Source organism: Methylobacterium sp. WL64 (genome assembly GCF_008039945.1).
In the GTDB taxonomy this organism is placed as follows: Bacteria; Pseudomonadota; Alphaproteobacteria; order Rhizobiales; family Beijerinckiaceae; genus Methylobacterium.
In genome coordinates this window covers 1-41058 of record NZ_VRVA01000043.1, presented here as the reverse complement: position 1 = coordinate 41058, position 41058 = coordinate 1, and the positions used below count along the sequence as shown (strand labels likewise).

The following is a 41058-nucleotide window of genomic DNA, read 5'->3' as shown; positions in this document are numbered from 1 at the left end:
GGCGGTCCTTGCGGAAGGCGCTCTTGCGGGCGATCAGCCTTCCCTCGAACACGAACAGGTCGACCCCCTCCACGGCGACCCGGCCGCCATCGGCCCGGGTGCCGGTGAACAGCCATTCCGACGTGGCGCGCTCCCCCGCCAGGGTGTGGCGGGTGACCGTCCAGGCCACGTCCGGCATGTCGGTCCAGACGGCCACGAAGGCCGCCCGCACCGCGTCCTGGCTGGTCAGCCGGCGCCCGTGCGCCTCCGGGCCGGCGGCGGTGTCGAACACCACGTCCGGCGTGAAGCAGGCCATCACCCCGTCCGCATCGTGGCGGTTGAAGGCTTCGAACAGGCTGTCGAGCACCGCGTGGCGCTCCGCTTCGGTCGTCGTTTCATTCATGGAACCGCACTCCCCTGGCTCGCCCGCGGGCGGCTGTCGTCGCCACGACCTAGCGCCGGCGCCGTCAGCCTCGCGAGGTCCAGAGCGGTGTCAACGACGCATCCAGTTGGCCGGCCCTGGGGAGCGACTGGCGCGGGGGAGCCATGCGGGGGGAGATTTAGGCATCGTCTGGCCCCTTGTGCACGGAGCTTGCCTTGTCGGACCCTCCGGTCGGACCGCTCATCGGGAGCGGTTCGGGGTCCCGGAGGGGATGAATGCTCATGGACAGCGTACGATCGCGACCAAAAGCCCGCCCCGCCGCGCGAGCAATCTTAGCCGCTCTGGCGGCCCTGGCACCGCTGTTCCTCGGCATCCTCTCGCCTGACCCCGCCCTGGCCGCCGAGAAATCGGTCACCTTCGCGCACCAGGACATGGTGGTCCCGTTCCGGGCCCTGATGGCCTCGGGCGCCATCGAGAAGGTCACCGGCTACACCGTGACGTGGCGTAAGTTCGGCGGCGGCGGCGACGTGATTCGCGCCATGGCGTCGGGCAACGTCCAGATCGGAGAGGCGGGGTCGAGCCCGATCGCTGCGGCGGCCTCGCAGGGACTCGACATCCAGCTCTTCTGGATTCTCGACGAGATCGCCGACGCCGAGCAGCTTGTCGCGCGTAACGGCAGCAGCGTCAAAACCGTGGCCGACCTGCGTGGCAAGACCGTCGCGGTGCCGTTCGTCTCGACATCCCACTATCAGCTGATCGCCGCGCTGGCGGAGGCCGGGTTGAGCCAGAAGGACGTGACGATCCTCAACATGCGGCCGCCCGAGATCGCCGCCGCCTGGGAGCGCGGCGACATCGATGCGACCTTCATCTGGGACCCTGTGCTGGCCCGCGTGAAGAAGTCCGGCACGGTGCTGATTTCGGCGGGCGACATCGCCCGCAAGGGCAAGGCGACCTTCGACGGCCTCGTGGTCGACCGGGCCTGGGCGGCACAGAACCGGGACTTCCTCGTCACGCTGGTGAAGCTGATCGCGGCCGAGGACGCGGCCTACAGGGCTCGGCCGTGGGCTGCCGATTCAAGCGAGGTGAAGGCGGTGGCCAAGATCACCGGTGCGACCCCCGCAGAGGTGCCGGCGAGCCTCGCGAGCTACCGCTTCCCGGCCCTCGACGCGCAGGCCTCCCCGGCCTGGCTTGGCGGCGGGGCCGCCAGGGCCCTGACGGAGACCGCGGAGTTCCTGAAGGCGCAGGGGCGCGTGCAGGCGCTGGCACCCGATTACGGCCGGTTCGTCACCGGCGATTACGTGGCGGCGGCCGAACAATAGCCCGCGGCGAAGCCGGAGAGATCCATGATCGAGATCCGCAACCTCAGCGTCCATTACGGGGAGGGCGAGACCGGCATCGTCGCCCTCTCGCAGGTGAACCTCACGATCCGGCCGGGGGAATTCGTGGTGGCGCTCGGCGCCTCAGGCTGCGGCAAGACAACCCTGCTCTCGGCGATGGCCGGCTTCCTTGAACCGACCGAGGGTAGCATCCTGCTGGACGGGGTGCCGGTCCGGGGCCCGGGGGCCGACCGGGGGGTGGTGTTCCAGCGCCACGCGCTGATGCCCTGGCTGAGCGTGGCCGAGAACGTGGCCTTCGGTCCCAAGATGCGCGGCGTTGCGCGCCCGGAGCGGCACCGGATCGCCCTCGCCATGCTTGAGCTGGTCGGTCTCGCCGAGTTCGCGGACCGGAAGACCTACGAGCTCTCCGGCGGCATGCAGCAGCGGGTCGGCATCGCCCGGGCGCTGGCCAGTGACCCGCGCGCCCTGCTGATGGACGAGCCGCTGGGCGCCCTGGATGCATTCACGCGCGAGCAGGTCCAGGAGCTGATCCTCCAAGTCTGGCACCGGACCGGCAAGATGGCCTTCTTCATCACGCACGACGTCGAGGAGGCGGTGTTCCTGGCTACCAAGCTCCTGATCATGAGCCCGCGGCCGGGCCGCATCGTCGAGACGATCGACCTGCCCTTTTCGCGCGCGGTCGTGGCCGGGCGGGCGGCGCGGGCGGTCAAGTCGGATCCCGACTTCATCGCCGTGCGCGAGCGCGTGCTCGGGCGCATCCATCACCGGATCGAACCGGCGTTCGGAGGCTCCCGATGAGCGGCCTTCCCCTCGACGCGGCGGTTCCCGAGGCGTCGCGCTCTCGCCCCGGGCGCCGTGGCCGCCGCGACGAGTCGCTGGTGCCGATCATCAGTCTGGCCACCGTGCTGGCCTGCCTCGGTCTCTGGGCGGTCGCGACCCATGTCGGCTGGATCAAACCGCTGTTCCTGCCGCCGCCGGAGGCGGTCCTGACGGCCCTCGGGCAGGCCTGGAACGGCGAACTCGACGGCGCCCCCCTCGGCCTTCACGTGCGCGACAGCCTCTTGCGCGTCCTCGGCGCCTTCGGGCTCGCAACGCTGCTGGGTGTCCCGGCCGGTTTGGCCATGGGCATGAGCCGGATCGCCCGCGGCATCCTCGACCCGCTGATCGAGTTCTACCGGCCGCTGCCGCCATTGGCCTACCTGCCGCTGATGATCATCTGGTTGGGGATCGGCGAGTTGTCGAAGGTGCTGCTGATCGTCCTGGCCTGCTTCGCCCCGGTGGCCCTGGCGACCCGATCGGGCGTGCTCTCGGCCTCTGTCGACCAGATCAACGCGGCGCGCGCACTCGGCGCGAGCCGCTGGCAAGTGCTCTGCTACGTGGTGTTCCCGGCCGCGATGCCGGAGATCCTGATCGGCCTGCGGATCGGCATGGGCGTCGGCTGGACCACCCTGGTCGCCGCCGAGATGGTGGCGGCCCAGGCCGGGCTCGGCCAGCTCGTCCTCAACGCCTCGAACTTCCTGCGCACCGACGTGGTGGTGATGGGGATCCTGCTGATCGGCCTGTTCGCAGCCCTTTTCGAATTCGGCCTGCGGCGGCTCGAACGCGCGCTGGTGCCCTGGAAGGGCAAGGCCTGACGGCGCCCGGACGGCGCCCTGGTCCGCTCACTCGCCGCCGCCTGGACCTGTCGCGGCGCCCGCACCAGTTTTATCGACGGCGGGACGCCCGAGTCCGATCGCGAGTGACCCGCCCATGTCGAACGAACCCGAGAGCCTGACGCGCGGCCCGGCGCGCCTTCCTGGGAACGCGCGCGACCTCCTGGCCTCGCTTGCGGGACGCCACCTGATCGGGAACGCGCTGGTGGGCCCGGTGGACGGCACATGCCTGACTGTTCTCGATCCGGCGACCGGCGACGCACTGGGGCAGGCGCCGGCGGCCGGCCCGGCGGATGTCCAGGCGGCGGTCGCGGCCGCCCGCGCCGCCGGAAAGGCCTGGGCGCGGGTGCCGGCGCGCGAGCGCGGTCGGCTGGTCGCCGAGGGCGGGCGCCGGATCGCGGCGGCGTCCCCGGACCTCGCCCCGCTCCTCGCCGCCGAGACCGGCAAGGCGATCCGCACCGAATGCCGACCCGAGATCGCCACCGCCGCCGACATCCTCGCGATGTTCGGCGGCCTCGCCACGGAACTCAAAGGCGAGACGCTGCCGTTCAGCCCGGACATGCTGGCGCTGACCACCCGGGAGCCCCTGGGCGTGGTGGCGGCGATCCTGCCCTGGAATGTGCCTCTCGTGCTGATGGCGCTCAAGATCGGCCCGGCCCTGGTGGCGGGCAACACCGTGGTGGTGAAGGCCTCCGAGGAGGCCCCCTTCGCGACGATCGAGGCCGCGCGCCTGCTGGCGGAGCTCCTGCCGCCCGGCGTCCTCAACGTGATCTGTGGCACCGGAGCCGGATGCGGGGCGCCGCTGGTCCGCCACCCCGACGTCGCCAAGGTCACCTTTACGGGCTCGCAGGCGGTGGGTGAGGCGATCTACCGGGAGGCCGCCGACAAGCTGATCCCGGTGAGCTTGGAGCTCGGCGGCAAGAGCCCGATGCTGGTCTTCGCCGACGCCGATCTCGACCGGGCCGTCGCGGGCGCAGTGGCCGGCATGCGCTTTACCCGCCAGGGTCAGAGCTGCACCGCGTCGAGCCGGATCTACGTCGATGCGGACCTGCACGACCCGTTCGTGGAGCGGCTGGCCGCTGCCGTCTCGAACCTCCGGATGGGCGACCCGCTCGACGAGGCGACCGATATCGGCACCGTCATCAACGCCCGGCAGCGTGCCAAGATCATGGACTACATCGCGCAGGGCGAGGCGACCCCGGGCGCGCAGGCCGTGCGTTGCGGAACCCTCCCCGAAGCGGCGGAGCTCGCCGGAGGCCTCTTCGTCGAGCCGGTCCTGTTCACCGGTCTTACCGAGGACAGCCCGCTCATGCGCGACGAGATCTTCGGGCCGGTCGCCTGCATCGTGCCGTTCTCCGACGAGGAGGCCGTTCTGGAGGCGGCGAATGCCGGGGATTTCGGCCTCGCCGCGACAGTGTGGACCACCGAACTGCGTCGTGCGCTGCGGGTGTCGCACGCGCTCGATGCCGGCTATGTCCAGGTCAATCAGAACCTGACGATCCAGCCGAACCTGAGTTACGGCGGGTTCAAGAAGTCCGGCCTCGGCAAGGAAGCCTCCCTCGAGTCGATGCTGGAGCATTTCACCCGCAAGAAGACAATCGTGGTCGACATGCGCTGAGGCGATGGAAGCCGTTCCCGCCCTGCTGGCGGCCGCGCCCCAGCCGGGGACCCTGGTCGCCATCGCGGCGGCGGTCTTCGCGGCGGCGTTGATCCGCGGCTTCACGGGCTTCGGATTCGCCCTGGCGGCCGTGCCGCTGCTGGGCTTCTCGCTGCCGCCGAGCCAATGCGTCCCGCTCGCCGTCGCCCTTCAGTTCTGCGCAAGCCTGTCCGACCTGCCGCGGGCGCGCCGGACCTGCCACTGGCCCTCGCTCGGCTGGCTCGTCGCCGGTGCGGTGGTCGGATCGCCGCTGGGCGTGGCCGCGCTCGCAGCGGCGAGCCCCGACGTCGCGCGGCTCGGCATCGCGCTGATCTGCGGTGGGGGAACCATCGCGCTGGTGCGGGGCTTCCGTTTCGTGGTGCTGCCCCGCGGCGGCGCGACGCTGGTGGTCGGGCTGGCGGCCGGCCTGTGCAACGGGCTCGCGGCGATGCCCGGCCCGCCCGTGGTCGCCTATTATCTCGCGACGCCGCTCTCGCCTCAGCAGGGGCGCGCCTCGTTGCTGGTGTTCTTCCTCGCCACGTCGATCGCCAGCGCCGTCAGCCTCGCGACCGCGGGCCTCCTCGGGGTATCCCTGGCAATCCCGGTGGCGATCGGCATCCCGCTCATCGTCGCCGGAAGCCGCGTCGGCGAGGCGCTCCTCCAGCGCGGCGCCGGCCGCGGCCATCGGGCGTTGTCGATCCTGCTCCTCTGTACCGTGGCGATCACGAGCGTGGTGCAGGCGGTCTCAGACCTGCTCGGCCATCCTCTGTGACAGCGGAGCGCCCGCCGGGCCGATCAGCTCCGACAGGTGGGTGAGCCCCGCCTCGATCCGATCGGTGCGGATCGAGGCGAAACCCAGCCGGAAACAAGCCCGGCCGGCATCCGGATCGGCGAAGAAGATGTCGCCCGGCTCGATCAGGACGCCGCGGGCGCGGGCGCGCAGACTGAGATCCCGGGCATCGAGGCCTGCCGGTCCCTTCATCCAGAAGCTTGTGGCTCCCGGATCGCGCCGCCAGCTGAACCGGGGCATGAGGCGGGGCAGCAAACCGGCAATGCGCGACGCGCGCTCCTCCAGCACGCTGGCTGTCCGGCGGAGGTGCGTGCGGTAATGCCCGAGCGCCACGAACATCGCGGTGGCGCGCTGATTGTTCGACGGCGGGTGGCGCAGCATCAGCCGCCGCAGCACGCGCAACTCGGCGATCACGGCCCGGGGTGCCACCACGTAGCCAACGCGCAGGCCCGGGGCCAACACCTTCGAGAAGCTGCCGACATAGACAACGCGCCCGTCTGCATCGAGGCTCTTGAGCGCGGGGATCTCGTCCGACAGCGCGAGGTCGGCCTCGTAATCGTCCTCCACCAGGACGACGTCGTGGCGCCGCGCGGCCTCCAGGAGGGCGCGGCGTCGCTCCAGCGGCATGACCGCCGTCGTCGGGCACTGATGGCCCACGGTGACGAAGGCGACGCGCCGGCTGGCGAAGGTCGCATCCGGCATGACCCCCTGCCGGTCGATGGCGAGTGTCGCCAGGTCGTCGGTGGCCAGCGTCAGCATGTTGCGGGTATCGGGATAACAGGGGTCCTCGACGCCCGCCGGGGTGTTGCGGCCGACCAGCAGCTGGATCAGCAGCGAAAGCGCCTGTTGCGAGCCGATCGTGACCATCACCTCGTCCGCGCTCGCGAAGATGCCCCGCCGGGGCAGTACCTGCAGGCGCAGCTGATCGACCAGGTCGGGGTCGTCCTCGTCGATCAAGTCGCCCGCCCAGGCGTTGATCTCGGACACGCCGGAGGCGGCCCGCACGCTCTCGCGCCAATCATTGGCCGGGAACAGGGACGGATCGAACTGGCCGAACAGGAAGGGATAGGGGTAGTCGAGCCAGTCCCGGGGCTTGGTGATCTGTCGTAGCCGCGCAGGCCGAAGCGCGAGGCGCTCCGACCAATCGATGGTCCGGCCGCCGGGGGCCGTGGGCGCCTGGGAGACGGCCAGGTCCGGTGCCAGGAAGATGCCGCTGCGTTCGTGGGCGACCAGAAATCCCTCGTCGATCAATTGCTGGTAGGCGTTCACCACCGTGTTCCGGGCAACCCCGAGCAGCGTCGCCAACTGGCGTGTCGACGGTAGTCGGGCCTGCGCGGTGAACAGGCCCCGTTCGATGGCGGTGACGATTGCCCGGCGGATCTGAAAGTGCAGCGCCAAGCCGCTGCGGTCGAGGTCTCCGAACAGCTGCGTCCAGGCGAGCGCTTGGTCTGTGACAGCCATGATTGGTCAGCTCTCGCGTCTGGGGGCAAGCTGGCCCGACGCAAGGATAGCGCCAGCGTGCTGAGACTGACCATCCTGCCCGCGAGCGTCTGCTTCCAACCGAGCGCTCTGGCTCGTTCGGCGTCCGACAAGGGCGCAAAGCCGAATGACCGGCGACGATAACAGCCTTGATCGCGTGCGCCGTGTCCTCGGCGAGCGTGTCCTCGGCGCGCGTGGCCTCGACGTTGGCCGGGTCCGCACCGTGGCGCCAGTCGCCCGGTACCAACTCAACTGCGATCCCTCATTGGGCGGCCATTTTGCTCCACAGCGTGGCGAGATGCCCGATCTCGGACATCAACACTCGGGCGCCCGGCGAGAGCGTGTTGACGATCGTCGCGTCCCACGCCCCCGTGTCGGAGCCAAAAACGGAACGACCGGTCCATCGGTCCGGAAGACCGCCCTGCAACCTTCGCGCATCTCCCGATCCAGCCGGCCGAATTCCGGCCCCGGTGATCGATCGCCTGTCGGTCCATCGCCTGGAGAACACGCTCGGGCACCGGTTTGGGCCGGGGATGTTGAGAAAATGCCGTCCCTGCCGAAGGGGCATGTCGTGTCCTCTTCCAGTGCCGTCGCGGACGAGCCGTGCTGACTGTTGGATGAGAGACCCGACGTCAGGCGTCCGACCAAACCGCTGGCTTCTTGTCGAGGAAGGCTCGAACGCCCTCGGCGAAATCCCGGCTGCCGTAGCAGGTTCGGATACCGGCGCTGCCGTCGGCATCGGGATCGAGGGCGAGCGCAGTCAGCATCTCCCGGGTGACGCGCATGGTCACCGGGGCATGACCGAGCAGGCGCTGGCAGAGCTCCACCACACGAGCGTCGAGGGTCTCGGGACTCTCGATCGCGGCGAGGTAGCCGAGCGGCTCCAGGCTCTCGGCCGTCGGCATGTCGGCGAGCAGAAGCATGCGCTTGACGGTGCTCAGACCCAGCGTCGCCGTCAGGCGACGCAAGTTCGCGGGCGACAGACAATTGCCGAGGGTGCGGGCGATCGGAACGCCGAACCGCGCACCCGGTGTGGCCACGCGCAGGTCGCACGCATTGGCGATCGCGAGGCCACCGCCGACTGCCAGACCCTCAATGACGGCGATTGTCGGGACGCGCACGCGTTCCAGTCCAGTGACATACGCGTCGATCCGCGCCTCGTAGGCCACCCCGTCCTCCCCGGTGAACCCCACGAACTGTTCGATGTCCGTGCCGGCAACAAAAGCTTTGCCGCCAGTCCCGCGCAGGACCGCAATGCGGATCGCCGGGTCAGCCTCGATCCGGGCGAGGCCGTCGGCCAGGTCTTCGTACATCCGCCACGTCATCGCGTTGCGCGCGGCGGGCCGGTCGAAGGTCAGGTGGGCGATGCCGTCCTCGGCGCGATAGCGGACTGCGCCCTCCCGCTCGCACGCGCTCACGGTGCGAACGCGCCTCCCGCGCGCAGCGCCTCGGTTTCGTCTTCGCCGAGACCGAGTTCCCGGAGCAGGCTCTCCGTATGCTCGCCCAGAAGCGGTGCATGCATCCGGGTGCGCGGCGGTGTGCCCGAGAACTTCACAGGGAAACCGATGTTGGGGACGCTACCCTCATTGGGATGCGGGACCTCGATCCGCATCTCACGATGGCGGCCGTGCTCGCTTTCGAACGCTTCCGGATAGGTGTTCATCCGGCCGGCCGGAATGCCGACCGCGAGCAGGTGGGTCACCCATTCCTCGGCGGTCCGTTCGGCAAAGCTCTTCTCCAACTCGCCAATCAGCACGTCGCGGTTGGCGAGTCGGGCCGGGATGTCGACGAAGCGCGGGTCATCGACGAGGTCGGCCCGCGCAAGCACCTCGCATAGCAGCCGCCAGAGCTTCTGGTTGGTCGCGCCCATGACGAAGTAGCCGTCCGAAGCGCGCACGGCCTGATAGGGGGCGCTCATCAGGTTCGCGGTGCCGAGCGGCTTCGGGATGCGGCCGGTACCCCAGTATTCCGAGATGTCCCAGATCGAGAACGCCAGGGCGGAGTCGAACAGCGACGCGTCGATGTACTGGCCTTCGCCGCTCGTCTGCCGGCCGATATACGCGCTCAGGATCCCGTAGACGCAGAACAATGCGCAGCCGATATCGGCTACCGGCACGCCCGCCTTGACCGGCGGCCCGCCGGGATGGCCGGTCACGCTCATCACCCCGGACATCGCCTGAGCCATCAGATCGTAGCCCGGCCGCATCGCCCAGGGACCGGACTGACCGAAGCCCGAGATGCTGGCATAGATCAGACGCGGATTGTGCGCGCGCAGCACGTCGTAACCGAGCCCGAGCTTCTTCATCACGCCCGGACGGTAGTTCTCGACCAGAATATCGGCGGTGGCCACGAAAGTCATGAATAACGCGCGGCCGGCCTCGCTCTTCAGGTTGATCGCGATGCTGCGCTTGTTCCGGTTCATGTTGAGGAAGCCCATGCTGTCGGGCCCCTTCATCTTGAACCCCATCGCGCCGCGGGTCTGGTCGCCCGTGCCGGGTGGTTCGATCTTGATGACGTCGGCGCCGAGATCCGCCAGCAGCATGCTGCAGAACGGACCCGCCATCACCTGCGTGACGTCGAGAACGCGCAGGCCTGCGAGCGGCAGCGGCCGGACGGGTGCGGTAGCAACCTCATCCTCCAGCGCCTGAGCCGAGCGATCGTCGGAACGGCCGATCTCATCCATTCAGGGCTCTCCTCCCGCGACGCATCCAAGGCGTCGCCTTTTGAATTCTGCATGCATAAGGCGATTTTCGGCGCGTGCAACGATATTCCGGGCGTCACGCATAAAATGCATTTTGCGTGCAGAATTCATCTTGCGGGGTTTGACGCCTGCGCGCAGTCTGAGCCGAGACAAGCAGCGACATGCGATGGGTGCGGAGCCAACCGCGCTCACGGGAGGAACAGCCGATGAGCCTAGGATCCGGCGGCGTCACGCACGCCTTGCGCCGCACGTTCACGACGACCCGGGGGCGCGTTTTCGCGCTGCTGTGCCTGGTCTACTTCATCACTTACGTCGATCGGGTGAACCTCTCGACGTTAGCGCCGCTGATGGCGGCCGACCTACACCTGAACAACGTGGAGCTGGGCTTTGCCCTCTCTTCGTTCGGCTACACCTACGCGCTGTTCCAGATCCTGGGCGGAATGACCGCCGACCGGCTCGGCGCGCGTCGGACCCTGGTCCTGTGCGGGATCGTGTGGACCGTCGGAACGCTGCTGACCGGGTTCGTCGGCGGCCTGCTCTCCCTCGTCCTCGCCCGCCTGCTTCTGGGCGTCGGTGAGGGCGCGACCTTCCCCGCCGCGACCACCGCGATGACACGCTGGGTTCCGACGGCTGAGCGCGGCTATGCGCAGGGTGTCGTCCATTCCTGCTCGCGGTTGGCCAACACCGTGACGCCGCCACTGGTCGTCCTCATGGCTGCCTATTTTGGCTGGCGGGGCACCTTCATCGCGCTCGCGGCGGTGAGCCTGTGCTGGATTGTCGTCTGGGCCCTGTACTTCCGAGATGAGCCGAGTGACCATCCGGGCTGCACGCTGGAGGAGCTGGCGGAGTTGCCGGCGGCGCGCAAGTCGGCCGGTGAATCGTCGGAACCCACCCCTTGGGCGGCCCTCCTGCGCCGCATGCTGCCGACGACGCTGGTGTACTTCTGCTATAATTGGACGCTGTGGCTCTACGTGACATGGCTGCCCAGCTACTTCGTCAAGGCGCAGGGCCTTAATATCAAGGAGTCTGCGTTCTTCGCCTTCGGTGTGTTCGGCGCCGGTGTCGTCGGCGACGCCACGGGCGGCATCTGGGCCGACCGCATCTATCGCCGTACCAACGACCTCGCGCGGGCGCGTCGCACGGTGATCGTCGTGAGTCTGCTCGGCTCGATGGTCTGCTTGCTTCCGGTGCTCTTCGTCCACGAACTCGCGGTCGTCGCACTCTGTCTGAGCGGCGCGTTCTTCTTCCTTGAATTGACGGTCGGCCCGATCTGGGCAATCCCGATGGACGTGGCGCCGAAGCATGCCGGCACCGCCAGCGGCATCATGAACACCGGGTCGGCAATCGCCGGCATCGTCTCGCCGCTGGCGTTCGGCGTGATCGCCCAGCTCTCGGGAAGCTATGCCCTGCCGTTCGTCGGCTCGATCGCCTTGCTGCTGGTCGGCGCGGTCCTGGCTTGGCGGGGCCTGCCGCGGGATGAGGTCACAGGGAGCGAGGCGACGTCCAGTCTGTCGCCGACGGTGGCGCCCGGGAACGCAGTTTAGCTCGATGCGGCCACCGAAAAATGTTGCCGGGGGCGCAGGTCCGATATGAAACGGTAGGGCATAGAGACCATCTGACGATCGCGATGATGCAGCCGACGAACCTCATCCGGACCAACCTCCACGACATGCTCGTTGCCGGCATTCGCGAGATGGTGATCGCTGGCGTGCTGCGGCCCGGCGACAAGGTCCCGGAACAAGCGCTCTGCCAGCGGTTCGGGGTCTCGCGTACGCCGTTGCGAGAAGCGCTGAAGGTCCTGGCTTCGGAAGGCATGCTCCAGCTGCTGCCCCGGCGCGGCGCCATCGTGGCGAACGTCAGCCCGGAGGAGATCGACGAGCTGTTCCCCGTGATGGCGGCGCTTGAGGCGCTCGCGGGTGAATTGGTCTGCAAACATGCCAGCGATGAGGACCTGGCGCGCTTGGGCGCCATCCACGATCATATGATGCGCGCTCACGCCGCCGAGGACGAGCCGACATACCTGCAGGCGAACCGCAGCTTCCACGAGACCCTCGTGTCCGCGGCCGGAAACGCCACGCTGACAGCCAGCTACATGCAGATCCTGACGCGGACGCGGGCGTTCCGATTTGTGGCTCGCAAGAGCCCGGAGAACTGGCTCGCCGCGGTGAGCGATCACCACGCGATCATGGACGCTTTGAAGGTTCGCAAAGCCGCTCGCTTGTCCCGTCTTCTGCGACGGCACGTGATGGGTGTGACCGTAAAGATCGCCCGGGATGCCATTTCCGAAGCCGCTCACGAGAACGCCTCCATCGAAGTCGGCGAGCTGCCAAAATCCGCCTGACCGCAGACCGAACTTGGGCGAAAGTCGCTGGCCCGATCCGGCGATCGTCGACCAGACAAGCGGATGCCTCCTTCACCGATGCGTCGGGTCCGGTGCCGGCCTCCGACGGCGTCGCCGCGGTCACAACTTCGCTCGAACTATCCATGGCACGAATGGGAAGTTTGATTGATTTGTAGGCCCTCACATATTCGACATGAGTAAGAAGCTGCTTTTGACGACTCACACTATACGTCCGCGGATCGATAAAAAGCCGATGGGATCAGCGACCGTCACACGTTTAGGACAGGTCGCCTATTCCGGGGCGCGGTTACACATTGTCGCGGATTAACTTAGATCAGTAGCTGGTCTTGGACTCGATCTGGAATGCTTCGATATATTTCGAAGGGCATAAACCTCGAATTAAAGATTCACTGCTTATATCCGTCCTGATTTTAGACGACCTGTACTTTCAAGGCGTTTTTGACAGGGCCATTGCGTGATGAATGCTGACCTGCACCACCTCGGCGCAGTGCAACCCAAAATACCGGTGCCGGCGACGCGACCGGACTCAGGTGCGGCTTCCCGCATGACGCCCAACCACTACCTCGACGTCATTCGACACGGCCTGCTCATGATCGGCCGGTCCGGATATGTCATCGGCTTCAACGTCCCAGCCAAGCTTCTCCTGACAAGCCTGAGCGTCGAACTGACAATCGAGCTGTCTGCGATTTCGTTGTTCCGCGCTTTATCTCGCGGGACCGCGTTGACGCGCCGCGCAATATTTCAGTCGCTGCGGCATGCGCTGGATCTTCAGACGGCGGTGTCTTTCGAGGTGACGGGCCAGGATCGTACGCTTCAGATCGAACTCTGTCCTATCGCGGATGGAGGCTGGATCGCAACGCTGGAGGATGTCAGCGCACGCAAGGCGAGCGAGGCGCGAGCCGACGAGATGGCGCGCCTCGATCCCCTCACTGGCTTGCCGAACCGCCTCCTCTTGCGTGAACGTCTGGCCGAGGCTCTGGCGCGCTTGCAGCGCAGCGGCGAGGCGTGCGCACTGCTTCTCATCGACCTCGATCGGTTCAAGCCGGTCAACGACACGCTCGGCCACCCGGTCGGCGACGCACTGCTCGCGAAGGTTGCCGATCGCCTGCGCTCCACCGTCAGGCCCACAGACACCGTGGCCCGCATCGGGGGCGACGAGTTCGTCATCCTGCAAACCGACATCCGTGAGGCCGGGAATACACAAGCGCTGGCCCGGCGCATCGTCGATCTGATCGGCCGCACCTACATGGTCGATGGCCACCTCCTGACGATCGGGGCCAGTGTTGGCGTAGCCCTCGCGCCCGCAGACGGGGAAAGTGCCGACAAGCTTTTGAAGAACGCCGACCTCGCTTTGTACAGGGCCAAGCTTGACGGGCGCGGGACATACCGCTTCTTCGAACCTGAAATGGATGCGCGCATGCAAGCGCGCCGTCGGCTCGAACTCGACATGCGTCAGGCGCTGGCCCGTCGCGAGTTTCAGCTGCACTACCAACCACAGTTACAGCTGGACGATGACAGGCTGATCGGCTGCGAAGCTCTGATCCGCTGGAAGCATCCCGAGCGTGGCTCGGTGTCGCCGCTCGATTTCATTCCGCTCGCCGAAGAGATCGGCCTGATCGTACCGATCGGCGAGTGGGTCATTCGTCAGGCCTGCCGCGATGCGACGACTTGGCCCGCAGGGATGTCCGTCGCGGTGAACGTGTCGCCGGCTCAGTTCAAGAGTGACCGGTTGGTCGAGACGATCATCTCGGCCCTTGCCAGTTCAGGTTTGTCAGCGAAGCGGCTGGAGGTGGAGATCACCGAGGGGGTGCTTCTGCAGGAGAGCGAGAAGACCTTGCAAACGCTGCATCGTCTGCGCGAACTCGGGGTCCGTGTCTCCATGGACGATTTCGGCACCGGCTACTCGTCCCTGAGTTACCTGCGCAGTTTCCCGTTCGATAAGATCAAGATCGACAGGTCGTTCGTGAAAGATCTGTCGAGCAAGCCCGACGGTGACGCGATCATTCGCGCGATCGCCGGCCTCGGCAAGAGCCTGGGCATGACCACGGTCGCCGAAGGCGTCGAGACGCCGGAGCAGATGCAGCGCATCCGCGACGAAGGCTGCACCGACGTTCAAGGCTACCTCATCAGCAGGCCGATACCCGCTGACGATCTGCTGCAGTTCCTTGCGAACTACCGTCCACACCGTTGATCCACCCTATCCGTCGGACAATCCCATGAGCGAACTCTACCGCTTGGTCTATGCCAGCAAGAACCTGTTCCAAGGAACCGAGGCCGAGCTGACAGCCACCGTCAGTCAGATCCTGGCCGCGTCGCAGCGAAACAACGATCGATCCGAGGTGACCGGCGCGCTGATGTTCAACGCCGGCGCCTTCGCTCAAGTCCTCGAAGGCCCGCGCCGGGGGGTCGAAGAGACCTTCGAGCGGATCCAGTGCGATGATCGGCATGGGGACGTGACGGTTCTTCAGTGCGGCCCGACGGAGTCCCGCGGCTTTGCCAATTGGTCGATGGCCTTCGTCGGGCAGTCGGCCGGAGGGCAGGCGCAGTTCAACCAACTTGCGGCTGAGAGTGGTTTTGACCTGTCCAGGCTGGACGGCGATGCCGTGTTCGCCATGCTGCACGAGTTGGTCTTGGAGGAGGAGGGGCTGCCGACCTCCCTCGCCACCGCTCCTTTGGTCGGGCCGACCGATGCCGGCCCCCCGGCAGGACTCGATGTCGAGCAACTGAAAGCGGAAATCGCGCAGCTTCGGCCGGATGCCGCAGCGACTCGGATGTCGACGCCGGCGGACGAAAAGCAAAGCGGTGCCTTCACGAACGCGGGGCCGCAATCCCGTCCCGCTGGCGACGTGAGACGCTCGTCGAAGGGAGCAACCGCCGCGGCATTGAATATACTCAAGGCCGCTCTGGCCAGTGAGCGGCAGCGCACGAGCGATCTTCGGACTGAGATCGACGCGTTGCAAGTCGCGTTGGCATCGAGCGAGGATCAGTGCGATGCCCTGCGGATCGAACGGGATCGTTGGGCTGGGCGTGCGCAGCTCCTCGCCACGGCGATGGCCCGAGAAGCGAGCGACGTCCAGAACGTGGCCCCCGGTCTCGGATCGGTGTTAACGCATCCGACGGGACAGCCGAGTTCCGACGACGCGGCAGGTGTCCTTGCCGCTTGAAGACCGTGGCGACGGACGCAGCGGGCGCCGGGTGGGATCGCTACGGGCCACGGTCGAGATCGTGAGTTGGTCCCGCTTACACGCCCCGGGGGTGCTCCGCGGCGTGCACGAGTCGAACGACGCGGATGCCTCTGCCCTCGAGCGTCTCGACGATGTTCCCCGGATTGGCGGCGATTTCGGCATCGCGCACGGTAGCCGCGCGCGCCGTTCCTTGCGTGCCGCGCGCACCAGGCCCACTGGACGTCGGGCGTGCGTGTCGGTCACGCCGCTTTCCGCGCCTTCTCCGAAGCGGTCTTGGCCGGCGCGCGTTTCGGGGCTGAGTTCGAGCGCTCGGAACTCGATGTTTTCCGACGCGACGGTTTCGCCGGCTTGCCGCTCTTCTCGGCGTCGATGCTGCGCTTGAGGGCTTCCATCAGGTTCACGACGTTGCCGGAACTCGCGGCCCCGGCCTTTGCCCGCCCCCTGCCCTTCGGTGCCTTGGGCGCCTTGCCCTTGACCAATGCGATCAGCGCCTCCTCGTAGCGGTCCTCGAACTTCGACGGATCGAACGTCCGCGTCGCGCGCGTGATCAACTCCTCGGCGAGCGCTCGCATCTCGGCTGTTGGATCACCGTCGGGCATGTCCTCGAAGTAGGCCGTCGGCGATCGAACCTCGTCCTGATAGCGCAGCAGCGTGGCCAGCAGGCCCTTGCCGTACGGTTCGAGCAGGACGATCCGCTCGCGCTTGTAGATGACGATGCGGCCGAGCCCGGCCATGCCCTTCTTCTTCATCGCATCCCGGATCACGGCGAAAGCCTCCCGCGAGACCTTGTCCTCGGCCGCGAGGTAATACGGCTTGTCGAGGTAGCGCTCGTCGACCTCCGCGCGCCGGCAGAAGGTCTCGATGTTGATGGTGTGCGTGCTCTCCAGGGCGATCTCGCTGAGCTCGTCATCCTCGACGGGGACGAGTTCGTCCTTGGCGATCTCGCAGCCCTTCACCTGATCGTCGCGCTCGACGGTGTCGCCGGTCACGGAGTCGACCATGAGCTGCTTGAGGCGGTTTCCGGTCTCGCGGTTGATCGTATGGCACTTCAGCTCTCTCGAAGAGCTGACCGCCGGATACAGTCCGACCGCACAGGAGACGAGTGACAGTCGAAGATGACCTTTCCAGTTGGTGCGGGCTGCCACGTCGCTCTCCTGTGTCCGTCGAAGTATCTCCACCCGTCGATGCATCGGTAATGCGGCGATCGGGAGCTTGGCGGTTCAACGAGAGTCCAACTCGACTCGTTCCTCCACAGGCGCACCTGTGGATAACGGGCCCATTATTGTCGTTCGCTCCGCCGTCCCGGCCCCCCAGGAACCCGATCCGACTGGTCCCGTTTCCTGGAAGCGATGACCGAGCTCCTCAAACCGTATCGGGCCAAGCGGGACTTCGAGGCGTCGCCCGAGCCCCAGGGGAAGCGCGGCCGCAAGGCGGCGCGCGCGCGGTTCGTCGTCCAGAAGCACGACGCGCGGCGCCTGCACTACGACCTGCGTCTGGAGATGGACGGCGTGCTGAAGAGCTGGGCCGTGACGCGCGGACCGAGCCTGTCGCCCGCCGAGAAGCGGCTCGCCGTCATGACCGAGGATCACCCGGTCGATTACCTGGCCTGGGAAGGATCGATCCCGAAGGGCCAGTACGGCGGCGGGACCATGATCGTCTGGGACACCGGTTCCTGGGAGCCGGTCGGCGATCCGGCCGCCGGGCTGGCGAAGGGCCACCTCGAGTTCGCCCTGCACGGCGAGCGGCTCGCTGGCCGCTGGCACCTCGTGCGGATGAAGGGGCGTGGCGGCGAGAAGAAGCAGCCGTGGCTTCTCATGAAGGCCGACGACGAGCACGCCCGGCGTGAGGGCGACATCCTCGTCGCGCACGAAGCCTCCGTCCTGTCGGGGCGGACCAACCGGGATCTCGCCGAGGGCGGGGGCGTCAGGGCCGATCACGCCGCCCGCGCCGAGGTGGCTGCCGCGCGGAGGACGAAGCCGACCACGAGCCGGTCCAAGAGCGCCCGCAAGGCGATCCTGCCGCCCTTCGTCGAGCCCGCGCTCGCGGCCCTCGTCGACAACGTGCCCACCGGCGACGGGTGGCTGTACGAGATCAAGCACGACGGCTATCGCATGCAGGCCCGCATCGACGGGGGCTCGGTGAAGCTCTTGACGCGCTCGGGCCTCGACTGGACCGCGAAGTTCGAAGCGACGGCGCAGGCCCTGAAGGCCATGAAGCTGCCCTCCGCCCTGATCGACGCCGAGATCGTCGTCGAGACGGCGGGCGGCGTTTCGAGCTTCTCTGCGCTGCAGCGATCGCTCGCCGCGGGCGATGCCGCATCGGCGGTCTTTTACGCCTTCGACCTCCTGTACCTGGACGGCAGGGATATCCGGGACCTGCCCCTGACCGAACGCAAGGATCTGCTGCTGCAGAGTCTCGACGACGCCCAATCGGGCGGCCCAATCCGGTTCAGCGAGCACCTGGCCGCCGACGGCGCGGCCATGGCGCTCCACGCCTGCAGGCTCGGCCTGGAAGGTATCGTCGCCAAACGGGCGGACGCGCCCTACCGGTCGGGCCGGACCGATGCCTGGCGCAAGATCAAATGCACCCGGTCCGAGGAGTTCGTCGTCGCGGGCTACATGCCCTCGACCACGGCGGCGCGATCTGTGGGGTCGTTGATCCTCGGGACGCACGCGGACGGCACCCTCGTCCATGTCGGGCGGGTTGGTACCGGCTTCCGCGACGCGGTCGCGCGGGATCTCTGGACCGAACTGGAGCCGCTGCGCATCCCGGCGCCGCCCTTCGAAGCCGAGCTGCCGCCCCTTGCGCGCCGCAACGCCCGCTGGGTCGAACCCCGGCTCGTCTGCGAGGTGACGTTCCGCGGGTGGACGGGCGACGATCAGCTGCGGCATGCCTCCTTCAAGACCCTCCGGAGCGACGTGCGTCCGGACGAGGTCGTACGGGAGAAGACGCCTGCGGCCCCGAAGGCAAGCACGCGGAAGGCGCCAGGAGAGACCGTGACGCTGACGCATCCCGATCGCGTCCTCTGGTCCGACGTCGGCCTAACCAAGGAGGGTCTCGCCGCGTACTATGCGGAGATCGCCGACCGCATGCTGCCGCATGTGATCGACCGCCCGCTGTCGCTCCTCCGGTGCCCCGACGGCCTCGGGTCCTGCTTCTACCAGAAGCACGGCTGGGCCGGGCTCGACGAGCGGTACCTCCGGGTCGTGGGTGACGAGAAGGCCGTGGTGATCCGCGATCGCGACGGCCTGCGCACGCTGGTCCAGGGGAGCGTCCTTGAAATCCACCCCTGGGGTGCGCCGGCCTCGGACCCGGAACGGCCGGACCGCCTGATCTTCGACCTCGATCCGGGCGACGGCGTCGGGTGGGGCGATCTGGTCGCCGGCGCCCTGGAGGTGCGCGAACGGATGTCGGAGGCGGGTTTCGCCACGTTCGTGAAGACCACCGGCGGCAAGGGGCTGCACGTCGTCGTCCCGATCGAGCCGAAGGCCGGGTGGGCCGAGGCGAAAGCCTTCGCGCAGCGCATCGCATCCGAGATGGCGAAGGACGCACCCGACCTCTACGTCGCAACCGTGTCCAAGAAGGCCAGGGACGCCCGGATCTTCGTGGACTACCTGCGCAACCAAAGGGGCGCGACCGCCGTCTCGGCCTTCTCGACCCGTGCCCGCCCCGGCGCGCCGGTTTCCGTCCCCGTCGATTGGGACGAGCTTCCGTCGCTGGGGTCTGGCGCGCGCTTCGACGTCATGAACCTGCCAAGCCGCCTCGCCGCCTTTCAGCGCGATCCCTGGGCCGAGTTCGAACGCGCGGCGCGGCCGTTGGAAGCCGCCGGCCGTCAGCCCCGCCGGCGGACGTAGCCGGCCGGCACGGGCGATCTGCGGGCATGGGATTGCCTACGATGGTGACGGGACTGCGCGGCGGGCGTGGTCTGTTCCGCCCAGACCCCCACATCGCGGGAACCACCGCGGATGGGCGCAGGCCGACTGAATCCTCCACACCGGTCGGCGGGTCTTTCCAGCGGCGCGCGGTCGAAGCATCGGGATCGGGACGGATCGATCCCGCAGGGGACACGACCGTTCAGGCAAACAGCATGGCGGGTCGGTCATCGGCGTCGATTTCCGTCCCGCTTGGCGCCTGCAGGATCAGGACCCGATCACCCTCGCCGACCTCGTTCTCTTCGTGATCGACCGAGAAGAATTCCAGGCTCCCGTCGGCCTTGATGGCGAGCAGATGGATGCAGTCCGGTTGCTCGACGGCGTCCGGGCCGGCGACCAGGAACCGCCAGCCGGCCTCGTGCCGTCCGGCCAGCGCATCGAAGCTGGCGTCCGCATCCCCGAAGACCTTGCCGCGGGCATCCCGGCTGACACCGGTGTCGGCGTGCAGCAGGTGGTTTTCGGACGGAGCGACCTGATAGACGCGCTCGCGACCGATCTCCGGGGCCAGCCGCGTGCATACGAGGGCGTTGTAGAGCTCATCCCGGGTCGCAGCGAGCAGATGGTCCGGAGGATGGTCGGCCATCCCTTCCTCGGCGGATCGGGACAGGAGTTCCGCCTGCAGCGTCGGCACCCCCGCGTCTCGGGCGGCCAGCATGGCGCCGGGGTAGATGTCGATGATCACGACCGGTACGCCGGCACGATGCAGCGCGATCACCATGTCGCTCGCCCATGGGGATGCCCCGACCACGGCGAGCCGCTGCGTATCGGCGGCGGTCGACAGGCCGAACCTGCGGGCGAGTGGGCCCAGGGAGAAGCCGTGGGCGAGCACGGTCGCGACGATGACTGAGAACACGGTGGGTTGGATCAGGTCGCCTCCGGCGTACCCCGCCTCGCTGAGGCGGGGACCGGCCAGCCCGGCGACGGCGGCCGCGACGATGCCACGCGGCCCGATCCAGCCGACGAACAGGCGCTCGCGCCGGGACAGGTCGCTGCGCAGCGTGGCCAACCAGATCGCCGCCGGGCGAACCACGAACAGGATCGCGGCCGTTAACCCGAGGATGGGTGCCGACAGCTTTCCAAGGACCGCGAGGTCGAGGTCGGCGGTCAGCACCACGAACAGGCAAGACACCAGCAGGACGACGAGGCTTTCCTTGAATCGACGAAGTTCGGCCAGACCCGGCACGTGCCGGTTCGCAAGCGCGATGCCGAACACGGTCGCACCGATCAGCCCGGCCTCGTTCATGAGCAGGTTCGGCACGACGTAGGCGATGAGCGCGAGTGCCAGCAGCACGGGCGTCTTCAGCGTCTCGGGGATGAGGTCGCGCCGGAACGCCCAGGCGACAAGGAGTGCCGAACCCACGCCGAGCGCACCTGCCACCAGCACCCCCTCGGCGAGGTGAAGCATGAGCGCCGTTGCCGGATCCTCGCCGGCTGCGCGGGGCACGCCCACAAGCATCTCGATGACGACCGCGGTCAGGATGGCTCCGACCGGGTCGTTGACGATGGCCTCCCACTTCAGGAACGCGGCCGAGCGCCTCTCCAGTCGCGCGTGGCGCAGGAGCGGCAGGATCACGGTCGGCCCGGTGACGACGAGGATGGCGCCGAACACGGATGCCGGCCCCCACAACATCCCCCCGATCAGGTGGGCGGCGAGCGTGCCCAGGACGAAATTGATGGGCAAGGCGAAGGCGGTCAGCCGTAGCACCCCCTCGCCAGACGCCCGTAACTCGCGGAAATCGAGGGCGAGACCGCCTTCGAACACCACGATGGCAACCGCCAAGCCGATCAGGGGGCGCAGGTTCGGGCCGAAATCGTGCGTTGGATGAAGCAGCCCGAGCACCGGCCCGACGAGGAAGCCGAGCGCGAGCAGGATGACGATGGCAGGGATGCGCAGTCGGGCCGCGAGAACCTGAGCGGCCATGCCGCCACCGACGACGCAAAGGACCGCCGTCGCCAAACCGTGTTCCATGCACGACGCTCCGGACCGACGTTCCGACCCACCCCCTTTGGCAGCCGAACCGGGATCCTACGATGGGGTGGGGGCGGTCGCGTGGTTCCTCCCGGACAGGCGGAGGATGCAGCGTACGCGCACGGTCAATCGAGCGGTCCCGCTACGGTTCCCGTTCAAGCGGCGCAGCCGTGGACGCAGCCGCGGGGCTACTCGCTGACGCTGACTGCTTCGGCCACTCGGAGCGTTCGTTGATCGACGGCCGCGCGATCGACGGACCGTCCCGTTTCGTCTTCGGCGCGGCGGGCTGGGGGATCTGCCGCACGCCGGGTGCGATCGACCGCATTGGGACCGAGAGCTTCACCCACATGGACGGCGTCCCCTGGATCGAGGACGCCCGGCATTGGGTGTCGCGGGAGCAGCGAGCGCGTTTCGTCGCCATCCCGCTCCACGCTCTCCGACGCATCCGCACGCAGGGACGACACGCTTTCGCGTGGGCTGGTGATCCACCCAACGACGCAGGACGATCGCGCACCGCCGGCGCCCCGCGTGCTCGCGCGGCAAATCGACTATCGGCGCCGGCGTCGATAGTCGATTTGCTGCAGCACCTTGGCTCCGTCCAGGCAAGGTCTGCTTTCGGGTGTGACGTCCGGTGGCCGCCTCCAGGCTGGCCGTGTCGCCGATCTGAGGATCAGGTCCGCCCCCGACGTCCCCCGGTCGACGATCGCCGCATCCGAGCGCTGTACAGGCTTGGCCATACTCTCGACGTAATAGCCGCGCTTCCAGGCGGGACAGGTGTTGTCAAGCTCAGCTGAGCAGGACGCACGATTGGTATCGGCCGCGGGCGTGACCGTATCGGGCCGCGGCTCATGGGAAGTCCGGGATCATGATCATGGACGGTCGGGGCGCCGAGGGCGGCGACGGGGATGCGGTCGGCCTGCGCGGGCGTCAGACGGGAGTTCTCAGCCGCCGGTCGTTTCTGGCTGGCTCGGCCGTCGGCCTGGGTGCGCTCGGGCTCGGTGGCTGCGCGACATCCGATGGCCTGATCCTGGCCGAGGCGGCGAAGATCTACGGGCCGATGCCCGACGAGAAATTCCCGATCCCGGCCGCCGACGTCAGCAAGGTCAATCCGAAATACTTCCGCCAGACGGTCCGCTACGACACCAAGGAGGCGGCCGGCACGATCGTCGTCGATCCCCGCAACTTCTACGTCTACCGCGTCGAGGGTGACGGATCCGCCACCCGCTACGGGGCCAATGTCGGCCGCGATGGGTTCCTGTGGAGCGGCGACGCCTACGTCGGCCGTAAATCCGAATGGGCGACCTGGACGCCGCCCCGGGAGATGATCAAGCGCCAGCCCGAGGCCGCCAAGTATGCCCGCGGCATGCCGGGCGGCCTCGACAACCCGCTCGGCGCCCGCACGCTCCATCTCTACCAGAACGGCGCCTACACGCTCTACACGATCTACGCGAGCAGCGATCCCGAGACGATCGGCTCCGGCATCACGAGCGGCTGCGTCGGCCTGCTCAGCCAGGACATGATCCACCTCTACGCGCGCACGCCGGTCAAGACGAAGGTGGTGGTCCTGCCGGCCTAAGAGGCTTGTCGGCCCCCCGGGCCGATCCAGCCGGATTCCCCGGCCCTGCCGGCGGTGCTCCTCGCCGCGGCCGGTCGCCCCCGCGTGGCGGCCGTGAAGGGGCGCGAGCCCGTCAGGAGCAGGCCGCCCGGAGGGGCGGGGTCGCGGCGGATCCGTGCCGCGGCGCGGAGAGGCGGATCGGCAGGTCGGTGAGGCGCAGGGACCGGCGCAGGGCCCTGGACAGCGCATCCACCAGCATCGTCAGGACGGCGGTCGCCACGATCAGCAGCACGGCGACGTCGAGGCGCAGCTCCGAGATCGCGGCGTCGACGTAGAAGCCGAGCGTCGCCACGCCGAGGATGCCGAAGATCGCGCTCTCGCGCAGGATCAGCTCCCAGCGGTACAGCAGGTAGGCGAGGAACTGCCCGTAGAGCCGCGGCACCGTCTCGTAGCTGTAGAGGTTCAGGCCCGTCGGGGCGTCGGCACGGTAGGCGAGGTCGTCGGCGTGGCGCCCCATCAGGTAGCCGACGATGCCCGCGTTGTGGATCGTCAGCGCCAGGATCGCCGGCAGCATCGACGGCCCGAGCAGCTGCAGCAGCACGTAGGCCAGCATGTATTCCGGCGTCGAGCGCACGATCACGAGCAGGACGCGCCCGAAGGGCTGGCCTATCGGCCCCGCGAACCGGCGCGAGGCCAGGGGGAACAGCAGCAGCGCGCCGAGGGCGGTGGCCACCAGCGCGATCTGCGCGAGCACCAGGGTCTGGACGGCGCCCGGCAGGATCTGCTGGGTGAGGATCGGCTGGAACCAGAGCCCGAGCCGGCTCCAGGTCGCCGGGTCGAGGAGCGCGCCGGACCGGAGCGGGCTCGGGACGATGTCGTGCGTCACGAAGCGGTCCAGGCTTGAGAGCCAGTGCGTCGTCCCGACGGTGCGCGGAAGGGCGAGCACGCTGACGATGAGAAGGAGGGGCAGGGTCGAGAGCCGCATCCAGAGACGGCGCGAGCCGATCAGGGCGTAGAACACGAGGAGCAGGGCGCCGGCCTCGGCGTAGCGGCCCTGCCGGAAGGCGGATTCGAGGTAGAAGCCCATGGTCGGCAGGCCGATGAAGCCGAGCACCAGGGTCGAGCGCATGGCGCACTCGAACCGATAGAGCGTGTAGTGTCGGAAGGCCGCGGCGACATCCGGAAGACGGCCGTACGCGAAGGCCGAGAGGGCACCGGTCCCCTCGGGCAGCACCCGCAGGGCCGACAGGTCGGCCTCCTCCATGATCTCGGAATAGACCTTGGCGCAGATCCCGGCATAGGGCAGCGCGATGGCGAGGATGCCGGTGAGGGCCGACAAGCCGAACACCTGCATCAGGAGCAGCGCCCAGAACAGCTCGTGCACGGAGCGCAGGCCGGCGCAGACGAGGCGCACGCCCCGGATTCTGGCGAACGGAATGGCGAGGACGAAGCCGGCCCCGGCCCCCGCCGTCACCCCGAGGATCGCGAACGCGACGGTGTACACGACGCTCCAGATGTCCACCGCCAGCAAGTCCGGATGGATCAGGCCGCCGAGCAGGCGCTGGAGGTCGGCCCAGGGATGCAGGCTGCTGACTGCGAGGTCGGCTGCCAGGAGCGCGGCCAGCGCACCCGCTGCAAACCAGCGCGTCACCGCCGCGTAGCCCCAGCCGGGAATCCGGCGCAGGGCGCTCACGAGGCTTGACCGTAGAACGGGGCGAGGGCCGCCTCGTCGAGGTCGCGGGCGGGCGCGTCGAGCACGATGCGCCCGGCATCGAGGACCACGATCCGGTCCGTGTGCGCGAGGGCCAGGGCGATGTCGTGGAGCGCCAGCACCAGGGTCCGGTGGCGCCTGGCCAGCCGCTCCAGGACGAGGCCGCCCTGCGCGCGGTCCAGGGCCGAGACCGGCTCGTCCCCGATCAGGATCGGGCGCCCGTTGTAGAGCGCGCGCGCCACCGAGACGCGCTGCTGCTGCCCGCCCGACAGGGCGCCGGCCTTGGCGTGGAGTTCGCCGGCGAGCCCGATCTCCCCGAGGATGTCCCGGATCTCGTCCAGGTCGGCGCGGGCCGGAAACGCCAGCGTGCGCAGGTTGTGCAGGGTCGAGCGCCGGTCGAGCCGGCCCATGTAGACGTTGTGGAAGACCGACAGGGTCCGCACCAGGGCCGCCGCCTGCGGGATCAGCGCGGTGCGGGCGCGCGCTTGGGCGTGGATGAGCCCGAGCAGGGTGGACTTGCCCGCCCCCGAGCGGCCCATCAGGGCGACCCGCTCGCCGGCCCGGATGGTCAGGTCCACCCCGAACAGGACCGGCTTGCCGTCATAGGCCGCCTGGGCGCCCGACAGCACGATCTCCGGCTCGGGTCGGGATCCGGCGTTCACCGCGCTGCGCTCGTCTCAGTCCAGCAAGCCCGTGGATTTCGCCACGCGCTCGATCGGCTCATAGGCGGCATTGGTGACCGGGATGAACTTCGAGCGGGCGAAGGGCGCCAGGATCGCCGGATCGGTGATGCCGACGAGGGCCGCCTTCAGCGTCTCGGTGAAGCCGGCGCCGTAGATCGCGTCGACATCGCCCCGCACGGTCCACTGGTAGTCGGGAAACGGCGGGCTCTCCCAGATGATGCCGACGGTCGTGTGGTCGACCTTGCCGGCCTTGTCGTCCAAGTCCCACACCGAGTAGTCGACCGCCCCGACCTCGAAAGCTCCGGACTGGACGAGCTGGATCGTGCGGGTGTGGTCCCCGGAGAAGCCGACGCGGGAGAACACCTCCTCGGGCGTCTTGCCCGGGAACGCCGCGCGGATGAAATACTCCGGCATCAGGCGACCCGAGGTCGAGGCGCGCGAGCCGAACGTGAACGTCTTGCCCGCGACCGCCTTCGGGAAGTCGGCCGACTTCGCCAGGCCGGTCTTCGTGTTGGCGATGAGGTAGGTCTTGAACGCCGCGTCCTCGGCGCCTTGCGCGATCGCCTGCGCACCGGGCGAGGCCTTGCGCGCCTGCACCCCGGTGAAGCCTCCGAACCACGCGAGTTGCACCTGGCCGTTGGTGAAGGCCGTCACCGCCGCCGGGTAGTTCTTCACGGGGATGTACGTCACGGGGACGCCGAGCTTGCCCTCGAGATAGCGCGCGACCTTGCCGAAGCGCTCCACGAGACGACTCTCGTCCTGGTCGGGAATGCCGGTGAAGACGAAGGCCGGTTTCGCGCGCTCCTGCGCGCCCGCGGGGCCGGATGCGACGAGACATCCCAGTCCCGCCAGCAACGCCCCGTTCAACGTCCGTCTCAGCATCGCCGTCCCCACCCGTGTTCCGACACTCTACACCCTCAAGCGCACGCCGATGTCCAATCAATTGACGGCTCATGCGGGCGTTAAAGCGCGCGCCGCCGAAGTGGATACCGGTTCGGCGTCAGCGAGAGCCTTGAATCGAGGACTGGGAGCCGCTCCCGATCACCGGATCGGGGCCCCCTCTGTCGATGATGGATCCTGCGGGACGATGCCGTGCGCCTACGGGCCGCACGGAGGCGGTGGCCGCAATGCGGTCCTGCACCGCGCGCTTCGGCCCGGCCGCCGCCTGCGCTGCACCGATCCGGGCACGAGGCGGGCACGAGCCGCGTGGTGGTGCGACGCGCCCGCGCTGTGCCGGCCTGATGGCGGTCTGTACCGGATGCCCGCTTTTGTCTGGTAGGACCCGTTCCGAACCGTCAGTTGTCACAGCTCTCGATGCCACAGGATTCAGCCATGGATACGCCTCCGGTCCGCCTCACCAGCCTCGCCCATGGCGGAGGCTGCGGCTGCAAGCTCGATCCGGCGGTGCTGCGCACGCTCCTCGCCGACCAGCCGGTGGCCGGCCCATTCGAGCGCCTGCTCGTGGGCAACGAGACGGCCGACGACGCGGCGGTCTGGGCCCTGGATGACGGGACCTGCCTCATCGCCACGACGGACTTCTTCACGCCGATGGTGGACGATCCCCACGATTTCGGTCGGATCGCCGCCACCAACGCGATCTCCGACGTCTACGCCATGGGCGGCAAGCCGATCCTCGCGCTCGCCATCCTGGGCATGCCGGTGGGCAAGATCGCCCCCGAGATCGTCGCCCGGATCCTGAAGGGCGGGGCCGCCACCTGCGCCGAGGCGGGCATCCCGATCGCGGGCGGCCACTCGATCGATACCCCGGAGCCGATCTACGGCCTGGCGGTGATCGGATTGTGCGACCGTGCCCGCATCCGGCGCAACGCCGACGCGCGAGCTGGCGACGTGGCCATCCTGACCAAGCCGCTCGGCGTCGGCATCTACTCCGCCGCGATCAAGCGCGAGGCCCTCGACGCCGCGGGCTATGCCGACTTCGTCGCCACCACGACGCGTCTCAACAGGGTCGGGGCAGATCTGGCGGGCGATGCGGAGGTCCATGCCATCACCGACATCACCGGTTTCGGCCTCCTCGGGCATGGGCTCGAACTCGCCCGCGGCGCCGGCCTGACCTTCGTCGTCGCGGCCGGCGCGATCCCGCTCCTGCCCCGGGCCGAAGCGCTGGCGCGGGACGGCTTCGTCACCGGCGCCTCGCACCGCAACTGGGCGAGTTTCGGCGGCCAGGTCACCCTGCCCGAGGATCTGCCGGACTGGCGCCGCCACATCCTCACCGATCCCCAGACCTCGGGCGGCCTCCTCGTGACCTGTTCGCCCGGGCGTGCCGAGGCGATCCTGGCCCAGGTCCGCGCCGCGGGTTTCGCGCAGGCCGCCATCGTGGGGCGGTTCGAGGCCGGCGCCCCTGGGATCCGCGTCGAGGCCTAAGGGGGCACGGGGCGGCCTCGACCTCGTCTGGGCCGCTTGCACCGAACCGGTATCCAGTTCGGCGGCAAGCGCCCTAAAGCGCCACCGTGCGGAAGCCGGCGAACACGTCCCGGCGCTCCGGGCCGAAGAAGTTGCGATAGCCGGTGTCGACCATGCGCGAGCGGGTCGCCCAGGCGCCGCCGCGCAGGACCTTGCGCGTCCCGAAGGCCGGCTCCGAATACTCCTTGTAGGCGTCGGGCGCGAAGCCGGGAAAGGGCAGGAAGGGGCTCGCGGTCCATTCCCAGACGTTGCCGAGCATCTGCCGGCAGCCCCAGGCGCTGTCGCCCGCGGGGTAGGCGGCGACGTCGACGCAGCCGAGATGGCCGCCGTCGAGATTGGCGCGGTCGGCCGTGGGCGGGGCATCGCCCCAGGGATAGCCGCGCTTGGTGCCACCGAGCGTCCCATCGCGCGCCGGCGCTCCGGCGGCGGCGGCCTCCCATTCCGCCTCCGTGGGCAGGCGCCGGCCGGCCCAGCGGCAATAGGCGTTGGCCTCGTGCCAGTTGACGTGGACGACCGGCTCATCGGGCGCCAGCGGCGCGTCCCGGTCGAACCTGCGGACGGTCCAGTCCCGCGCGCCGTGAGGCGTCCAGTAGGCCGGGTGCGCGGCCCCGCAGCCGTCGCGCCAACCCGCCCCGTCCGCGTCCCAGTGGGCGTCCGCGCGGTAGCCGCCATCCGCGACGAAGGCCGCGAACTCTGCATTGGTCACCGGCGCGCGGGCGATGCGGAACGGCGCGACCGGCACCGGATGCGCCCATTTTTCATTGTCGAACACGAAGCCCCCGGGCTCGGATCCGAGCCGCCAGGTTCCGCCGCCCACGGTGGCGTCGCCCGGCCACGGGCCGGTTCCCGCGGACCGGGCGCTGGCCGATGCGGCGAAGGCCGGTGCGGGATAGCCCAGCGTCTGGCGCGTGTACGTGAAGGCCTCGTCGTGCATGTCCTCGTGGAAGGTGACGAGCTGGTAGAGGTCGGCCTCCTCGCCTGTCGGCTCGCGGTCGGCCAGACGCCGGATCAGGGCCTCGTGGACCCGCGCCATGTAGCCCAGGGTCTCCGGCAGCGCCGGCAGCGGGATCGACCAGCGCGTCGCGTGCGGCACCCGGGCGGAATCGTAGAGCGCGTCGGCCTCGGCCATCAGCGGCGGCTGCCCGTCGAGCGCTCTCAGGATGAAATGTTCGTGAAACCAGGCGAGATGCCCGATTTCCCACAGGAGCGGGTTCACGAGATCAGATTTCGGCCCCATGAGGCGGTCACGATCGAGGCCTGCCACCAGTTCGAGCGTTCGCGCCCGGGCATCCTGCAGCATGGCCACGAGGTCGGCAGCGGAAACCGGTGTGCGCATCAAACGTCCTGGAAGCCTGTCGAGACCATGAAGATCAGTCTCATCACGCCGGCTGCGCGAATGTCCCGCGCCGGAAATCGGACAACGGCGACCCGCTGGGCGCGCATCCTCGGCGATCTCGGACACCAAGTCGAGGTGACGACGGCCTACGGGGAGGATGCGGACGCCGATCTGATGCTCGCCCTGCACGCCTGGCGCAGCGCCGGGTCCATCGCGCGCTTCAAGGCCCGCCACCCCGACCGGCCGCTGGTGGTCGCCCTGACCGGCACGGACGTCTACCACTATCTCGCGGCGGACCCCGGGCCGACGCTGCACGCGTTGGATCTGGCCGACCGCCTAATCGGCCTCCACGACCTGATCCCCGCCGCGCTTCCGGAGCGCCACCGCGGCAAGCTCGACGTCGTGTTCCAGTCCGCCCTGCCGCGGCGACAGCGCTGGCCGGTATCGGCGGCGGCTTTCGAGGTCCTCGTCGTCGGGCACCTGCGCACCGAGAAGGACCCGTTTTGCGCCGCCCGCGCCGCCCGGCGGCTTCCGGCCCGGTCCCGCACGCGCATCGTCCATCTCGGCGGCGCCTCCTCGGAGGTCTGGGCGGACCGGGCGCGCGCCGAGATGGCCGACAATCCGCGCTACCTGTGGCTCGGTGACCGGCCGGGCTCCCTGGTTCGGCGGTGGCTGACCCGGGGGCGCGTCATGGTCCTCAGTTCTCAGCAGGAGGGCGGTGCCAACGTGGTGTCGGAAGCCCTCGTGTCCGGCCTGCCGGTGATCGCCTCCGACATCCCCGGCACGCGCGGCCTGCTGGGGCCGGCCTATCCCGGCTATTTCCCGGTCTTCGACGAGGCCGCCCTGGCCGCCCTGCTCCTGCGCGCCGAGGAAGAGCCCGGGTTCCTGGACACCCTGGCTGCGTGCGGCGCGGCCCGGGCAGACCTGTTCGCGCCGGCCCGGGAGCGCGAGTCCCTTCGGCGCGTCGTCGCGCGCTGCCGCCCGTAGCGCCCCGCTCCGGCGCCCCCGGCTTCCCCAACGCGGCGCAGAAGCCATCCCGGCCCGGTCAGTCCGCGGCGGCGTGGCGGCGCAGGTCCGCGATCGTCGCCCGGGCGGTGTCGAGGGCGATGGCGACGGCCGACATCGTGGCCGCGTCGGGGGCACGCTCGCGGGCGTAGCGGACGGCGTCGCCGGCCAGGCGGTCGACCTCGCGGGTCAGCCCGGCGGTCGCCGCCGGGTCCTGGGCCGCGCGGGCCTGTTCGGTGATCTCCAGGAGCCGCTCCACGATCTCGTCGATGTGCTCGCGGCGCAGGCCGGCCAGGCGCTGCCGGATCCAGGCCAGGACCGAGACCAGGCCGCCCGCGAGCGCGCCGAGCAGGTAGAGCGTGTCGCCGTAGCGCTCGACGAAGCCGTGCTGCTCGCGCTCGTAATAGTCGATCGCCCCCGGGTGGATCGGGATCCGGGCGCTCGTGGCCGCCACCGTGGTCTCGTAGGACGGGGCCTGGACGTAATCGGCCGCCTCCGTGGCGTTGGCTGCCTGCGTGCGCTTCTCGAACAGCTGCTGGGTCAGGTCGGCCGCCACGGCACGGCTGAGGGATGCGCGGGCCATCAGCCGGTAGGAGGCGCCCACCGTCTTCACGTCGTCGGCCGGAAGCTTGGGCCGGCCGCCGAACAGGCCGCCCGGGATGGCCACCGCCTGGAGCTTGGGGAAGCGCTCAATCACGGCGTCGTCGTCCGCCACGGCGACGAACGCGACCTTGCCGCCGCGCGCCACCGAGCGGACCGCCGCGACCAGATCGAGCGCCTTGGGCGCGGAGGGCGCGATGATGCTGATGAAGGCGTCGATCCGCTTCTCGCGCAGCGCGCCGGCCACGCCATCCTCGGCGACCGGCACGAGCACGACCGCGCGGTCGCCCGGTCCGGTGCCCGCCGCCGGCTCCAGCGTCAGGCCGTAATAGCCGAGGAGGCTCTTGAGCAGTCCGATATCGGCGTCCCGGTGCGTGCCGATGCCGATCCGCTTGCCGGCCAGGTGCGGGAAATCCGTGATGCCGGCCTGCTCGGGCGAGGCGATGATCATCGCCTGGTCGCGCAGGATCGCCAGGGTGAGCCCGTTGGTCGGCAGCAGCACGTCGGGCCGGACCACCGCCAGGTCGGCCCGACCGTCCTGCAGGGCGGCGGCGCTCTCGCGCACGTCCTCGAAAGCGAGGATCTTGAGGCGCAGGCCGGTGCGGCCCGATTCCAGCGCGTCCGCGTAGGCTTTGATCAGGGCGGGCTCGGTGCCGTCCCGGGGCGCCACCGCGACGGTGAGCACGGTCGCCTGCAGGAGATACCAGGCGGCCAGGGCCGCGACACCGAGGAGCAGGACGGCGCCGGCCAGCAGGGTCTCGCGGCGCAGCAGCCAGGACAGATCGCTCGGCATCGGCCTCTCGGTGGGTCGCGTCCGCGCCGCTTGCCGGCGCGGCTCGAAAGCGCGGCTACAGCGCCAGTTCCGGGAGCGGATCGACGTCGCGCAGGCGGGCCGGTGCGGGCTCGGCGTGGTCCGGGGGCTCGACGGAAAAATAGGCCATCGGCTCCCGGCGGCCGCGCAGGGGCTCGCGGCTGACCTCCCGCCAGACCGCGGTGGCCGGGCCTGCGGCCCGCCGGACCGCCTCCGAGGCCAGGATCGGCACGCCGTGGACCTTGGTCGCCTGCTCAAGGCGCGCGGCGACGTTCACGGTGTCGCCCAGCACGGTGAACTCGTAGCGGGCCTCCTCACCGATGATCCCGCTGAACACCTCGCCGCAATGGAGGCCGATCCCGATGCGCACCGTGGCGTCGTGCTCGCCTTTGCGGTTCCAGCGGGCGATGGCCTCGACCAGGTCCCCCGCGAAGGCCACTGCCCGGGCGGCGTCGTCGCCCTGCGCCTCGGGCAGGCCGAACACCACCAGGGCGCCGTCGCCCAGGAACTTGTCGACCACGCCGTTGTGCAGCTTGGCCGTCCACATCACCCGGCGCCGGAACGCGGACAGGAACGCGGAGAGCTGCTGCGGGTCGAGGCGCTCGGCCAGGGCGGTGGAGCCGCGCATGTCGACGAAGGCGATGACCGCCTGCTGTCGCCGGCCTGCCCGCAGGCTGCCGTCGTCGTCGGCCAGGCGCGAGACCAGCTCCTGCGGCAGGAAGCGCGACAGCCGGCGGCGGCGCCCCGCCTCGCGCATGGCCGACACGGCGAACAGGATCAGCACCAGGACGAGCGCGGCCAGGGCCGCCCAGATCAGCAGCGCGATCCGGGAGACCGCCGCCTGGCGCTGCTCCATCAGGGCCGTCTCCTGGGCCTCCATGCGGCGCACGACCGTGCGAATGTCGTCCATCAGGCGGCGCCCGCTCCCCTCCCGGACGAGGGTCCGGCTCGCCTCGGCGTCGCCGCCCCGGTACAGGTCGATGGTGGTGGCAAGTTCGCCGAGCTTCTCGCGGATCAGCAGGATCAGGCCGTCGAGTTCGGCGCGCTGGCCGTCGTCGTCCCGCAGCAGGTCGCCCAGGCGGGCGAGTTCGCCGTTGACCTTGGAGCGGCCGGCCCGGAACGGCGGCAGGAAATCCTCGTCCCCGGTGAGCAGGTAGCCGCGCTGCCCGGTCTCGGCGTCCTGCACCGCCGACAGCACCCGGCCGAGGCGCCCCTCCACCGCCAGGGCGTGGCGCACGGCCTCGCTGCCGCGCTGCTGGTAGACCGAGGCGCCCACGGCGATGCCCAGCATGGTCAGGATCACCGCGAGGCCCGCGATCATCCGGTCGACGGTCTTCGAGCGCCGGGGCAGCTGCCCGATCACGTCCAGGGCGGTCCGGGCGGTCATGCCGTGGTCGCGCGGGCGAGGAATACGCAGGATCTGGCCACGCAGGATCGGACCATGCAGGATCGGGTCGCGCGGAATCGGCCCAGGCAGGTGCGTGCCGCGCGTGCGTCGGCGATCCCGCCGGCCGGAGCGGCCGGCCGGATGGGCTCGCGCATGGTCGCGCTCCGCGCCGCGGGCACAGCGATCTCCTGTCTCGATGGGGTCGGCGGGCGATCCGGACCGGGCCGACGGGTGGGACCGCCAGCACAAAAGGCGGCCCCGGCGATTGTTCCCGCCGCATCGGGCAAACATAACGGACGACGGCGGTTTCCGGCCCCTGCTGCCGCAATCGTGATCCGATCCGGGTCGTCCCCCTCCCCCACCCCGGCCGCTACAGGCCGAACATGCTCTGGGTCGGGGCGTGGAGCGTGAAGGCGTGGCCCTCGTCGATCCAGCCGGTGCCGGCGTGGCCCTGCTCGATATAGGTGATCTCCGCGGCGCTCGACGCGTAGTAGTGGCGGCCGCTCTCGGTGTTGACGAACCGCTCGATGTTCATCGCGGCCGATCCGGGCGCGGACGGATCCGTGTAGGCCTCGAAGGCGACGCCGTCGTAGCGGTAGCCCGAGCCGGACCCGATCAGGCCGTCCCGCTCGGCGGCGCTGGCCGTGTAGAAATGGTCGCCGGTCGCCGCGTTGGTGAAGTGGAACACGTCCGCGGTGCCGGCCGTGTCGGTGGGCGCCGCCCAGCCGACCCCCTGATACGCGTAGGCCGTCTGGGAACCCGTCAGGGTGTCCCGTTCCGCCGTGCTGGCCGTGTAGAGGTGCTGTCCGGTGGACGCGTCGTAGAAGTGGAAGACCGGCTCCAGGCTCGCGCCCGCACTGCTCGGGTTGGCCTGGTAGGCGCGCAGGTAGTCGACGTTCATGTGGGCCGGGAACGGCGTCGTCGCGTCGGCATCGCCCGGCCACGTGCCGCCGACCGCCAGGTTGGCGATCATGTACATCGGCTTGTCCAGGCTGGCCGGCGTCGGCGTGCGGTAGACCTCCTGGCCGTCGAAGTAGAAGGCCAGGCTGTCGGGCCCCCAGTCGACCCCGTAGGTGTGGAAGCCCCCGCTCATGTCGGCGACGTGCGCGGTGCCCTGGCTCAGGGTGTGGTCGCCGGCGGTCTGGCCGGGCGCCAGGCTGTGGACGCTGGTGTAGAGCGTGTCGGGGTCGTGCCCGAGCATCTCCATTACGTCGATCTCGGGGGGCCAGGAGCCGTCCTTCGCCAGCAGCCAGAAGGCCGGCCACATCCCCTGCCCGGCCGGCAGCTCGGCCCGCATCTCGAAGTAGCCGTAGGTCTGGCTGAAGCTGTGGGACGTGTTGATCATCCCGGACGTGTAGGGCTGGCCGCCGAGGTCCGGGAGCAGCGCCGGGTCGGACGGCGCGGCCGTGATGGTCAGGATGCCGTCATGGACGCCGAACGGGTTCGGCAAAGCCGCGCCGCTCCCGCCGACGAGATGGTCGGCGCGGAGGTACCATTCCTGCTCCTGGTTGAACGGACGCGTCCCGGTCGCCGTGACGTAGCTGCCCCATTGCGGCCCGCCCGCCGTGTCGAGGCCCGAGGTCCCGTTCCAGAGCTGCAGCGTGTCGAACTCGGCGCTGTAGGTCAGGGTCGCGGTCTGCGCGAGGTTCTTTGGGTCGATCGGCATGGTGGCTGGCCTGTCGGTTATGCCGGATCCCGGCGGCCCGGTTCCATTATGCAATCAAGAGTTGCAATATCCTTGCCGGCCCGGCGAACAGGCGCCCGGCCCTACTTCTCGCGAAACGCCCGGCGCGCCTGATCGACCAGGGGCTTGGTCAGGTACGACAGCACCGTCCGGTCGGCGGTCCGGATGAAGGCCTCCACGGGCATGCCGGGCATCAGCTTGGCGCCATCGAGCCGGCCGAGCTCGTCCTTGGTCACGCCCAGGCGCACCAGGTAGTAGAAGCTGCCGGTCCGCTTGTCCTCGCTGACGTCGGCGGCGATCCGGATGACGCGGCCGTTGAGCTCCGGGGTCGTCCGCTGGTCGAAGCTCGGGAAGCGCAGGCCGGCGGCCTGCCCGGTCTGCAGCCGATCGATGTCCTGGGGCGCGACCCGGACCTCGGCCACCAGGGAATCGGCGTTCGGCACGATCAGCATGATCGGTTCGCCCGGGGAGATCACGCCCCCACGGGTATGGACCGCCAGCTCGTGGACGTAGCCGGTCTGCGGCGAGCGGATCTCGATGCGCTGGAGCTGGTCGAAGGCGGCGATCCGCTGCTCGGTCAGGGTCGCGGCCTTGGCGCGGTTCTCGGCCAGCTCCTTGGCGACGTCGCTGCGCAGGTTCTGCTCGAGCTGGATGATCTGCAGCTCGGTCTCCGAGACCTTGCCCTTGGTCTGGGCGATGTTGGCCACCAGGACCCCGCGCTCGCCCTTGAGGCGGGACATGTCGCGCTGCAGGCTCGTGAGCCGGGTCAGCTGGATCAGGTTCTTCTTCCAGAGATCCTCGACGCCCTCGTATTCCCGGCCGATGATCGTGGTCTCCTGCTCCTTGGCGGCGGCCTGCTCGACCAGGCCCTTGATCTCCTCGCGCAGCTGGCCGATCCGCTCGCGCAGCTGCGCCTTCTGGCCCTGGAGCGCGTCGCGGCGGAAGCGGAACAGCTTGCGCTCGCCGTCGACGATCCGGGCGACGTCGGGTCCGGCTCCGCCGAGTTCGGCCGGGAACGCGACCTCCTCGCGGCCGTCGCGCTCGGCCTCCAGCCGGGCATTGCGGGCGGCGATCTCCCATAGGCTCTTGGTGACGCTGTCGTAGGTCGCCCGGGTGGTGGTGGCGTCGAGGCGGACCAGCAGGTCGCCGGCCAGGACCCGGGCGCCCTCCTGGATCGGCAGTTCGGCGACCACGCCGCCGGTGGGGTGCTGGACCTTCTTGATGTTGCTCTCGACCACCAGGGAGCCCGTGGCGATGATCGCCCCGGACAGTTCCGTGGCGGCCGTCCAGGCGCCGGTCCCGGTGGCCAGCACGATCACCGCGGCGACGCCGACGACGTGCCGCCGCAGCGAGCGCCGGGTCTCGCGGGTCGGGTCGGCGGAGGCCTGGTCCCGCGTCATGCGACCCTCGTGGGTGTCTGCCGGGTCAGGGCGCCCAGCTGCGCCAACACCTCGTCGCGGGGCCCGTGCAGGCGCACGCGGCCCTCGCCCAGGACCAGGATGCGGTCCACCGCCGCCAGCGCGCTCGGCCGGTGGGCGATCACCACGACGATGCCGCCCCGGGCGCGCACGCCCTGCACGGCGGCCGACAGGGCGCGGTCGCCGTCGACGTCGAGGTTGGAGTTCGGCTCGTCCAGCACCACCAGGAACGGGTCGCCGTAGAGCGCCCGCGCCAGCGCGATCCGCTGGCGCTGGCCCCCCGACAGGCCGAGCCCGCCGGCGCCGACCCGGGCGTCGTAGCCGCCCGGAAGCCGCAGCACGACCTCGTGGACGCCCGCCGCCTTCGCGGCCGATTGCAGGGCCTCCGGGTCCGGCGCCGGGTCGAACCGGGTGATGTTCTCCGCGATGGTGCCGTCGAACATCTCGATGTCCTGCGGCAGGTAGCCGACGGCGCGGCCGAGGGCGTCGGGATCCCACTGGTCGATCGCCGCGCCGTCGAGGCGGATCACCCCGCGGACCGGCCGGGCCAGGCCGACGAGCGCGCGGGCGAAGGTGGACTTGCCCGAGCCGCTGGCGCCGATCACCCCGAGCGCGCTGCCGGGGGCCAAGGCGACGTTGACGTCGTGCAGGATCAGGCTGTCGGTCCCGGGGGCGGCGATCGACAGGGCGGTCACGCGCACGCTCTCCCGGGGCGCCGGCAGGGGCGTCAGGGCCTCCGGCTCCCGCCGGGGCAGGAACGCCACGAGCCGGCTCCAGGCCTGCCGGGCGGCCGAGAACGACTTCCAGTTGGCGATGGCGAGGTCCACCGGCGCGAGCGCCCGGGCCGACAGGATCGTGGCGGCCAGCATGACGCCGGCGGTGGCCTCTTCGCGCACCACCAGGTAGGCGCCGAGCCCCAGGATCCCGGATTGCAGCACCGTGCGCAGCAGGCGCGCGACCGCACCGAAGCCGATGGCCAGGTCGTTGCCGGAGGTGGCGACGTCGAGGTTCCGGCGGGTCCGGACCTGCCAGAGGTCGGCCACCCGCGACCGCATCCCCAGCGCGCAGAGCAGCGGCGCCGTCCGGTGCGCCATGTCGGTGAAGGACCGGCGCTCGCCGGCGACCCGCACGGTCTCCCGGGTGGTCTCGGCGGAGGCCCAGTCGGTCAGGACCGTCAGCACGCACAGGAACAGGGCGCCGGCCGCGATCGCCGCCCCGAGCCAGGGATGGAACAGGAAGCAGACCGCAATGTAGAGCGGCACCCAGGGCAGGTCGAAGAAGGCGGTGAGCGCCATACTCGACACGAAGCCCCGCACGGTGTCGAGGTCGCGCAGGGCCTGGGGGCCGTCGTCGCCGCGGGGCGTCTCGGAGCCGCGCGCCAGCAGGGTCCGGAAGATCCGCGGACCGAGGCGCTCGTCCACCAGGCGGCCGAACCGAGACAGGATCCGGGCGCGGAAGACCTCGAACACGCTCTGGATCACGAACAGCATCAGGGCGATGCCGGCGAGCCCGACCAGGGTGGCGATGCTGCGGCTCGGCAGCACCCGGTCGTAGACCTGCAGCATGAAGATTGGGGCGGTCAGCATCAGCAGGTTGATCAGGCCGCTGACGATCATCACGGTGATCAGGGCGGTGCGCCCGGCCCCGATCGCGGCCCGGAATTCCCGGCGTTTGGCAGCACGCAACACGTGTTCGTCGGTCAACGGACTGTCCCCCGGAGCCTCGGCTCCACATCCTCCCAAAAAAAGCCCCCGCCGCGTGGGCGGCGGGGGCTCCGGTCGTCAGAGGCCGAGCAGGTGCAGGCCGCCCGCGGCCGAGTGCGGAGTCGGGTCGGTGTGGTGGATGTCGGCATGGCTGCCGAGGTCGATCGTGACGATCCCGAGATCGAGGCTCGCCCCGTGGGAGCCGCCGGCTTCCCCGGCACCCGCCGGCGCCGTCGAGGCCGGGCTCAGGATCTGCCCGACGAGGGAATCTACGCCGCCGCCGCTGCCCTGCGGCAGCAGGATGCTGTCGCCGGAGAGCAGGCTGGCGGTGGCCAGGCTCGGCTGGTCGGCACCCACCGCGATGGCGCTCGCCTGCACGGTGTGGGACGGATCCGCGGCCGGGGTGAGCACGGCCGCGTTGGCCAGGGGCGTCGCGGTGGTCGGGCCCGCGGCCACGTCGATCAGCGGGTGGGTCCCGGGGCCGGCATCGCCCGAGCCGCCGCCGGTCGGGCCGCCCAGCAGGCCGTCGACCGGGTTGCCGCCCGCGCCGCCCTCCGTGGCGCCCAGGACCGAGGTTACGGTCCCGAGCACGCCATCGAGCGGACCCGCGCCGCCCTGGCCGCCGGCGGCGCCGGAGAGGGCCCCGGTCACCGACCCCAGTACGCCGCCGGCCGCACCGGCGACATGCCCGACATCGCCGGCGACCTGCCCGATCGCGGGGGCCGCGTTGCCGCTCAGAACCGCGCCGGGCAGGTTGACCACGTCGGTCAGGAGGTTGGTCGACTCCCCGAGCTCGCCCAAGCCCACATCGGTGCCGAGGTCGATCACGGCGTGGAGCGGCGCGTTCAGGATCGCCACGTCGTGGCCGGCCTGTTCCAGCACGCCGTGGATGGCGTCGATCGCCCCGTTGGCGAGCCCGGCCACGGGCTGCAGCGGCGCGTTCGGTCCGAGCAGGGTGCCGATCCCATCCGCCTGGCCTCCACCGGCGAGGCCGCCGAGCAACCCGTCGAGGGGCGTTCCGCCGTGCCCGCCCAGCAGACCATCCACCGCCGAGGTTACGGGGGCGAGCAGGCTGCCGCCTGGCGCTCCGGTATCGCCGCCGAGCCCGCCGAGGAGGCCGGTGACGCCGCCCAGCAGGCCGCCGGCCGCGTGGGTCACGGCGCCGACATCGCCGAGGATCGGCGACAGCGCCCCGAGGCCCTGGCCGCCCAGCAAGTCCCCGGGCAGGGCCGCGACGTCGGTCAGGAGGTTGCCGCCCTGCCCCAGATGGCCGAGGCCGAGGGTCTCGCCGAGATGGGTCAGGCCGTGCAGGGCGTCGTTCAGGAGCGGAACCGCGTGCCCGAGATTCTCGAGGGTCGCGTGGATGTCGAGCACCGCGGTGTTCGCCAGGTTGGTGACGGGGGCCAGCAGCCCGTCCGACGAGAGCAGGCCGCCGGCATTGGCGACCCCGGTCACCGAGCCGACCAGGGTGTCGGCCGAGCCGAGGACGTGGCCGAGATCGGACAGGACCGGGTTGGCCGACGCCAGGCCGCCGCCGGTCAGGAGCGATCCGGGCAGGGCCAGCGTGTCGGTCAGGAGGTTGCCGCTCTGACCCAGATAGCCGAGGCCGAGTGTCTCGCCGAGAGCCGTGACCGCGTGGACCGGCGCGTTCAGCACCGGGATCTGGTGGCCGGCGTCCTCCAGCGTGGTGTGCAGATCGAGGACGGCCTGGTTGAGGATGCTGGTCGCCGGGCTGAGGATGCCGTCGGCCCCGACCAGGCCGTTGCCGTTCGCCGGCGCTGCCGTGACCGATCCGAGCAGGGCGCCGGCGGCCGCGGCGACGGCCCCGGCATCGCTCGGCAGCGACGGGATCGCGCCGGACCCGGCCGGGTCGGCGCCAGCGCTCGTGAGGTCGGTGATCAGGTTGCCGCCCGCGCCGATATGGCCGAGGCCCACGGTCTCGCCGAGATTGGTCAGCCCGTGCAGCGGCCCGTTCAGCGGGGCGACCGCGTGGCCGAGCCCCTCCAGCTGCGCATGGGTGTCGAGCACGATCTGGTTCGCCGTCGCGCTGACCGCGTCGGGCAGCACCGATCCGCGCGCATCCGTGGAGCCGGTATCGACGGTGCCCTCGATGAGCGAGGCGATCGGGCCGAGGCTCGCGAGCTGGCCGGTGGAGAGGGCGGTCGTGGATAGGAGTGCGTCGGGGCCGACGAGCCATGCGAGGGAGCGCGACGCGGGGCTGAGGATTGCGGCGGGAGAGAGCGACATGAACACCTCCTGGTTCATCAAGTAACCAGTTTTGCAACTGTGAGTTGCAAATTGCGGCGTCGGTAGGGAATACCGAGGCCACCTTGATTCGGTGGATCGCGTCTGTTGCGAGAATACGCTTGCGGGGGTGGCCGGTCCGGCCGATCGCGTCGATCCGCTGATCGAGGACCGCGATCGTGTTCGGGTAAAGCCCGGCGGACAGATGAAAGCGGGTCTTCGCCAACCCGACCAGCTCGCCGGTGGCGGCCCGCGCGGTGGGCGGCGGCTCCTTCGCCGCGGGACGGCCTGCGCGCAGCCCCGGTTTGTCGGTGCTGGAACGAGGGCCTAACGCCGCCCCTGCGCCTCGGCCGGACGCCAGCGGTCGAGTTCCCGGTCGATCGCGCCCTCGGTGCCGCGCAGGAACTCCGCGGCCGGCAGGCCGGGCGCGAGGGCGGCGAGGTAGCTCACCACGATCGTGCCGGCTCGCGTGGCCATGCCCCGGGGCCAGAACAATCCGGAATTCACCGCGACCGGCACCACCGGCAGGCGCAGCCGGCCGTACAGCAGCTCCACGCCACGCTTGAACTGCAGCGGGTCGCCGGCCCGGCCCCGCGTGCCCTCCGGAAAGATCAGCACCGAGCGGCCCGCCGCGACGGCAGCCTGGCTGCCCTCGATGATCGCCCGCAGGGCCTGCGTGCCGTTGGCGCGGTCGATCACGATCATCGGCGAGCGCCGCAGGAACCAGCCGACCACCGGGATCGCCAGCAATTCCCGCTTGGCCACGATGGCGACGTCGGGGACCAGCACCAGGAAGGCCAGGGTCTCCCAGGTCGACTGGTGGTTGGCCACGAGCAGGCAGGGCTCGGCCGGGAGGTGTTCGCGCCCCTCCTCGACGTAGCGCAGGCCGACGATGCCGTGCAGGCCCGCCAGGACCCCGCGGGCCCAGAGCCGCGCCGCCGTGCGGACCGGCCGCGCCGGCGCCCCGGCGAGCGCCAGGACGACCAGCGGCGCGACGAACAGGGCCGTCCAGACGGTCCAGTAGGCGACGAACAGAAGGGAACGGGCGTGCTGCGCCAAGGTCGGGCCTCACCTAGGGCCCGGGGCGGGGCTGGGG

30 protein-coding genes and 1 pseudogene are annotated in these 41058 nt (G+C 70.0%); 13 read left to right on the top strand and 18 right to left on the bottom strand.

Annotated features, from left to right (window positions below; all coding sequences use genetic code 11):
- Positions 1-382, bottom strand: a 382-nt coding sequence (locus FV242_RS18070) for a nuclear transport factor 2 family protein (RefSeq protein WP_147939885.1), incomplete at its 3' end; no start/stop codon positions are given.
- 260 nt (positions 383-642) lie between these two features.
- Between FV242_RS18070 and tauA the strand changes: the two genes are divergently transcribed.
- The 5 genes from tauA (at position 643) to FV242_RS18045 (ending at position 5758) form a co-directional block, all read left to right on the top strand.
- Entirely contained in the window at positions 643-1680 is a 1038-nt protein-coding gene (tauA, locus tag FV242_RS18065) for a taurine ABC transporter substrate-binding protein (protein ID WP_147939884.1), read from the top strand.
- Positions 1681-1704: 24 nt separating this feature from the next.
- Complete coding sequence (locus FV242_RS18060; RefSeq protein ID WP_147939883.1) at positions 1705-2496, top strand: taurine ABC transporter ATP-binding protein; 792 nt, start codon at positions 1705-1707, stop codon at positions 2494-2496.
- A complete protein-coding gene (locus FV242_RS18055; protein ID WP_147939882.1) occupies positions 2493-3332 on the top strand; it encodes an ABC transporter permease subunit in 840 nt (279 codons plus the stop codon). Before FV242_RS18060 ends, FV242_RS18055 begins: the two co-directional genes overlap by 4 nt.
- A gap of 115 nt (positions 3333-3447) precedes the next feature.
- Positions 3448-4968 (top strand): aldehyde dehydrogenase family protein, encoded by a 1521-nt coding sequence (locus FV242_RS18050; RefSeq protein ID WP_147939881.1) that lies wholly within the window; start codon positions 3448-3450, stop codon positions 4966-4968.
- Positions 4969-4972: 4 nt separating this feature from the next.
- Entirely contained in the window at positions 4973-5758 is a 786-nt protein-coding gene (locus FV242_RS18045; protein ID WP_147939880.1) for a sulfite exporter TauE/SafE family protein, read from the top strand.
- Here the strand turns inward: FV242_RS18045 and FV242_RS18040 are convergent.
- The 4 genes and pseudogenes from FV242_RS18040 to FV242_RS18025 all read right to left on the bottom strand — a co-directional run bounded on the left by FV242_RS18040 (position 5732) and on the right by FV242_RS18025 (position 9938).
- On the bottom strand, positions 5732-7237 hold the full coding sequence (locus FV242_RS18040; protein WP_147939879.1) for a PLP-dependent aminotransferase family protein: 1506 nt from the start codon (positions 7235-7237) through the stop codon (positions 5732-5734). The genes FV242_RS18045 and FV242_RS18040 overlap by 27 nt on opposite strands.
- Before the next feature lie 154 nt (positions 7238-7391).
- A pseudogene (locus FV242_RS35565) lies at positions 7392-7823 on the bottom strand (serine--glyoxylate aminotransferase); the annotation flags it as partial.
- A gap of 64 nt (positions 7824-7887) precedes the next feature.
- Positions 7888-8673 carry an enoyl-CoA hydratase gene (locus FV242_RS18030; protein ID WP_147939878.1) on the bottom strand — a complete coding sequence of 262 codons (786 nt, stop codon included), beginning with the start codon at positions 8671-8673 and terminating at the stop codon, positions 7888-7890.
- Positions 8670-9938, bottom strand: coding sequence for a CaiB/BaiF CoA-transferase family protein (locus FV242_RS18025; RefSeq protein ID WP_147939877.1), 1269 nt, complete (start codon positions 9936-9938; stop codon positions 8670-8672). The genes FV242_RS18030 and FV242_RS18025 overlap by 4 nt, the downstream gene beginning before the upstream one ends.
- Before the next feature lie 257 nt (positions 9939-10195).
- On the opposite strand from FV242_RS18025, the gene FV242_RS18020 reads away from it, so the two are divergent.
- The 4 genes from FV242_RS18020 to FV242_RS18005 all read left to right on the top strand — a co-directional run bounded on the left by FV242_RS18020 (position 10196) and on the right by FV242_RS18005 (position 15482).
- Positions 10196-11500, top strand: coding sequence for an MFS transporter (locus FV242_RS18020; RefSeq protein WP_246692764.1), 1305 nt, complete (start codon positions 10196-10198; stop codon positions 11498-11500).
- Positions 11501-11520: 20 nt separating this feature from the next.
- The gene (locus tag FV242_RS18015; RefSeq protein ID WP_246692763.1) at positions 11521-12297 is read left to right on the top strand and encodes a GntR family transcriptional regulator; all 777 of its coding nucleotides are present in this window, start codon (positions 11521-11523) and stop codon (positions 12295-12297) included.
- Between the two features lie 565 nt (positions 12298-12862).
- Positions 12863-14509: a bifunctional diguanylate cyclase/phosphodiesterase gene (locus FV242_RS18010; protein ID WP_246692762.1), complete on the top strand. Its 1647-nt coding sequence runs from the start codon at positions 12863-12865 to the stop codon at positions 14507-14509.
- 25 nt (positions 14510-14534) lie between these two features.
- The gene (locus FV242_RS18005; RefSeq protein WP_147908148.1) at positions 14535-15482 is read left to right on the top strand and encodes a BLUF domain-containing protein; all 948 of its coding nucleotides are present in this window, start codon (positions 14535-14537) and stop codon (positions 15480-15482) included.
- A gap of 260 nt (positions 15483-15742) precedes the next feature.
- On the opposite strand, the gene FV242_RS18000 is transcribed toward FV242_RS18005, so the two are convergent.
- Positions 15743-16693 (bottom strand): Ku protein, encoded by a 951-nt coding sequence (locus FV242_RS18000; protein ID WP_246692761.1) that lies wholly within the window; start codon positions 16691-16693, stop codon positions 15743-15745.
- Positions 16694-16852: 159 nt separating this feature from the next.
- Here FV242_RS18000 and ligD point away from each other — a divergent pair, with 159 nt between their 5' ends.
- Positions 16853-19357: a DNA ligase D gene (ligD, locus tag FV242_RS17995; RefSeq protein ID WP_147939874.1), complete on the top strand. Its 2505-nt coding sequence runs from the start codon at positions 16853-16855 to the stop codon at positions 19355-19357.
- Between the two features lie 220 nt (positions 19358-19577).
- Here ligD and FV242_RS17990 read toward each other — a convergent pair whose 3' ends face one another.
- On the bottom strand, positions 19578-21404 hold the full coding sequence (locus FV242_RS17990; protein ID WP_147939873.1) for a sodium:proton antiporter: 1827 nt from the start codon (positions 21402-21404) through the stop codon (positions 19578-19580).
- An 865-nt stretch (positions 21405-22269) separates the two neighbouring features.
- Between FV242_RS17990 and FV242_RS17985 the strand changes: the two genes are divergently transcribed.
- The gene (locus FV242_RS17985; protein ID WP_147907641.1) at positions 22270-22980 is read left to right on the top strand and encodes a L,D-transpeptidase; all 711 of its coding nucleotides are present in this window, start codon (positions 22270-22272) and stop codon (positions 22978-22980) included.
- A 112-nt stretch (positions 22981-23092) separates the two neighbouring features.
- On the opposite strand, the gene FV242_RS17980 is transcribed toward FV242_RS17985, so the two are convergent.
- The 3 genes from FV242_RS17980 to FV242_RS17970 are packed head-to-tail and all read right to left on the bottom strand — an operon-like array spanning position 23093 to position 26235.
- Entirely contained in the window at positions 23093-24652 is a 1560-nt protein-coding gene (locus tag FV242_RS17980; protein WP_246692299.1) for an ABC transporter permease, read from the bottom strand.
- Positions 24649-25332, bottom strand: a complete 684-nt coding sequence (locus FV242_RS36105) for an ATP-binding cassette domain-containing protein (RefSeq protein ID WP_147939872.1) — start codon at positions 25330-25332, stop codon at positions 24649-24651. The genes FV242_RS17980 and FV242_RS36105 overlap by 4 nt, the downstream gene beginning before the upstream one ends.
- A 15-nt stretch (positions 25333-25347) precedes the next feature.
- Entirely contained in the window at positions 25348-26235 is an 888-nt protein-coding gene (locus FV242_RS17970; protein WP_147907639.1) for a putative selenate ABC transporter substrate-binding protein, read from the bottom strand.
- A gap of 450 nt (positions 26236-26685) precedes the next feature.
- Here FV242_RS17970 and selD point away from each other — a divergent pair, with 450 nt between their 5' ends.
- Entirely contained in the window at positions 26686-27735 is a 1050-nt protein-coding gene (gene selD / locus FV242_RS17965; protein WP_147907638.1) for a selenide, water dikinase SelD, read from the top strand.
- 73 nt (positions 27736-27808) lie between these two features.
- Here selD and senA read toward each other — a convergent pair whose 3' ends face one another.
- Entirely contained in the window at positions 27809-29110 is a 1302-nt protein-coding gene (senA, locus tag FV242_RS17960; RefSeq protein WP_147939871.1) for a selenoneine synthase SenA, read from the bottom strand.
- Between the two features lie 27 nt (positions 29111-29137).
- Here senA and senB point away from each other — a divergent pair, with 27 nt between their 5' ends.
- Positions 29138-30097 (top strand): selenoneine biosynthesis selenosugar synthase SenB, encoded by a 960-nt coding sequence (gene senB / locus FV242_RS17955; RefSeq protein ID WP_147939870.1) that lies wholly within the window; start codon positions 29138-29140, stop codon positions 30095-30097.
- Between the two features lie 58 nt (positions 30098-30155).
- Here senB and FV242_RS17950 read toward each other — a convergent pair whose 3' ends face one another.
- The 7 genes from FV242_RS17950 to FV242_RS17920 form a co-directional block, all read right to left on the bottom strand.
- Positions 30156-31508 carry a TAXI family TRAP transporter solute-binding subunit gene (locus tag FV242_RS17950; RefSeq protein WP_147907635.1) on the bottom strand — a complete coding sequence of 451 codons (1353 nt, stop codon included), beginning with the start codon at positions 31506-31508 and terminating at the stop codon, positions 30156-30158.
- A gap of 55 nt (positions 31509-31563) precedes the next feature.
- Positions 31564-32913, bottom strand: a complete 1350-nt coding sequence (locus tag FV242_RS17945) for a CHASE3 domain-containing protein (RefSeq protein ID WP_246692760.1) — start codon at positions 32911-32913, stop codon at positions 31564-31566.
- Positions 32914-33283: 370 nt separating this feature from the next.
- Entirely contained in the window at positions 33284-34579 is a 1296-nt protein-coding gene (locus FV242_RS17940; protein WP_147939869.1) for a family 16 glycosylhydrolase, read from the bottom strand.
- A 101-nt stretch (positions 34580-34680) separates the two neighbouring features.
- Entirely contained in the window at positions 34681-35997 is a 1317-nt protein-coding gene (locus FV242_RS17935; RefSeq protein WP_147939868.1) for an HlyD family type I secretion periplasmic adaptor subunit, read from the bottom strand.
- Positions 35994-37718, bottom strand: coding sequence for a type I secretion system permease/ATPase (locus FV242_RS17930; RefSeq protein ID WP_147939867.1), 1725 nt, complete (start codon positions 37716-37718; stop codon positions 35994-35996). Before FV242_RS17930 ends, FV242_RS17935 begins: the two co-directional genes overlap by 4 nt.
- A 78-nt stretch (positions 37719-37796) precedes the next feature.
- A complete protein-coding gene (locus tag FV242_RS17925; RefSeq protein ID WP_147939866.1) occupies positions 37797-39965 on the bottom strand; it encodes a hypothetical protein in 2169 nt (722 codons plus the stop codon).
- Between the two features lie 324 nt (positions 39966-40289).
- Positions 40290-41021 (bottom strand): 1-acyl-sn-glycerol-3-phosphate acyltransferase, encoded by a 732-nt coding sequence (locus FV242_RS17920; protein WP_147907629.1) that lies wholly within the window; start codon positions 41019-41021, stop codon positions 40290-40292.
- Between the last annotated feature and the right edge of the window lie 37 nt (positions 41022-41058).

What these genes read in the sequence shown, in the direction of transcription:
- FV242_RS17940 (WP_147939869.1), bottom strand. Translation starts at nt 34,579, where the DNA reads ATGCCGATCGACCCAAAGAACCTCGCGCAGACCGCGACCCTGACCTAC.
- senA (WP_147939871.1), bottom strand. Translation starts at nt 29,110, where the DNA reads ATGCGCACACCGGTTTCCGCTGCCGACCTCGTGGCCATGCTGCAGGAT.
- FV242_RS18060 (WP_147939883.1), top strand. Translation starts at nt 1,705, where the DNA reads ATGATCGAGATCCGCAACCTCAGCGTCCATTACGGGGAGGGCGAGACC.
- FV242_RS17935 (WP_147939868.1), bottom strand. Translation starts at nt 35,997, where the DNA reads ATGACGCGGGACCAGGCCTCCGCCGACCCGACCCGCGAGACCCGGCGC.
- FV242_RS18055 (WP_147939882.1), top strand. Translation starts at nt 2,493, where the DNA reads ATGAGCGGCCTTCCCCTCGACGCGGCGGTTCCCGAGGCGTCGCGCTCT.
- FV242_RS18040 (WP_147939879.1), bottom strand. Translation starts at nt 7,237, where the DNA reads ATGGCTGTCACAGACCAAGCGCTCGCCTGGACGCAGCTGTTCGGAGAC.
- FV242_RS18015 (WP_246692763.1), top strand. Translation starts at nt 11,521, where the DNA reads ATGTTGCCGGGGGCGCAGGTCCGATATGAAACGGTAGGGCATAGAGAC.
- tauA (WP_147939884.1), top strand. Translation starts at nt 643, where the DNA reads ATGGACAGCGTACGATCGCGACCAAAAGCCCGCCCCGCCGCGCGAGCA.
- FV242_RS17925 (WP_147939866.1), bottom strand. Translation starts at nt 39,965, where the DNA reads ATGTCGCTCTCTCCCGCCGCAATCCTCAGCCCCGCGTCGCGCTCCCTC.
- FV242_RS17950 (WP_147907635.1), bottom strand. Translation starts at nt 31,508, where the DNA reads ATGCCGAGCGATCTGTCCTGGCTGCTGCGCCGCGAGACCCTGCTGGCC.
- FV242_RS17990 (WP_147939873.1), bottom strand. Translation starts at nt 21,404, where the DNA reads ATGGAACACGGTTTGGCGACGGCGGTCCTTTGCGTCGTCGGTGGCGGC.
- ligD (WP_147939874.1), top strand. Translation starts at nt 16,853, where the DNA reads ATGACCGAGCTCCTCAAACCGTATCGGGCCAAGCGGGACTTCGAGGCG.
- selD (WP_147907638.1), top strand. Translation starts at nt 26,686, where the DNA reads ATGGATACGCCTCCGGTCCGCCTCACCAGCCTCGCCCATGGCGGAGGC.
- FV242_RS18000 (WP_246692761.1), bottom strand. Translation starts at nt 16,693, where the DNA reads ATGCATCGACGGGTGGAGATACTTCGACGGACACAGGAGAGCGACGTG.
- FV242_RS18050 (WP_147939881.1), top strand. Translation starts at nt 3,448, where the DNA reads ATGTCGAACGAACCCGAGAGCCTGACGCGCGGCCCGGCGCGCCTTCCT.
- FV242_RS18025 (WP_147939877.1), bottom strand. Translation starts at nt 9,938, where the DNA reads ATGGATGAGATCGGCCGTTCCGACGATCGCTCGGCTCAGGCGCTGGAG.
- FV242_RS17945 (WP_246692760.1), bottom strand. Translation starts at nt 32,913, where the DNA reads ATGACCGCCCGGACCGCCCTGGACGTGATCGGGCAGCTGCCCCGGCGC.
- FV242_RS17970 (WP_147907639.1), bottom strand. Translation starts at nt 26,235, where the DNA reads ATGCTGAGACGGACGTTGAACGGGGCGTTGCTGGCGGGACTGGGATGT.
- FV242_RS18010 (WP_246692762.1), top strand. Translation starts at nt 12,863, where the DNA reads ATGACGCCCAACCACTACCTCGACGTCATTCGACACGGCCTGCTCATG.
- FV242_RS17985 (WP_147907641.1), top strand. Translation starts at nt 22,270, where the DNA reads ATGATCATGGACGGTCGGGGCGCCGAGGGCGGCGACGGGGATGCGGTC.
- FV242_RS18045 (WP_147939880.1), top strand. Translation starts at nt 4,973, where the DNA reads ATGGAAGCCGTTCCCGCCCTGCTGGCGGCCGCGCCCCAGCCGGGGACC.
- FV242_RS18005 (WP_147908148.1), top strand. Translation starts at nt 14,535, where the DNA reads ATGAGCGAACTCTACCGCTTGGTCTATGCCAGCAAGAACCTGTTCCAA.
- senB (WP_147939870.1), top strand. Translation starts at nt 29,138, where the DNA reads ATGAAGATCAGTCTCATCACGCCGGCTGCGCGAATGTCCCGCGCCGGA.